The sequence below is a fragment of the Acinetobacter sp. YH12100 genome (genome assembly GCF_013419135.1).
GTDB lineage: Bacteria > Pseudomonadota > Gammaproteobacteria > Pseudomonadales > Moraxellaceae > Acinetobacter > Acinetobacter pseudolwoffii.
In genome coordinates this window covers 1-57,671 of sequence record NZ_VPAQ01000003.1, presented here as the reverse complement: position 1 = coordinate 57,671, position 57,671 = coordinate 1, and the positions used below count along the sequence as shown (strand labels likewise).

Annotated in this window: 56 protein-coding genes; 29 read left to right on the top strand and 27 right to left on the bottom strand. The window is 42.5% G+C overall.

What is annotated here, in order from left to right:
* Positions 1-367 precede the first annotated feature (367 nt).
* The 3 genes from FTU40_RS03390 to putA form a co-directional block, all read right to left on the bottom strand.
* Entirely contained in the window at positions 368-592 is a 225-nt protein-coding gene (locus FTU40_RS03390) for a hypothetical protein (RefSeq protein WP_005096749.1), read from the bottom strand.
* Positions 593-835: 243 nt separating this feature from the next.
* Positions 836-1,918, bottom strand: a complete 1,083-nt coding sequence (trmA, locus tag FTU40_RS03385; protein ID WP_180039783.1) for a tRNA (uridine(54)-C5)-methyltransferase TrmA — start codon at positions 1,916-1,918, stop codon at positions 836-838.
* Positions 1,919-2,102: 184 nt separating this feature from the next.
* Positions 2,103-5,816: a trifunctional transcriptional regulator/proline dehydrogenase/L-glutamate gamma-semialdehyde dehydrogenase gene (gene putA / locus FTU40_RS03380; RefSeq protein WP_373686045.1), complete on the bottom strand. Its 3,714-nt coding sequence runs from the start codon at positions 5,814-5,816 to the stop codon at positions 2,103-2,105.
* Between the two features lie 158 nt (positions 5,817-5,974).
* Here putA and FTU40_RS03375 point away from each other — a divergent pair, with 158 nt between their 5' ends.
* A complete protein-coding gene (locus tag FTU40_RS03375; protein ID WP_005096755.1) occupies positions 5,975-6,469 on the top strand; it encodes an Lrp/AsnC ligand binding domain-containing protein in 495 nt (164 codons plus the stop codon).
* Positions 6,470-6,546: 77 nt separating this feature from the next.
* Here the strand turns inward: FTU40_RS03375 and putP are convergent, their stop codons facing one another.
* The gene (gene putP, locus FTU40_RS03370; RefSeq protein WP_180039780.1) at positions 6,547-8,055 is read right to left on the bottom strand and encodes a sodium/proline symporter PutP; all 1,509 of its coding nucleotides are present in this window, start codon (positions 8,053-8,055) and stop codon (positions 6,547-6,549) included.
* Positions 8,056-8,474: 419 nt separating this feature from the next.
* Between putP and aspA the strand changes: the two genes are divergently transcribed.
* The 5 genes from aspA to FTU40_RS03345 all read left to right on the top strand — a co-directional run bounded on the left by aspA (position 8,475) and on the right by FTU40_RS03345 (position 16,205).
* Complete coding sequence (aspA, locus tag FTU40_RS03365) at positions 8,475-9,917, top strand: aspartate ammonia-lyase (protein WP_005096757.1); 1,443 nt, start codon at positions 8,475-8,477, stop codon at positions 9,915-9,917.
* A gap of 130 nt (positions 9,918-10,047) precedes the next feature.
* Entirely contained in the window at positions 10,048-10,413 is a 366-nt protein-coding gene (locus FTU40_RS03360) for a hypothetical protein (protein WP_005171129.1), read from the top strand.
* Between the two features lie 123 nt (positions 10,414-10,536).
* The gene (gene mfd / locus FTU40_RS03355) at positions 10,537-13,995 is read left to right on the top strand and encodes a transcription-repair coupling factor (RefSeq protein ID WP_180039778.1); all 3,459 of its coding nucleotides are present in this window, start codon (positions 10,537-10,539) and stop codon (positions 13,993-13,995) included.
* A gap of 228 nt (positions 13,996-14,223) precedes the next feature.
* A complete protein-coding gene (locus FTU40_RS03350; protein WP_004646760.1) occupies positions 14,224-14,658 on the top strand; it encodes an HIT domain-containing protein in 435 nt (144 codons plus the stop codon).
* A 56-nt stretch (positions 14,659-14,714) separates the two neighbouring features.
* Positions 14,715-16,205, top strand: a complete 1,491-nt coding sequence (locus FTU40_RS03345; RefSeq protein WP_005171127.1) for an adenylate/guanylate cyclase domain-containing protein — start codon at positions 14,715-14,717, stop codon at positions 16,203-16,205.
* 66 nt (positions 16,206-16,271) lie between these two features.
* Here FTU40_RS03345 and fdx read toward each other — a convergent pair whose 3' ends face one another.
* From fdx to FTU40_RS03305, 8 genes are all read right to left on the bottom strand, one after another.
* Positions 16,272-16,610 (bottom strand): ISC system 2Fe-2S type ferredoxin, encoded by a 339-nt coding sequence (gene fdx / locus FTU40_RS03340; RefSeq protein WP_005171126.1) that lies wholly within the window; start codon positions 16,608-16,610, stop codon positions 16,272-16,274.
* Positions 16,611-16,625: 15 nt separating this feature from the next.
* Positions 16,626-18,485, bottom strand: a complete 1,860-nt coding sequence (gene hscA, locus FTU40_RS03335) for a Fe-S protein assembly chaperone HscA (RefSeq protein WP_180039777.1) — start codon at positions 18,483-18,485, stop codon at positions 16,626-16,628.
* 34 nt (positions 18,486-18,519) lie between these two features.
* On the bottom strand, positions 18,520-19,035 hold the full coding sequence (gene hscB / locus FTU40_RS03330) for a Fe-S protein assembly co-chaperone HscB (RefSeq protein ID WP_005096765.1): 516 nt from the start codon (positions 19,033-19,035) through the stop codon (positions 18,520-18,522).
* A gap of 103 nt (positions 19,036-19,138) precedes the next feature.
* A complete protein-coding gene (gene iscA, locus FTU40_RS03325) occupies positions 19,139-19,459 on the bottom strand; it encodes an iron-sulfur cluster assembly protein IscA (protein ID WP_180039775.1) in 321 nt (106 codons plus the stop codon).
* Positions 19,460-19,493: 34 nt separating this feature from the next.
* Positions 19,494-19,880: a Fe-S cluster assembly scaffold IscU gene (gene iscU / locus FTU40_RS03320; protein ID WP_005171124.1), complete on the bottom strand. Its 387-nt coding sequence runs from the start codon at positions 19,878-19,880 to the stop codon at positions 19,494-19,496.
* Positions 19,881-19,987: 107 nt separating this feature from the next.
* Entirely contained in the window at positions 19,988-21,205 is a 1,218-nt protein-coding gene (locus tag FTU40_RS03315; protein ID WP_005171123.1) for an IscS subfamily cysteine desulfurase, read from the bottom strand.
* Between the two features lies 1 nt (position 21,206).
* Positions 21,207-21,680: an Rrf2 family transcriptional regulator gene (locus tag FTU40_RS03310; RefSeq protein WP_005096769.1), complete on the bottom strand. Its 474-nt coding sequence runs from the start codon at positions 21,678-21,680 to the stop codon at positions 21,207-21,209.
* Between the two features lie 112 nt (positions 21,681-21,792).
* Positions 21,793-22,443 carry a hypothetical protein gene (locus tag FTU40_RS03305; protein ID WP_005171121.1) on the bottom strand — a complete coding sequence of 217 codons (651 nt, stop codon included), beginning with the start codon at positions 22,441-22,443 and terminating at the stop codon, positions 21,793-21,795.
* 203 nt (positions 22,444-22,646) lie between these two features.
* On the opposite strand from FTU40_RS03305, the gene FTU40_RS03300 reads away from it, so the two are divergent.
* From FTU40_RS03300 to FTU40_RS03290, 3 genes are all read left to right on the top strand, one after another.
* A complete protein-coding gene (locus FTU40_RS03300) occupies positions 22,647-23,126 on the top strand; it encodes a phasin family protein (protein WP_180039773.1) in 480 nt (159 codons plus the stop codon).
* A 157-nt stretch (positions 23,127-23,283) separates the two neighbouring features.
* The gene (locus FTU40_RS03295) at positions 23,284-23,556 is read left to right on the top strand and encodes an HU family DNA-binding protein (protein WP_004786051.1); all 273 of its coding nucleotides are present in this window, start codon (positions 23,284-23,286) and stop codon (positions 23,554-23,556) included.
* A gap of 130 nt (positions 23,557-23,686) precedes the next feature.
* On the top strand, positions 23,687-25,552 hold the full coding sequence (locus FTU40_RS03290; protein ID WP_180000902.1) for a SurA N-terminal domain-containing protein: 1,866 nt from the start codon (positions 23,687-23,689) through the stop codon (positions 25,550-25,552).
* A gap of 63 nt (positions 25,553-25,615) precedes the next feature.
* Here FTU40_RS03290 and FTU40_RS03285 read toward each other — a convergent pair whose 3' ends face one another.
* Entirely contained in the window at positions 25,616-26,485 is an 870-nt protein-coding gene (locus tag FTU40_RS03285) for a DUF2797 domain-containing protein (protein WP_005096774.1), read from the bottom strand.
* 34 nt (positions 26,486-26,519) lie between these two features.
* Here FTU40_RS03285 and FTU40_RS03280 point away from each other — a divergent pair, with 34 nt between their 5' ends.
* Together FTU40_RS03280 and FTU40_RS03275 are read left to right on the top strand one after the other, a co-directional pair.
* Complete coding sequence (locus FTU40_RS03280; protein ID WP_005096775.1) at positions 26,520-26,990, top strand: DUF6231 family protein; 471 nt, start codon at positions 26,520-26,522, stop codon at positions 26,988-26,990.
* A 98-nt stretch (positions 26,991-27,088) separates the two neighbouring features.
* Positions 27,089-27,769 carry a YidB family protein gene (locus FTU40_RS03275; RefSeq protein WP_180039771.1) on the top strand — a complete coding sequence of 227 codons (681 nt, stop codon included), beginning with the start codon at positions 27,089-27,091 and terminating at the stop codon, positions 27,767-27,769.
* Positions 27,770-27,834: 65 nt separating this feature from the next.
* Here FTU40_RS03275 and FTU40_RS03270 read toward each other — a convergent pair whose 3' ends face one another.
* Genes FTU40_RS03270 through FTU40_RS03260 form a run of 3 tightly spaced genes read right to left on the bottom strand, consistent with a single transcriptional unit; the run spans position 27,835 to position 29,797 of the window.
* On the bottom strand, positions 27,835-28,449 hold the full coding sequence (locus FTU40_RS03270; RefSeq protein ID WP_180039769.1) for an OB-fold-containig protein: 615 nt from the start codon (positions 28,447-28,449) through the stop codon (positions 27,835-27,837).
* A gap of 20 nt (positions 28,450-28,469) precedes the next feature.
* The gene (locus FTU40_RS03265; RefSeq protein ID WP_171304337.1) at positions 28,470-28,778 is read right to left on the bottom strand and encodes a Rieske (2Fe-2S) protein; all 309 of its coding nucleotides are present in this window, start codon (positions 28,776-28,778) and stop codon (positions 28,470-28,472) included.
* 14 nt (positions 28,779-28,792) lie between these two features.
* Positions 28,793-29,797, bottom strand: coding sequence for an adenosine kinase (locus tag FTU40_RS03260; RefSeq protein WP_180039767.1), 1,005 nt, complete (start codon positions 29,795-29,797; stop codon positions 28,793-28,795).
* 277 nt (positions 29,798-30,074) lie between these two features.
* On the opposite strand from FTU40_RS03260, the gene FTU40_RS03255 reads away from it, so the two are divergent.
* From FTU40_RS03255 to FTU40_RS03245, 3 genes are all read left to right on the top strand, one after another.
* Positions 30,075-30,527: a GNAT family N-acetyltransferase gene (locus FTU40_RS03255; protein ID WP_005096782.1), complete on the top strand. Its 453-nt coding sequence runs from the start codon at positions 30,075-30,077 to the stop codon at positions 30,525-30,527.
* A gap of 165 nt (positions 30,528-30,692) precedes the next feature.
* Positions 30,693-33,632: an insulinase family protein gene (locus FTU40_RS03250; protein WP_180039765.1), complete on the top strand. Its 2,940-nt coding sequence runs from the start codon at positions 30,693-30,695 to the stop codon at positions 33,630-33,632.
* Between the two features lie 21 nt (positions 33,633-33,653).
* Positions 33,654-34,796 (top strand): phospholipase A, encoded by a 1,143-nt coding sequence (locus FTU40_RS03245; protein WP_100355013.1) that lies wholly within the window; start codon positions 33,654-33,656, stop codon positions 34,794-34,796.
* Positions 34,797-34,866: 70 nt separating this feature from the next.
* On the opposite strand, the gene FTU40_RS03240 is transcribed toward FTU40_RS03245, so the two are convergent.
* The 3 genes from FTU40_RS03240 to ilvA form a co-directional block, all read right to left on the bottom strand.
* Positions 34,867-36,207 carry a TrkH family potassium uptake protein gene (locus FTU40_RS03240; RefSeq protein WP_180039763.1) on the bottom strand — a complete coding sequence of 447 codons (1,341 nt, stop codon included), beginning with the start codon at positions 36,205-36,207 and terminating at the stop codon, positions 34,867-34,869.
* On the bottom strand, positions 36,204-36,860 hold the full coding sequence (locus FTU40_RS03235) for a TrkA family potassium uptake protein (RefSeq protein WP_159515796.1): 657 nt from the start codon (positions 36,858-36,860) through the stop codon (positions 36,204-36,206). The genes FTU40_RS03240 and FTU40_RS03235 overlap by 4 nt, the downstream gene beginning before the upstream one ends.
* Positions 36,861-37,022: 162 nt before the next feature.
* On the bottom strand, positions 37,023-38,561 hold the full coding sequence (gene ilvA / locus FTU40_RS03230; protein WP_180039761.1) for a threonine ammonia-lyase, biosynthetic: 1,539 nt from the start codon (positions 38,559-38,561) through the stop codon (positions 37,023-37,025).
* Positions 38,562-38,665: 104 nt separating this feature from the next.
* On the opposite strand from ilvA, the gene rpiA reads away from it, so the two are divergent.
* The 7 genes from rpiA to FTU40_RS03195 all read left to right on the top strand — a co-directional run bounded on the left by rpiA (position 38,666) and on the right by FTU40_RS03195 (position 45,418).
* Positions 38,666-39,337 carry a ribose-5-phosphate isomerase RpiA gene (rpiA, locus tag FTU40_RS03225; RefSeq protein WP_100355010.1) on the top strand — a complete coding sequence of 224 codons (672 nt, stop codon included), beginning with the start codon at positions 38,666-38,668 and terminating at the stop codon, positions 39,335-39,337.
* Between the two features lie 150 nt (positions 39,338-39,487).
* Positions 39,488-40,165 (top strand): M48 family metallopeptidase, encoded by a 678-nt coding sequence (locus FTU40_RS03220; RefSeq protein ID WP_180039759.1) that lies wholly within the window; start codon positions 39,488-39,490, stop codon positions 40,163-40,165.
* A gap of 202 nt (positions 40,166-40,367) precedes the next feature.
* Positions 40,368-41,423 carry an N-acetyl-gamma-glutamyl-phosphate reductase gene (argC, locus tag FTU40_RS03215; RefSeq protein ID WP_180039757.1) on the top strand — a complete coding sequence of 352 codons (1,056 nt, stop codon included), beginning with the start codon at positions 40,368-40,370 and terminating at the stop codon, positions 41,421-41,423.
* Positions 41,424-41,500: 77 nt separating this feature from the next.
* Positions 41,501-42,250 (top strand): DUF6776 family protein, encoded by a 750-nt coding sequence (locus FTU40_RS03210; RefSeq protein ID WP_180039755.1) that lies wholly within the window; start codon positions 41,501-41,503, stop codon positions 42,248-42,250.
* A gap of 18 nt (positions 42,251-42,268) precedes the next feature.
* On the top strand, positions 42,269-42,682 hold the full coding sequence (gene clpS, locus FTU40_RS03205; RefSeq protein ID WP_180039753.1) for an ATP-dependent Clp protease adapter ClpS: 414 nt from the start codon (positions 42,269-42,271) through the stop codon (positions 42,680-42,682).
* A gap of 9 nt (positions 42,683-42,691) precedes the next feature.
* Positions 42,692-44,968, top strand: a complete 2,277-nt coding sequence (gene clpA, locus FTU40_RS03200) for an ATP-dependent Clp protease ATP-binding subunit ClpA (RefSeq protein WP_005171089.1) — start codon at positions 42,692-42,694, stop codon at positions 44,966-44,968.
* Positions 44,969-45,064: 96 nt separating this feature from the next.
* Entirely contained in the window at positions 45,065-45,418 is a 354-nt protein-coding gene (locus FTU40_RS03195; protein WP_005096798.1) for a YnfA family protein, read from the top strand.
* 104 nt (positions 45,419-45,522) lie between these two features.
* On the opposite strand, the gene FTU40_RS03190 is transcribed toward FTU40_RS03195, so the two are convergent.
* From FTU40_RS03190 to FTU40_RS03180, 3 genes are all read right to left on the bottom strand, one after another.
* Positions 45,523-45,996 (bottom strand): hypothetical protein, encoded by a 474-nt coding sequence (locus FTU40_RS03190; RefSeq protein ID WP_180039751.1) that lies wholly within the window; start codon positions 45,994-45,996, stop codon positions 45,523-45,525.
* A 103-nt stretch (positions 45,997-46,099) separates the two neighbouring features.
* Positions 46,100-47,020, bottom strand: coding sequence for an ornithine carbamoyltransferase (gene argF / locus FTU40_RS03185; RefSeq protein WP_005171086.1), 921 nt, complete (start codon positions 47,018-47,020; stop codon positions 46,100-46,102).
* A gap of 113 nt (positions 47,021-47,133) precedes the next feature.
* Positions 47,134-47,781, bottom strand: a complete 648-nt coding sequence (locus FTU40_RS03180; protein ID WP_180039749.1) for a TetR/AcrR family transcriptional regulator — start codon at positions 47,779-47,781, stop codon at positions 47,134-47,136.
* A gap of 231 nt (positions 47,782-48,012) precedes the next feature.
* On the opposite strand from FTU40_RS03180, the gene prpB reads away from it, so the two are divergent.
* Together prpB and prpC are read left to right on the top strand one after the other, a co-directional pair.
* Positions 48,013-48,897, top strand: a complete 885-nt coding sequence (gene prpB / locus FTU40_RS03175; RefSeq protein ID WP_005096803.1) for a methylisocitrate lyase — start codon at positions 48,013-48,015, stop codon at positions 48,895-48,897.
* 4 nt (positions 48,898-48,901) lie between these two features.
* Positions 48,902-50,041 carry a 2-methylcitrate synthase gene (gene prpC / locus FTU40_RS03170; RefSeq protein ID WP_005096804.1) on the top strand — a complete coding sequence of 380 codons (1,140 nt, stop codon included), beginning with the start codon at positions 48,902-48,904 and terminating at the stop codon, positions 50,039-50,041.
* 52 nt (positions 50,042-50,093) lie between these two features.
* Here the strand turns inward: prpC and FTU40_RS03165 are convergent, their stop codons facing one another.
* Positions 50,094-50,714 carry an aminotransferase gene (locus FTU40_RS03165; protein ID WP_205668327.1) on the bottom strand — a complete coding sequence of 207 codons (621 nt, stop codon included), beginning with the start codon at positions 50,712-50,714 and terminating at the stop codon, positions 50,094-50,096.
* A gap of 98 nt (positions 50,715-50,812) precedes the next feature.
* Entirely contained in the window at positions 50,813-51,286 is a 474-nt protein-coding gene (locus tag FTU40_RS03160; protein WP_180039747.1) for a CinA family protein, read from the bottom strand.
* A gap of 253 nt (positions 51,287-51,539) precedes the next feature.
* Here FTU40_RS03160 and FTU40_RS03155 point away from each other — a divergent pair, with 253 nt between their 5' ends.
* Together FTU40_RS03155 and FTU40_RS03150 are read left to right on the top strand one after the other, a co-directional pair.
* A complete protein-coding gene (locus tag FTU40_RS03155; protein WP_004280185.1) occupies positions 51,540-51,770 on the top strand; it encodes a hypothetical protein in 231 nt (76 codons plus the stop codon).
* Between the two features lie 646 nt (positions 51,771-52,416).
* Entirely contained in the window at positions 52,417-52,641 is a 225-nt protein-coding gene (locus tag FTU40_RS03150; protein WP_180039745.1) for a hypothetical protein, read from the top strand.
* A gap of 172 nt (positions 52,642-52,813) precedes the next feature.
* On the opposite strand, the gene FTU40_RS03145 is transcribed toward FTU40_RS03150, so the two are convergent.
* Positions 52,814-53,155, bottom strand: a complete 342-nt coding sequence (locus FTU40_RS03145) for a hypothetical protein (protein ID WP_005096809.1) — start codon at positions 53,153-53,155, stop codon at positions 52,814-52,816.
* Positions 53,156-54,448: 1,293 nt separating this feature from the next.
* Here FTU40_RS03145 and FTU40_RS03140 point away from each other — a divergent pair.
* The 3 genes from FTU40_RS03140 (at position 54,449) to FTU40_RS03130 (ending at position 55,494) form a co-directional block, all read left to right on the top strand.
* Positions 54,449-54,739, top strand: coding sequence for a type II toxin-antitoxin system HigB family toxin (locus FTU40_RS03140; protein ID WP_180039743.1), 291 nt, complete (start codon positions 54,449-54,451; stop codon positions 54,737-54,739).
* A gap of 1 nt (position 54,740) precedes the next feature.
* Positions 54,741-55,142 (top strand): type II toxin-antitoxin system HigA family antitoxin, encoded by a 402-nt coding sequence (locus FTU40_RS03135; RefSeq protein ID WP_005096813.1) that lies wholly within the window; start codon positions 54,741-54,743, stop codon positions 55,140-55,142.
* 211 nt (positions 55,143-55,353) lie between these two features.
* A complete protein-coding gene (locus FTU40_RS03130) occupies positions 55,354-55,494 on the top strand; it encodes a hypothetical protein (protein WP_005096816.1) in 141 nt (46 codons plus the stop codon).
* 40 nt (positions 55,495-55,534) lie between these two features.
* Here FTU40_RS03130 and FTU40_RS03125 read toward each other — a convergent pair whose 3' ends face one another.
* Entirely contained in the window at positions 55,535-56,170 is a 636-nt protein-coding gene (locus FTU40_RS03125; protein WP_074382826.1) for an SOS response-associated peptidase, read from the bottom strand.
* Between the two features lie 458 nt (positions 56,171-56,628).
* On the opposite strand from FTU40_RS03125, the gene FTU40_RS03120 reads away from it, so the two are divergent.
* Complete coding sequence (locus FTU40_RS03120; protein WP_100328666.1) at positions 56,629-56,898, top strand: hypothetical protein; 270 nt, start codon at positions 56,629-56,631, stop codon at positions 56,896-56,898.
* A gap of 439 nt (positions 56,899-57,337) precedes the next feature.
* Here FTU40_RS03120 and FTU40_RS03115 read toward each other — a convergent pair whose 3' ends face one another.
* Positions 57,338-57,514: a hypothetical protein gene (locus tag FTU40_RS03115; protein ID WP_005096822.1), complete on the bottom strand. Its 177-nt coding sequence runs from the start codon at positions 57,512-57,514 to the stop codon at positions 57,338-57,340.
* Positions 57,515-57,671 lie beyond the last annotated feature (157 nt).

Sequence of the window (57,671 nt, the reverse complement as noted above, 5' to 3'; positions counted from 1 at the left end):
ATAACAAGTGTACTGCCTTTTGCTAAATTAATCGACGCTTTGCTTGAGTTTAGGCAGACAAGCAATAGGCGTATGCAGCAAGTGACTTGATCACCTGTATGGCAGAATTCAGATGAACATCTGTTCAGTAACACCTATAAATAGCCTAAGCTAACTTTTACATTTCAATAAAATCAGAAAAAGTGAGAGGAAGAAGTATTCAGATTTATTACCAATTACTCAACAGAAGGCAGAAGGTTGTGTAGTCGGATTTATACAATTGAACTCTCTAAGTTTGGTTCTTCTTCAATGTAATTAAAGCGACAGATATAAAAAAAGCACCTGGTTACACAAGTGCTTTTTTTGATCAGGCTAGAGCCTTTGCCGATTACTGCAAGGGCAAGTGTTGAAGTTCATTCAGTTCCTTACGGCTATAGCCGCGTGATACAAGAACCTTTTTGATTCCGATGATGATCTCTTCATCAGTTGCTTTAGACAAAGCTTCAAGAAGCTGTTCATTTGTCTTGAAAGAGCAATCATTTTCTACACAAGCAATCTGATTCTTGTGTTCATTGTGTTGTTCCACAGAAAACAACTTTTGCCAAAAACTCATAGAGCCTTCATACAACAACCTAACATAGAGTGAAATATAGCCAATTAAATAAATAAAGCAATAGGACCTATGTGATAAAAGCAGCAGTTAGTCTTTAAAATTTCCGATTGAAGCTCAAAGAGCTAACGATATTTTTAGCTGTACAAATGATAATTTGTTATTAAGTTATTGATTTAAGATATAAAAAAAGGAATTTCGAAAAACTCCTTTTTTGTAACAAGAAAATAAATTGAAACAAATTCTTTATCTTCTTTCTAACAATACGCCCGTTTCTACATGGTGCGTATATGGAAATTGATCAAACATAGCGAATTTGCTGATTTTATGGGTTTGAGACAACTGTTTCAGATTGTCATGCAATGTGTCTGGATTGCAAGAAATGTAAATAATACGCTGGAAACGTTGTAACAACTTCAGTGTTTCAGTATCAATCCCAGCACGCGGTGGATCGACAAATACCGTATCAAAATCATAAGTCGAAATATCGATTTGTGCTTCCTGCAAGCGGCGGAAAACACGTTCGCCATTATAAGCTTGAGTGAATTCTTCGGCAGACAGACGCGCAACCTGAATATTTTCAATCTGGTTCTGCTCAATATTCCACTCAGCTGCATAAACTGAAGATTTGGCTAATTCAGTGGCCAATACACGGCGGAACTTGGTTGAAAGCGGCAGAGTGAAGTTGCCATTACCACAGTAGAGTTCCAGCAAATCTTTATCTGATTGTTCCGCTGCATCACATGCCCATTCCAGCATTTTTTGACAAACTTGTGCATTGGGCTGGGTGAAGCTGCTTTCGATCTGCTTATATTTATAGCGACGATCAAAAACAGACAGTTCTTCCACCACATATTCATCAGTCAGGACAAATTTCTGGCCACGGCTGCGACCAATCAGTTTGATGTTGAGTTTTTCCGCCAGCGCTTTTGCTGCTGGTTCCCAGCTTTCATCCAGTTTACGGTGATAAATTAGGGATACCAGAACCTGACCACTTAAAGTCGCCAGAAAATGTACTTCAAACAGGCGATGACCCAGATTGGCATCTGCCTTGAATGCTGCCAGTAGTTGCGGCATCAAGTCATTAATACTGCGGTCTGCAATTGGAAACTCATCAATCCGAATCACTTTTTTATTGTTGTTCTCGTCACGTTCAAACATGGCATAAAACAGATCATCTTCAGTATGCCAGATCCGGAATTCAGCACGCATGCGGAAATATTTTTCAGGAGACTGGAATACTTCTAAAGCAGGTGGTTGATATTCGGCAAACTGAGCGCTGATGCGTTCAATTTTGGCTTCAAGTTGTTGCTGATAAGATGAGGTCATATGCAGTAAGAAATCGCAAATATTTTAAAGCGCAAATGGTAGCAAAAAATTGCCGATCTGCCTAAGCCTATTCTGGTAGAACGGCTTTAAAAACTGCATAAAAAAGACCAAACACTCTGAGGAGAAAAATTTGGTCATAAAGAGGAAATATTTGAACTAAAAATGCGGGATTTATTCGACTTATTTAGAGATTACCCATGGTCATTAAACTGGCATTGCCGCCTGCCGCCGCCGTATTGATGCTGATGGCGCGTTCAATCACCAATCGTTCGACCGGAATATCGTAGTTTCCCGAACTCCAATGAGTAACACTAATAATTGGACCTTTTCGGGCTGCAATGCGTTTCTGCAAATCAATCAGTTCAGCAGTGTCACCATGATGCAGGACGGCACCAAATGCACCTATTTCAATATTCCGGATCACTTTAAACTGCTTGCTGACCGCGGCCGGCATCGTTGGTAAATATTTCAGCATAAAAGTATTGTCCGCCAGTACCGCAGGACGACTGCCAACCGATAAAATCGCCAGAATTTGCTGAATCTGATCCTGCTCGGTATGTGCTAAGGATAAAACACTTTCTCGTGGCAAGATGATGTACTGATTATCCTCACCAGTTGGGCCTTGCAGGCTAAAGCTTTGACCAGTCGCAATTTGCATAGGCGCTTTTAAAGATAAAGTTGGGAAAGTTTTAGCTAACCAAGCTTTAAACTCCTGAACAAGGTGATTTTCAACAAGGGCTGGCTCCGCTTGAACTGCATAAGGCTGAGCCAGTTTTTTCTCGGATACGTGATGCATTAAACGGTAGATATACAACGGGCCACCCGCTTTCGGGCCGGTGCCGGACAAGCCTTCACCACCAAATGGCTGGACACCCACGACAGCACCAACGATATTGCGGTTGATATACAGGTTGCCGACTTCTGCTCGCGCAATCACGGTTTGCATGGTTTCATCAATGCGCGTGTGCAAACCCATAGTCAGGCCATAGCCCTTACTGTTGATCTGATCTAATAACTGTTCCAATTCGCCATATTTATAGCTGATCAGATGCAGTACCGGACCAAATACTTCACGTTCCAGATCATCCAGATTTGGCAGTTCAATCAGGGTTGGTGCAATGAATGTTCCTGGAGTTAATTCAGTCTGGTCTTGATTAAACATCAACTGATAAACTTTATGGCCTTTGCTGCGCATCTGCTCAATATGCTGTTGGATATTTTGTTGGGCTTCTGCATCAATCACCGGACCAATATCGGTTTTAAGCAAGACCGGATTGCCAACGCGCAACTGTTGCATCGCACCTTTGAGCATGTTGCGCACAGCCTCCAGATTATCTTCTTGCACACAGAGGACACGCAGGGCAGAACAGCGTTGACCGGCACTGTCATAGGCAGAGCTCACAACATCCAGCACCACCTGTTCGGTCAGGGCGGATGAATCCACAATCATGGCATTCTGACCACCGGTTTCAGCAATCAGGGTGACGCTTTCTCCAAACTGGTTTAGCCGTTCTGCAACGGTTTTTTGTAGAATTTGGGCGACCTCGGTTGAGCCGGTAAACATAATGCCCTGAATGCGTGAATCCGCACTGAGCTGCGCACCAATGCTTTCACCTTGACCCGGCAAGAGCTGTAAGACATCTTGCGGAATGCCCGCTTCCCATAAAATCTGCACCGCTTGTGCAGCAATCAGCGGGGTCTGTTCTGCCGGTTTGGCAATAACGGTATTGCCCGCGACCAGCGCTGCTGAAATCTGGCCGGTAAAAATTGCCAACGGGAAGTTCCATGGACTGATACACAGTACGGTACCCAAAGGTTGAATCTGTGTATTTTCAGCTAAATCCAACATCTGACCGGCATAGTAGCGCAAGAAATCTACCGCCTCCCGGACCTCGGCAATGGCATTGGCATAGGTTTTGCCAGCCTCACGGGACAGAATCACCATCAGTGTCAGCAAACGCTGTTCCATCAGATCCGCGGCTTTATTTAAGCAGGCTGCTCGCTCATTTTTTGGCAAATTGGCCCAGAAACCTTGTGCATTGACAGCTTGCGTTAAGGCAATTTCAGCCTGTTCCTGAGTCGCTTCATAGACTGTACCGACTACATCCTGATGTTGTGCCGGATTGATGATTTGCACTGCGTTACTTGTGTCGGTCACTGTAAACGCCGTTCCCATGGCTGCTGCCTGAAATTGTGTGTTTTTCAGGCTGGCAGCGACTTCATTTAAGGCGCTCAGCTCTGCATCATTGGCGAGATCCAGACCCGATGAGTTAATACGTGTGCCATACAGATCTTGCGGATAAGGAATATGCGGATGCTTGGCACCGATCATGACTTCCTGCTGTGCAGCTTTTAAAATCGTTTGTTGTGGATTCTCAATCAAATCTTCGATATTTAGGGTTTTGTCGGCAATCCGGTTGACAAAAGACGTATTTGCGCCATTTTCCAGCAAACGACGCACCAGATAAGCCAATAAGGTTTCATGATTGCCGACTGGCGCATAAATACGACAAGGTACACCGAGCTTATTCGCTGACTTGTCGCCCACCACATTTTCATACAAGGGTTCGCCCATGCCATGCAGACACTGGAATTCATATTGACCCGCATAATACTGCTCAGGTTGCGCCAGTTGGTAAATCGTGGCCACGGTTTGTGCATTATGCGTGGCAAATTGCGGATAGATATAATCCGGTTCAGCCAATAATTTACGCGCACAGGCGATATAAGACAGATCGGTATGCACCTTACGAGTGAATACCGGATAGTCCGACATGCCTTCAATCTGTGCTTTCTTGATCTCGCTGTCCCAATAGGCACCTTTGACCAGACGAATCATCAGGCGTTTCTGACTACGTTTGGCCAGATCAACAATATAATCTACCACATAGAAACAGCGTTTTTGATAGGCTTGAATCACAAAGCCAATGCCTTTCCAGTCTTGTAATTGCGGCTCAAAACACAGGCGTTCAAGCAGTTGCAAGGAAATTTCCAGACGATCAGTTTCTTCGGCATCAATGTTTAAACCGATATTGTACTGTTTCGCCAAGACCGCGAGTTTAAGCATTTTTCCATACAGTTCATCCTGTACCCGATCGACCTGCGCGCGCTGATAACGCGGATGCAGGGCAGAGAGTTTGATGGAAATGCCCGGGCCATCATAAACGTCTTTATCCTGCGAGGCTTGCCCGATGGCATGAATCGCTTGCTGATAATCCTGATAATAGCGTTCCGCATCCGGATCGGTCAGTGCTGCTTCACCAAGCATGTCATAGGAATAACGAAAGCCTTTTTCTTCCAGACGTTCTGCATTTTTCAGCGCCTCATCAATGGTTTCACCCGTCACAAACTGTTCGCCCATCATGCGCATGGCAACATCGACAGCCTTACGGATAATGCCGCGACCACTGCGCGCCAACATGCCGGTTAATAAACTGGACAGGCTTTTTTGCTGTGGGGTTTCCATTAATTTACCCGTCAGCATCAAGCCCCAGGCTGCGGCATTGACAAACATCAGCTGGCTTTGACCGAGATGTTCTTTCCAGTTGCCCTGATTGATCTTGTCGCGGATCAACAGGTCACGCGTGGCTTTGTCTGGAATCCGCAGCAAGGCTTCGGCCAGACACATCAGGGCAATGCCTTCCTGAGAAGATAGGGAAAATTCCTGTAACAATCCTTGTACGATGCCTGCTTTACCGCCTGAACTTTTACGTTCACGCAAGGAATGCGCCAGATCAAAGGCAAGCGCTTGAATCTTGTTGCTGAGTTCGGAGGAAATTTCACTATGCAGCAAGAGTTCTTCGACGCATTCAGTTTCCGCACGGCGCCATGCAGTGTTGATACGTTGTTCGTATTCATTTTTATCTTTGAATTCGGCGATATAATTTGGCTGCTTCATGGCATCTGAACCATAGGTGGGGCTTAGTGTGGTCGGCATAGTGACATCCTGTACTGCTGCAATCAGATCTAGCGGGGCTAACGAGTTTTAATCTATAATCACAGAATATTTGACGAATATCTCACTATAGTTTTTACATTTTTTAGAGAATAATTCTAATGCAGCCTCCTTATTTAAGCCTAGACCGTATAGATATTCGTATCCTGAGTTTATTACAATCCGATGCCAAATTATCCAATATTAAACTGGCTGAACTGGTAAATTTATCGCCGACCGCGGCACTGGCACGGGTGCAGAAACTGAGCAAAGAAGGCTATATTCTGGGCTACGAAGCCCGTCTGAATCCAAATCTGCTCAATAACGCTTTTGTGGTTTTTGTAGAGATTTTACTGGATAAAACCACACCGAATGTTTTAGATGAGTTTTCCCATGCAGTCCGGCAGATTCCAGAAATTATTGAATGTCATATGATCAGTGGCGGTTTTGATTTTGTGGTAAAAATCCGCTGCGCCAATATGGATGAATTCCGTAAAATTTCCGGGCAAATCTTGTGGCAACTGCCTGGGATCAAGGAAACACGCAGTTATCCGGTGATGGAGGTGATTAAAGAAAGTCAGCAGATCCATCTAAAAATACCGGGAAAATCTAAATAATTTGTAGCGTATTAACGACTAATCTAAAAAACACAAAAGGGACTTGAAAGTCCCTTTTATTGTATTGAATATCCAGACTATTTTTTCATTTCAGCCATTTCTTTTTGATATTCAGCTTTGGCCATTTCAAAACGATGTACCACATCATCATTCGGTGCCTTATCCACTAAGCTGACAATCACGATACTCAGGGTAGCCAGAATAAAACCGGGAATAATCTCGTACAGGCCGGTATCACCCATATAGTTTTTCCAGACGATTACCGTCACCGCACCGACCAGCATGCCGACAATCGCGCCGTTGAGGGTCATACGCTTCCAGAACAGAGACAAGATAATCAAGGGGCCAAATGCTGCACCAAAGCCTGCCCAGGCATAAGCCACCAGACCTAAAACCTTGCTGTTCGGATTAATCGCCAAGGCAATCGCAATTAACGCAATCACTAAAACCATAGCACGACCGACCCAGATCAGTTCTTTTTGTGAGGCATTTTTGCGCAGGAAGCTCTTGTATAAATCTTCAGTCAGGGTGGTTGAACAGACCAGAAGCTGACAGCTCAAGGTGCTCATAATCGCCGCCAAGATAGCTGCAAGTACGATGCCAGCGACCCATGGATTAAACAGGATTTTAGTCAATTCCATAAACACGGTTTCAGGGTTCTGGTTCACCACCGAGGCGAATGTTGGATTAACGGTGAAATAGGCAATCCCGATATAACCAGCTGCCACTGCGCCGCCTAGACACAGAATCATCCAGGTCATGCCAATACGGCGTGCAGCAGGAATGGTCTTCACTGAATCTGCTGCCATGAAGCGCACCAGAATATGCGGTTGACCAAAATAACCCAAACCCCAGGCCAGACTGGAAATAATCGCCACCACGCTTAAGCCTTCAAGCATACTGGACGCATGTGGACGGGCAGATTCAAGGATGACACTCACTTGCTGGCTATTGTCACCCAAGGCCAGGAAGGTAATGATCGGGGTCAGCAACAGTGCAAAGATCATCAAACCGGCCTGAAACGTATCCGTCCAGCTGATCGCCAGAAAACCACCAATACACACATATAAAATTGTCGCCATCGCACCGATGATAAGCGCCGTGGTGTAATTCCAGCCGAACAGGCTTTCAAACAGGCGTGCACCTGCGACCATGCCCGAGGCACAATAAATTGCAAAGAACACCAGAATCACCAAGGCAGACAAGACCCGTAAAATGCGTTTGCGGTCGGAAAAACGGCTGGTGAAATAATCTGGCAGGGTCAGGGCGTTATTCTGGTATTCGGTATGCGCCCGTAGACGACCTGCCACCAGTAACCAGTTTAGCCACGCTCCGATAATCAGGCCGATGGCAATCCAGGCTTCTGACAGGCCAGACAGGTAAATTGCGCCCGGAAGACCCATCAGCAGCCAGCCACTCATATCTGATGCACCTGCGGAAAGAGCTGTAACGACACTGCCCAGACTACGTCCACCTAAAATATATTCATCAAAATTGGAGGTTGCACGGTAAGCATATAAACCGATTGCAATCATGGCGATAATATAAAACATGAAGGTAATCAGGGTCGGATTTAAATAAGTCATAGGCAGGGCATCCTGTAAATATGGAAACCATCGTTCCAGATGATTTTTTGTACGGAGATCACAAGGCAGTGATTCAAGCACGGTTTAAAAATTACACTCTGTAACATTTACACAGCTTTTATGTATGTTTATTGTAAATACCAATTTAACTAGATGGAACTTAAGGAAAGTTAAGCCACTTAACAGCGAGAGATAAAGTATTGGATTGAGGCAAAACAAGCTAATTCAGGATAAGCGATTAAAAGATTTAAATTTTAGCTTTTTATTTACATGATCTTACAAAACTCACAGCTTTACTGTATTGGTAATAAATCGTAGCAAATTTAAGTTAAAGTCCTCCTATTCGCTCTGTATTTGTTTGCTCATATTGAGACCACACCAAATACGGTGCATCGCCAAGGTATTTTTTAGTGGACAATATGCTGCAAATCGAACCGACCCGCATTGAACGTGACTTATTGGGGGAAAAACAGATCCCATTACACAGCTATTATGGGATTCACACTTTACGTGCCATCGAAAATTTCCAGATTTCAGGATTGGCTATAGGGCAACAATCACATTTTATTCGTGCATTGGCTCAGGTCAAAAAAGCTTCGGCACAGACCAACCTGCATTTTCAAAAAATATCCGAGCAGACGAGTACTGCTATTCAAAAAGCCTGTAATGAATTGATTCAGCATCCTGAAAACTGGCAAGCGGCCTTTCCACTTGATCCTTATCAGGGCGGTGCTGGTACGTCAATTAATATGAATGCCAATGAAGTCATTGCCAATATCGCCTTAGAGATCTTGGGGCATCATAAAGGTGAGTATCACATCCTGCATCCGAATGATCATGTGAATACTTCGCAATCGACCAATGATGTCTATCCAACCGCTTTACGTTTGGCAACTTATAGCAGCCTGAATGAATTATTGGCAGTGCTGAAAGCACTGATTGACTGTTTATATACGAAGGCAGCCGAATTTCAGTATGTGATCAAGATGGGGCGTACCCAGTTGCAAGATGCCGTCCCGATGACCATGGAGCAGGAATTCCGGGCTTTTGCGACTTTATTAAAGGAAGATTTAAAACTGATTGAGCAGATGCGCCAGTTATTGCTGGAAGTCAATTTAGGTGCAACAGCGATCGGGACTGGGGTAAACACGCCGCCAGGTTATGCGACGCGAGTCGTCGAAACTTTGGCGCACCTGACGGGGCTGCCTTTAAAAGGTGCAGAAGATTATGTGGAGGCCACCAGTGATTGTGGTGTCTTTATTATCTTGTCGAGCAGTTTAAAACGCCTGGCAGTGAAACTGTCCAAAATCTGTAATGACTTGCGCTTGCTTAGCTCGGGACCACGTACAGGTCTGGCTGAAATTCGCTTACCGGAATTGCAGGCAGGCTCATCGATTATGCCAGCAAAAATCAATCCTGTGATTCCGGAAGTGGTCAATCAGATTGCCTTCCGGGTCATCGGTAATGATTTGACCATTACTATGGCAGCGGAAGCTGGGCAGTTACAACTGAATGTGATGGAACCTGTGATTGCCCTGACCATGAATGAGTCGATTCAATTGTTGACTCAAGGCATGCAAACCCTGAATCAGAAATGTATTGCTGGCATTCAGGCCAATGAAGAAATCTGTTTAAGTTCGGTCATGCGCAGTGTCGGGATTGTGACCTTACTTGAGCCGATTCTGGGGCATGCCAAATGTGATGAAATTGGTAAACAATGTATGCGTGAAAATAAAACCGTGCCGCAAGTGGTATTGGAACTCGGTTTATTAAGCGAAACACAATTAGAAGAAATCTTTGCATTTGAAAATCTGGTGTCTGAAATACCTGTAGCAGAGAGTCAGCTCGAACAGGTTTCTTGATAGCATAAATTGTCTTGAAACAGCTCAACTCAACTGATTGTTGTGATTTTGACAATTTGCCTCAAGTTCGATATGTGGATTTGAGGCATTTTCATCTAGACTAGGGTCTGAACTTTATTTGGCTGGGTAAATGGCGATGTTTGATAAAATCAGTGCATTATTTAAAACTAATAAACCGACTGCTGCACAGTTATATTTAGACGAGCAGAATATCCAGCATGTCGAAGGCACAGGTTATATCGTGGATGGCATTGACTTAAATCAGGAACTGGCCGCACGCTTAGAATATTTGTCCAATCGCCGTCTAAAACAGTTTGATGATTTAAAAGCTTTATACGACACCGCGATGCTGATCAATGAAAAGATTGATCTGGAAATTGCCCATCAGCGTTTTAATGTGACTTTGGGAAATACCGAAGAGAACCTGCTGCAATTTAAAATGATCCTCAAGAAGTTAAATGATTATTATCGTAACTTTCTGCGAGAGAAAAAATAAGTGTTAAAAGTGGCTTGAAATCGAAGCGTATGGATGTGGCAAGACTGCATAAAAATAACAAAATATCCTGAGATCATCGTGCTAGTATAAGCCTCAGGTTATTTAGACTTTAAAGCTATATCCATGTTCCAACAAGAAATTTCCCAACTCAATTTACCACAACTCAAAGCAGGCGAGAAACGCTGGTTAGGCAATCTGCAAGGTTCCTCGACGGCATTGTTGCTCAAAGAAATCGTGCAGCAGCAATCGCGTTTATTTATTGTGATTGCACGCAATAACCAGCATTTGGGTCAACTGGAAAGTGAACTGGAATTTTATGGGATTAAACCCACGATTTTTCCAGATTGGGAAATTTTGCCTTATGACCGCCTGTCTCCGCACCAGGATATTGTCTCGGAACGTCTGGCGATTTTATCCAATATGCCAAAAACTGGCGTGCTGTTACTTTCTGCCTCAACCTTGGCACAGCGTGTCGCACCGACTTCATGGATTTTGGGTGAACATTTTGATATTCACGTCGGACAGAAATTCGATCTGGAACAACAGAAGAAAAAGCTGATTCAGGCCGGTTATCATCTGGTCGATACGGTTTATGATCCGGGTGAGTTTGCGGTACGCGGCAGTATCATGGATATTTATGCCTCGGGGCAGGAAGCACCGATTCGGATTGACCTGTTTGATGATGAAATTGAAAGCCTGAAATTTTTTGATTCCGAAACTCAGCGCACCACACAAAGTTTGCAACAGTTTACCGTATTGCCGGCACAGGAATTTCCGCTCAAGGAAGGCCGTGCGACGTTCCGTGACCGCTATGCCGAATTTTTCCCGACTGCCAATCCGAAGAAAAACCCGATCTATCTAGATGTGATCGAGGGCATTGTTTCACCGGGAATCGAGTTTTATTTGCCCTTGTTTTTCAGTGCTGAGGCCATGCAAGACCAAAGCTCACTTATTTCGTACTTACCAAAGAATGGCATTGTCATTACAGATCGGGCTTTAGACGAGAGTTTGACCCAATTCTGGCAAGATGTGGTGCGCCGTTATGAAGATCGCCGTCACAATGTTGATCAGCCGATCCTACCCCCAGACAGCCTGTTCTTTCAAACCAATCAGGTTCTGGAGCAGCTGAATCAATTTGCACGTATTATTGCCGCCCAAACGCCTTTTGACCAAAAAGCCGGCGTGTTGAACCTCGATACCCAGTTGCCACCACGTCTGCCTGTCGATCCAAAACGTGAAAAACCATTTATTGAAGTCAAAAAATATATCGATCAGGTCAATCATCCGGTGCTGCTGGTGGCCGAGAGTGCCGGACGCCGTGAAAGCTTAAAAGATGCGTTACGACCAAGTCTGGGTGATATTCCGACGGTTGATAACTTTGAGAGTTTTATCACCTCCCTGTATGCGATTGCGATTACCAATGCGCCATTAGAGCGTGGTCTGGTGCTGACCGATCGTGTCAGCATTATTTCTGAAAACCAGCTCTATGAACATCGCGTGGTACAACGCCGCCGTAAACGTCAGCAGGAAGTTTCAGAAGAATTTCTGATCCGCAGTCTGACTGAACTGACCATGGGCGCGCCTGTGGTGCATATCGATTATGGAGTGGGGCGTTATGCCGGTCTGGTCACCTTAAGTATTGATGATCAGGATCATGAATTCTTGCAGCTGGATTATGCCGATGCGGCCAAAGTCTATGTGCCGGTGACCAATCTGCATTTAATCAGCCGATATAGCGGTGGTGATCCGGATCTGGCACCATTGCATAAGCTCGGGACAGATGCATGGAATAAAGCCAAACATAAAGCGCTGGAACAGATTCATGATGTTGCGGCCGAGTTGCTGCATATTCAGGCACGCCGTGTCTCTAAACCCGGCATCAGTTTTGAAATTGATCAAAGTCTGTACATGCAGTTTGCTAGTGGCTTTGCCTATGAAGAAACACTGGATCAGGCCAATGCGATTGAAGCCACGCTGCATGACATGCAACAAGCCAAACCGATGGATCGACTGGTCTGTGGTGATGTCGGCTTTGGTAAAACGGAAGTGGCGATGCGTGCTGCATTTGTTGCGGTACAGAATAACCGGCAGGTGGCGATTCTGGTGCCGACCACCTTGCTGGCACAGCAGCACTATGATTCATTCAAAGACCGCTTTGCCGATTGGCCGGTCCGGATTGAAGTGCTGTCACGTTTCGGTTCTTCCAAAGCACATACCAAGACCATTGACGACCTGATTGAAGGCAAAGTGGATATCGTGATTGGTACGCATAAAATTTTGCAGGAAAATGTCCAGTTTAAAAATCTTGGCCTGATGATTGTCGATGAAGAACATCGCTTCGGAGTACGTGACAAGGAGCGGATCAAGGCGATGCGTGCCGATGTGGATATGTTGACCCTGACAGCCACTCCAATTCCGCGTACACTAAATATGGCCTTTAGTGGCATGCGTGATCTATCGATTATTGCCACACCGCCGGCACGCCGTCTTGCGGTGAAAACCTTTGTGCAAGAACATACCGATGACACCATTAAAGAAGCGATTCTGCGTGAACTGTTGCGTGGTGGTCAGGTCTATTTCCTGCACAATGAAGTCGATACGATTGACCGTGCCGCCGAGCATATCCGTACATTGGTGCCGGAAGCGCGGGTGATTGTGGCCCACGGGCAGATGCGTGAACGTGAACTGGAGCAGGTCATGCAACAGTTCTATCATAAAGAATACAATGTTCTGGTGTGTTCGACCATTATTGAAACCGGGATTGATGTCCCGAATGCCAATACCATTTTGATTGAACGTGCAGACAAACTGGGCCTGGCACAATTACATCAGCTCCGTGGCCGAGTCGGGCGCTCGCATCATCAGGCCTATGCCTATTTAATGGTGCCGTCTTTAAAAGCCTTAAAAGGCGATGCCGAAAAACGTCTGGATGCGATCCAGCGTGCTTCGACCTTGGGGGCCGGATTTATGCTGGCCACCGAAGATCTGGAAATTCGCGGGGCAGGTGAATTACTCGGTGAACAGCAGAGCGGTTCAATGCAGGCGATTGGTTATAGCCTATATATGGAAATGCTGGAAAAAGCCACCAAAGCCATTCAAAAAGGTAAAACCCCAAACTTCGATGCACCCTTGTCATTGACTGCAGAAATTACCCTGCATATGCCAGCGCTCATTCCGGATGATTATCTCGGAGATGTGCATCAGCGTCTGTTGTTCTATAAGCGTATCAGTAATACTGATACTCAGGAAAAACTGGACAATATCCGGATGGAATTGATCGACCGTTTTGGCATACCGCCACAACCGGTCAAACAGCTCTTTGCCGTACATCAGATTCGTCTCAAAGCCGAGCAGCTTGGCATCACCAAAATTGATATTAGTGCTCAAGGTGGGCATGTGGAATTCGCGCCAGATACCCCGGTTCAGGCCATGACCATTATCCAGATGATGCAGAAACATCCAACCTATTTCCGGATGAATGGCGGGCAACGTCTTAAGGTCATGGTCATGCTGGAAGATTACCAAAAGCGGATTCAGTTTATTCAGGATTTGCTGGACAGTCTATTGAAAGAAGTGGGCTAATTTGATTTAGACTAAATCAGTTTAAAACTTCATGATACATTTCATTTTCATTGAAATTTTCAGGAATGATAAACCAGATTTTTTAATGAAATGTTCGAACAAATTCTCGTGATGCGCCTTGCAACAAATCATGAGAATTTGTCTTTAAACCCATTGCTTTCAATATTCAGCTTCGGTTGGATATGTTAGTATTAGCCATCATTCTAATTTTGCATCATTTATAAAGATATGTTTAGTTTGCATCCACAACTTGCTCAAGATACTTTTTTTGTAGGCGACTTTCCTTTGTCAACATGTCGTTTGATGAATGATATGCAATTTCCCTGGCTGATCCTGATTCCACGTGTGCCGGGTGTCTCTGAATTATATGAATTGAGCCAAGCTGACCAAGAGCAGTTTTTACGTGAATCAAGCTGGTTATCAAGCCAGCTGGCACGTGTTTTCCGTGCGGATAAAATGAATGTCGCGGCATTGGGCAATATGGTTCCGCAATTGCATTTTCATCATGTGGTTCGTTATCAGAACGATGTAGCATGGCCGAAGCCTGTTTGGGGTACACCAGCTGTTCCTTATAGCAGTGAAGTATTGGCACATATGCGTCAAACACTCATGCTGGCGCTACGTGGTCAAGGCGATATGCCATTTGACTGGCGTATGGACTGATTAGCCCCAAGTATTCCGAGATCTATGAACGATTGCGGATTTCAGGGAGTGACTGAATGCAATTAGACGACTGGATTCAAAAAGAACCACAACAGTTTGAATATTTTCATCGCTTGATGGGCTATATCATGCTGTCTCTGGTTTTGGTCGTCTTTCATTACACTGAACCGGATACTCAGTATCAGCTCTTTGTTCCTGTGTTTTTATTCCTGATTTTATTGATTAGCTCGAAACTGTCGCGCTGGTTGATCTATCGCCATGATTATCGTATTCGGCGCAATGTTCTTTTTCTGATTGATGTTATTGTCATTGTAGTGGTTTTAGCCGCAGTACAGCTGGATTTGGTATTGTCCTTGCTGGGTTTGGTGGCAATACTCTATACCGCGATCAGTAATAAAATTTCATTGATGATGGCTTCTCTGGCCAGTCTGGTCGGGATCACCGTTTTTTATCTGGCCAATATTCTGGTCTTTGGTTTTGGGACTTATTTTGAACCGACAAGCAGTGAACTAACGGTTTTAGGCTTCATCTGCCTGATTACCTATTTTGGTGTCGGAAGTTTTTATCAGAGTGGTCGTGTGCAGTATATGACCCAGAAGAAAAATCATTATTTTGAACAGATGAACCGTTATATGGAATTTGCCAATCAGCTGAGTCGTTATGCGCCTGTGCAGTTGTGGCAATCCATCATGAAAGGTGAATCTGAAGCGAAAATTGAATATAAACGTAAAAAGTTAACAATTTTCTTCTCGGATATTCAAGGCTTTACAGAACTGTCTGAAACGCTTATTCCAGATGATTTAGCATTCTTGCTCAATGATTATTTGCGGCATATGACCGAAATCGCCAAAAATTATGAAGCGACTGTCGATAAATTTATGGGTGATGCCATCCTGATTTTCTTTGGTGATCCAAACTCTGAAGGCGTAGAGCAGGATGCCAAGAACTGTATGGAAATGGCGATTGCCATGCGTCAGCAAATGAAACTGCTGCGTGAGCGCTGGATTAAAATGGGTTATCCGCCACTGCATATCCGTATGGGTATTTCGACCGGTTATTGCCACGTCGGGAATTATGGTGCGACGCATCGGATGGCCTATACCATTGTAGGACGGGATGCCAATCTGGCAGCGCGCTTACAGAGCGCAGCTGAAGTGGATGAAATCCTGATTTCAGAAGATACTCATAATCTGATCAAAAATGATTATTTATGTGCGCCGAAGAAACCAATTTTCTTGAAAGGCATTAAAGCACCGGTAAGAACTTGGCAGCTAATGGAAAAATATGCATCGCAGAAAGTTGAGTATCAACGTTGGTTCGACTATGAATATAAAGGCTTTCATTTACTGCTCAATCTGGACGAAGTACAAAACTTTGAATATCCAGAATTGATTCATGTACTGGAAAAAATGATTAAACGCATTGAAACTCAGCAGAAATTGACCAACTCTCAAGGCATCGTCAAGCTTAAACTTGAAGATGAAGTGATTGAGCATCTCCAGCCACAAGACGAATTTGAATCACTCAAAGACTCCAAAGTAATTTAATCATTCTCATAAATATAAAAAACCACGTCTAAGCGTGGTTTTTTATATGATCTTTCAAGAAAAATCTTAATGATTTTCCGAAGCGTGATTGATGGTGTATTTTGGAATTTCAATTTCCAGATCTTCATCGACCAGTGTGACCTGACAAGAAAGACGCGAATCAGGTTCCAGACCCCAAGCGCGATCCAGTAAATCTGCTTCTACATCATCCATTTCTTCGAGGCTGTCGAAGCCTTGACGTACCACAACGTGGCACGTCGTACATGCAGCTGACATATCGCAGGCATGTTCGATTTTAATGCCATTTTTGAGCAGGCTTTCACACAGGTTGGCATTGTGTTCGACTTCAAACTCAGCACCTTCGGGGCAAATCTGCGCATGTGGAAGAACTTTAATACGTGGCATAGTCGTTACCTTAAATTAGTTTGAGTTTGACCAGTCGTCGAGTTTAGTGCCCTTAAGAGCGGCATCAATATGTTGATTCATACGTGCTGCTGCAAAAGCATCACTATGTATTTTAAGCTGTTCAACTGCAGATTCAATCGCTTTGATGTCTGAACCTTGAAGCTCGGTTTCAAGTTGTGCCTGTGCAGTTTGCAGTGCTGCCAGTTGCTCTTCAGTCAACAGAGCGGCATCTACTTTTAGTGCCTGAACCAGTGCTTCTAGCTCACGCTGGGCTTCAACTTTGGTTTCATTCAAATGACGCAGATTTTTATCTTCCTCGGCAAATTTATAACCGTCAAGTAATAGGCGCTCAGTATCTTCCCCGGATAAGCCATAAGATGGCTTAATATCAATTTGCGCATGCACGCCAGATGTTGTTTCTTTGGCAGATACCGTCAACAAACCATCAGCATCGACCTGGAAAGTTACTTCGATACGTGCCTGACCGGCTGTCATTGGTGGAATGCCATGCAAGACAAAACGACCCAGACTACGACAATGTTCAACCAGATCACGTTCACCTTGAACCACATGGATCAACATGGCAGTCTGGCCATCTTGATAGGTAGTAAATTCCTGACGACGTGCTACAGGAATGGCAGTATTACGTGAAATCAGACGTTCCACCAGTCCGCCCATGGTTTCTAAACCTAAAGACAGTGGGGTAACATCCAGTAATAAGGAACCATCAGTCGAGTTGCCTATCAGTTGGTTTGCTGTAATCGATGCGCCAATGGCAACCACTTCATCCGGGTTAATCGTGCACAGCGGTTCTTGGCTAAATACGTCACCAACTGCTTTTTGTACGGCATAAGAACGGGTTGAGCCACCCACCAGAACCACATTTTGAATGTCATCCAGTTCAAGCTTGGCATCACGCATCACACGTTTACATACGCTGATGGTTTTGTCCAAAGCAACTTTAATGATTTCTTCAAAGGTTGGACGGTCAAGGTTTAAAACTTGATCGAGTAATTTGAGTTGAACTGAATCTGCATCAGACAAAGCTTCTTTGGCCTTACGTGCTGCCACAATAAAATGTGCATATTCAGCATCATCTAAAGTTTCGATGTTTAGCTGTTTCTTGGCCCATTTCAAAATTAAACGGTCCAGGTCATCACCACCGAGGGCAGTGTGGCCACCAGTCGCAAGCACTTCAAACACGCCTTGCGAAAAACGCAAAATCGAAACGTCGAAAGTACCGCCACCCAAGTCATAAATCACATAGTTGCGATCTGTACTCAAGTTGCTTTCCTGATCGAGGCCATAAGCCACAGCAGCAGCGGTTGGCTCATTCAATAAACGTAAAACATTCAAACCGGCAAGCTGGGCAGCATCTCGGGTTGCCTGACGCTGTGCTTCATCAAAATACGCTGGAACGGTAATCACTGCACCATTCACCGGATTTTTCAGACTTGCTTCAGCACGATCTTTGAGCTGCTTTAAAATTTCTGCAGAAATTTCAACCGGAGTTTTACGACCTTGTGCGGTTTCAAAAGCCGGCATTTCATTCGCTTCGCCGACCAAGGCATAAGGATGCTGGAATTTGATATCCGCTTGAGAGCGCCCCATGAAACGCTTGACTGAAACGATGGTATTTTTAGGATCGCTGGTAATAAAAGGCGCGGCTTCATTACCATATTGAGTCTGCTGTTCTGCATAATGCACGATAGAAGGAAGTAGCACACGACCTTGTTCGTCATTCAGCGCTTTGGCTTTACCTGAAAGAACCGTGGCAACCAAAGAGTGGGTGGTGCCTAAATCGATACCAATCGCAATGCGGTGTTCATGTGGTGCACTTGATTGACCTGGTTCTGCAATTTGCAAGAGAGCCATAGTGTTACATCCTTTGCACGTTAAATATTAAAAATTAGAAATCATCATCAAGGTCAAAGCTGTCATCGTCCAGGAAGCGGTCTTCCGCCTTGTCGATATCTGCCATGACTTTAACAAAGAAGCGTAGTTTACGCACTGTATCGCGTGCTTCAGCCCAGTCTTCATCGGTATAGTCAATTTTAAACTCACGAACCAGACCGTCAATCCATTGCTGTACTTCAACTTTCAGTGAAGTTAAATCTTCAGCAGAGGTGGCATCGTCGAGTTGTTCACGAATTTCCAGAGCGTCCTGCAAGAATTCAAAATCACTGATCGATTGATCTAAGTGATAATCCTGTTTCTTGAGGGACAATAAATACGCTGCACGGCTATCGACCGCTGACAAAACTTTAAAAGCCTGATTGATATCGCTTGATTTAATCAGGGCCTGATCTTTGTCTTCAGCTTTATCGGGATGATATTGTTGCTGTAACTTTAAAAATTCAGTTTTTAAAGTTGCCAAATCAATATCGAGTGCTACTGGAAGATTGAACAGCTCAAAATGATTCATGGGAGATGAGGTCCGCGATTAATGTGCAAAAATAACTGTATAAATGCAATTAAAACAGTGTGAAACACACTGTTTTAATGTCAAAAGAGAATAACTGCCGGGTTTATACAGTGAAGGATTCACCACAACCGCATTCGCCTTTTTTGTTGGGGTTGTTAAATTCAAAGCCTTCGTTCAAGCCGTTTTTAACATAGTCCATCTCCATACCTTCAAGATAAACCAGACTTTTCGGATCAATGAATACTTTAACCCCAAACTGCTCAAATGCTTGGTCATGTGTATCGACTTCGTCAACGAACTCGAGTACATAAGCCAGACCAGAACAGCCTGAAGTTTTCACACCAACGCGAATGCCTTCACCCTTACCGCGATTTTTTAAATAATTGCTGATATGAGTTGCAGCATTTTTAGTTAAATGGATCATGAAAACTCCGTTAAAATTTAAAAACGTGGAACAATTAAGCTTTAACTTTCTTGTTACGGTAGTCTTCTACAGCTGCTTTGATTGCATCTTCTGCAAGAACAGAGCAGTGTACTTTTACTGGTGGAAGTGCCAGTTCAGTTGCAATATCGATATTCTTGATTGCTTGAGCTTGATCCAAAGTTTTACCTTTAAGCCATTCAGTCACCAAAGAACTTGATGCGATTGCTGAACCACAACCATAAGTTTTAAAACGTGCTTCTTCAATCACGCCTGCATCGTTGACTTGAATCTGTAAACGCATCACGTCACCACATGCGGGTGCACCAACCATACCCGTACCAACGTTTTCAGCATTTTTATCTAAAACGCCAACATTACGAGGGTTTTCGTAATGATCAATTACTTTTTCGCTATAAGCCATGTTGCTTCTCCAAACCTCGGGGTCAGCCTTAGTATTATTAAATATGGGGGTTAAAAAACTTTTCTCAATGAGATAGCAACCGATTGGTCACTATCTCAGGATGAAGATTAATGTTCAGCCCATTCAACTTTAGAAAGGTCGATACCTTCTTTAAACATATCCCAAAGCGGAGAAAGTTCACGTAACTTCTCAACAGCAGCTTTAGTGATACTCAATACATGGTCGATATCTTCTTCAGTGGTGTATTTACCAAAGCTGAAGCGGATCGAACTGTGTGCAAGCTCGTCTGAAAGACCCAATGCACGAAGTACATAAGAGGGTTCCAGTGTTGCAGAGGTACATGCTGAACCTGAAGATACCGCAGCATCTTTCAAGGCCATCATCAGTGATTCACCTTCAACAAAGTTGAAGCTGATATTCAAGTAGTTCGCTACGTTTTGTGTAGGATGACCATTCAAGAACACCTGTTCAAGGTCTTGTACGCCATTCCAAAGCTTGTCGCGAAGTACACGTAAGCGGGTTTGTTCAGCTTCCAGATTCTTGCCTGCAAGTTCGAATGCTTCACCCATCCCCACGATTTGATGCGTTGCCAGCGTACCTGAACGCATACCACGTTCATGACCGCCACCATGCATTTCAGCTTTTAGGCGTACACGTGGGCTACGACGTACAAACAGGGCACCAATACCTTTAGGGCCGTAGATCTTGTGCGCAGAGAAGCTCATCAGGTCTACTTTTAAAGTTGAAAGATCAATTTCAACTTTACCTGCCGCTTGTGCTGCATCGACATGGAAGAAAATTTTGTTGGCACGAGTGATTTCACCAATCGCTGCAACATCAGTAACCGTACCGATTTCGTTGTTCACCATCATCAGTGAAACCAGAATCGTATCTGGACGAATTTCTGCTTGAACCATTTCCGGAGTAATTAAACCGGTTTGAGGTTGTGGTTCAATATAGGTAATCTCAAAACCTTCAGACTCTAACTCACGGCACGTATCTAAAATTGCCTTGTGTTCGATTTTAGAGGTAATGATATGTTTACCTTTCGATGCATAGAAATGAGCCACACCTTTAAGCGCAAGGTTGTCTGATTCGGTTGCACCTGAAGTCCATACGATTTCACGTGGATCAGCTTTAATTAAATTAGCGACCTGTTCACGTGCATATTCAACTTTTTCTTCTGCTTGCCAGCCATAAGCATGTGAACGAGATGCAGCATTACCGAAGGTACCTTCGAATGTTAAACATTCCATCATACGTTCAGCAACCTGAGGATCTACCGGAGTCGTAGCTGCATAATCAAGATAAATCGGACGTTTCATGTCAAATACCTGTAACCGATAAAAGGGCTGAATCAAAGGGTGCTGAATTTTGGCGTAATGACACTGTTTGTACATTGTCACGTGCAACCAGATCAGCAAGCGAGATTTTTGCTAAATAATCGGCAATGTGGTGGGAGAGTTCCTGCCATAAATCATGAGTCAAGCACATCGCACCATTCTGGCAGTTGCCTTTATGGTCACAGCGAGTCGCATCAACTGTTTCGTTTACAGCTTCGATAATTGCTAACACAGTAATTTCATCTGCATTACGTGCTAAATGGTATCCACCATTTGCTCCACGAACACTTGAAACTAAGCCATGGCGCTTGAGTTTCGCAAATAACTGCTCAAGATAGGCAACAGAAATAGTTTGACGTGCCGCAATTTCGGCGAGCGTAATCGTTTTTTCAGAAGGCTGCAAAGCTAGATCAAGTAGAGCAGTCACAGCGTAGCGACCGCGAGTGGTTAGGCGCATGATTCGATACACATGGTTAGACTAGATGTGTCGATTTTAAGAATCCCGACTAAATTAGTCAAGTTATTTTTAGTAGACCTTAGTGGGATTTAATTTTTTCATAATGAAAGATTTAGATACTGAGCCAATTATACACTAATAACGTAATCAAAAGTATGCTACTCAGGCCAAAAACAATATTAATGCGCTTTTGACGGCGTTCGATCCGTTTCAGGCGGTTTTTATACTGTTTGACTTCTACCTGCAAGGTATTGATCTTGGAACGCTGCTCTTCAATTTTCTTTAAGAGTGGTGCTATACGCTTTTTGGACGCAATAATTTCCGTTTCATCAGTGGGTGTTTCAGACAGCCAGTGTTTCCAGTCGGCTAATACTTTTGGCAAGCTGAATACTGTTAATAAATCACGAAATTCGTCTTTCAAAACCTGATGACCATCAATGCGCATACTACGAATGCTACGACGATTGCCAAAAATAAAAATTTTGATCAGATCGGGAAGTGTGGTACGCACATCCAGATCTACAATGCGACCCGGTGCTTTATGGTCAAATAAAAGACCATTTGTGGTGAATTGCACATAAAAGTCGAAATATGGAATATAGCTATTGATTTTAATCGAGATATTTTCATCTACAAACTTCTTGGCTTGTAATGCAACGACACGATCATGCTTGAGAATGAAGGTAAATATTGTTTCTAAAACAATTAACGTCATCGTAAGCAACAAATGCGGTTGATTTTGACTTTGTTGCGATTCGCTCATATACAACCAATCCTTACCTGAAATATAAAGTGAAAAAGCTTCCTGCCTGTGAAGAGATTTCAGGGTTAAATCAAATTAGACTTGAAATAAATTGCTTTGTAGAACAGTTTAGCAAATCTATCAAGTACTAAATTTGCTATTATGCAGTGATTTTGTAGAATAATTTATAATAATTGAGCAGAAAACAAACAGGAGCCGTGCACATGGACAAGTCAAAAACAGCACAAGACTCAGCTGAAGCTTTAAACCAGAAAACAATGAAAGCCAAGTCCAAATCTGCCTCGGAGCGCAAATCGGCTCTTGATTTTCGTAAATATACCAAACAGATCTGGCTGGCTGGACTGGGAGCATTTTCACGTGCCGAAGAAGAAGGCAATAAACTGTTTGACTCACTGGTCAAGGTTGGAGAAGAACTGGAGTCTAAAACTGCAGATATTGCAGATCAAACTGTAGAAAAGGTCTCAGGAAAGGCCAAAGAGTCGGTCACAGAGACCAAAGATAAAGTAGAAAAGCTGATCGACAACTCTGTTCATCACTCATTGAATCGTATAGGATTAGTCACACTCAAGGATGTACAACATTTGGAACGTTTAATCCTTCAGTTACATGCCAAAGTTGATCAGTTGACTGCGGAACAAGAAAAAATGCAGGAAGAATTGTCGAAAAAAACACAAATAAAATGACTTTATTTATTATTCAATGTTTTTTTCGCATATTTTTTGAAAAAAAAGAGGTTCTTAAGTATTGCGTTTATACCTAAAGCATTGCTATAAAGGCGTTATGGCATGTTAAACAAATTCTTGAACCTTAAATAAACGATATTAAGAGGACGTAATCTTCATGAATAAATCAGAATTAATTGATGCAATTGCAGAGAAAGGGGGATTATCTAAGGCTGACGCAGGTAAAGCTTTAGATGCTACAATTGCTTCTGTTACTGAAGCTTTAAAAGCGGGTGATACAGTTACTTTGGTCGGTTTTGGTACTTTCGGTGTAAAAGAACGTGCTGCACGTACTGGCCGTAACCCACAGACTGGCGCTACTCTTGAGATCAAAGCAAGCAAAGTGCCTAGCTTCAAAGCGGGTAAAGGCTTAAAAGACGCTGTAGCTTAAGCTTACCCAGCGATGAAACGCGCCTTCTTTGGCGCGTTTTTTATTGATAAAATAAATTGTGATGATTAACACATTCATTCAATGGGTATTTTCGGTTAAAATCCTTTGCAAATAAAATATTGGAATACTTATGGAAGCTTTTCGTAAAGTTATTAAGGGTTGGTTGGGTAAAGTTTTACTCGTTCTGTTTTTGACCCCGTTAGCGCTTGTAGGTATTGAAGGATATTTTAGCGGCGGGAGCTCTGATGCGGCAAAATCCGTGAACGGAACTGAAATATCTCAAAAAGAATTAGAGTCACTGACGAAATCATTTAAAGAACAATATCTCAGTTATGCCAATGGCGATGAAACCTTGCTGAATCAAAGCTTCATTGACCAGAAAGCCATGGATACTTTGGTTTCACGTACCTTATTGCTACAACAGGCAGAAGAATTAGGCATCAGCCTGAGTGACCAGCAAATTGTACAGATGATTGCCCAGCAGCCGACTTTCCAGCAAGATGGTAAGTTCTCTGATGCTTTATATGAGAACTATCTTAAATCAATTGGCATGACCAATCGTGCTTTAGTCGAAAGTTTGCGTAAAGATCATGCGCTGAAAATGCTGTCTTCGACATTCCTGGACTATCCACTGGTGAGTCCGGTCGAAATGCAGCAAATTGCCGATTTACAGACTGAACAACGTCATATTCATATTTCCAGTATTAATCTGGACAGTTATAAACAAGATGTCAAAGTCAGCGATGCTGAAGTCGCTGCCTATTATGAACAGCACAAGGCATCGTTTACACAGCCGACCAGTGTCGATGTAGACTATGTGGTGTTGAAGCCAAGTGATATTCAAGCACAGGGTTTGGCAGTGACAGATGCTGAACTTCAGGAAGCGTATACAGCCTTTGTTGCGACACAAAAACAGGCAGTTAAACCAGAGGTGAAGCATATTTTGATTACGGCGGACAGTCGTAGTGATGCTGAAGCACAAAAACTGGCTGCAGAAGTGGCAGCGAAAATTAAAGCCGGTAACACTTTTGCACAGGCTGCAGCACAATATTCTGAAGATCCTGAATCCAAGTCTAAAGGCGGAGCAATTGCAGTCTATGAAACTGGCGTATTTGGTAGCACATTTGACCAGGCTGTTAGCTCTTTAAAATCAGGTCAGGTCTCTGCTCCTGTGAAAACAGATTATGGCTATCATATTATTTCTGTGCAATCACCTGATGTGGCTGTGCCATCTTTTGAGTCACAAAAAGCACGTTTATCTGAAGAGGTTTTGGCTGCTAAAAAATCCAATGCATTCTCCGATACGGTGAATAGCTTGAATGATATGGTGGTGGGAAGTGATTCTCTGGAGGTCGTTACACAAGAAGTGAAAGGCGTGCAGGTTCAGAAAGCCCAAGGAGTAAAACTTTCAACCCGTGACCCAGTGTTGAGCGATGCCAACCTTAAAGTCAAACTGTTTAATGATGATGTCAAAAATGGTGATCGTAATGCTTCATCAAGCATTCAGTTGGCCAATGGTGATGTGGCCTGGATCAAGGTGCGTGACTATCATGCAGCTGGTGAACAAACACTGGCAGAAGCGAAACCGCGTGTTCAGGCTCAATTGATTGAAGACAAAGCCGCTGCTTTGGCAAAAGCAAAAATTCAGAAAGCTCTGGATGAGTTCAAAACCAAACCTGCTGCATCAGTCGCCAAAGGTGCTTTGATTTTTGAAGATGCTGGCGTGTATACCCGTGCTGAAGGTTTGCTAAAACGTGATGTACAACGTGCCGCTTTTAGTCTTCCGACACCAAAAGCAGGCCATTGGTCAGTGACCACAGCGAAAATGCCAAATGAGCTGGTCGTGGTTGCGGTATCAGAAGTAAAGAAAAACCCGGTGGATGTATTGAGTGCAGAGCAACGTAGTGAGTTGGTGAAGTTGTATCAGCAACTTCGTGGTCAGCAAGAATTTGATGACTATACGCGCTACCTGAAATCTCAGGCAAAAATCAAATAAGACGATCTTGAATAAAAAAACCAGCCTGCGGGCTGGTTTTTTATGCTCTAGCCAAATGAGGGTTTAAGCACGAATAATCAGTTCATAACCGGTATATTTACGCATATTGATTACACCGGTATCCAGAATTAAATACTGACCTTTAATACCCTGTAATTTGCCACGAATCACCGGAGTTTTATCCAGATTATGTGATTTAATCTTTTCTGGATATTGCTCGACCGGATAAATAAACTCGCGTGCCAATTCCTGCTCAAGCACTTCAATATTTTCATTAAACTCAAGATTCTGATTAAATTCTTCACGAATGCTTTGAATTTTAGGTGCAAATTCTTCTAACAGCTGTTCACGGACTTCAATCAGATTCAGTGGTTCTGCTTCACCTTTGAGCAGCTTGCGCCAGTCTGTTTTGTCTGCGACCTGCGTACCAAACATGACTTCCAATTTGCCAGAGAGGCGACGTGAGCCAACTTTCATAATCGGCAGGGCTTGGGTTGCGCCCTGATCCAGCCAGCGGGTCGGCATTTGGCTGGTACGGGTAATCCCGACCTTTAATGCACTGGAATTGGCTAGATAGACAATATGCGGTTGAAAGCAGACATTCTGGGCAAATTCATCTTCGCGGCAAGTGCCTAAATGATAATGACAGGTTTCTGGCTTCATGATGCACATATCACATGAAGCATTGGTCTTAAAACATTTAAAACAGTGACCTTGCGAGAAAGATTTTGAGGTTTTATTGCCACAAGATACGCAATAAATTTTCCCTGTCCATTCAATCTCGATGTCTTGGCCCAAATTAAATGGAAGATCGATTTCTGCACGATCCAGAATTAATTTATACTCAACATTTGCCCGCTGTATCTGTTGATCAGTTACACTAAGGTCTTTGAGGCCGACATGCATTTTATGGCAAATGCCCTGAAGTTCCATAAAGATTACTCACTTAAATCATAAGGATGCAGTTATGGCTGAGCAGAATGTCATTACTTCAATGCTAGACGATTTCGCACAGGAACAGCCAATTCATACTGCTATTTGTATTGGGCAGGACTTAAGGCAAGTCCAGTTTCAGCCATCTATTCAATGGCACTATTTTAGCGTATCTGGCTTTTTAAATCTGCCTTTTCAGCAACGTTATGACCTGGCTGTGGTAATGCTGGATACGATAGAAACCGAACATTTGTCTGAACAGATCATGAGTCGAATCTTGGTGAAATTGCGTGATTTATTTGCTAAACGTCTGGTGGTGATCAGTCGGCTGCAAGATGAAAAACTATTGAGAGCTTTGGGGTTTACCCAGCTGATTGACAAGACCACGCACGGAGCGGATTTTGCGCTGTGGCAGTTTAATATTTTAACCTATAAGCATGTGCCCGACTGGTTTAACTCCAAGTTCTGGGCCAATCCGGAAAACTGGGATAAATTTCGCTGGTAAGCCTGTGCCTGCTTAATTGCAAATATTAACACAATCCTGCCTAGACAATATGAGGACAGACCGTATTCTGTAACTATGATGCATACAGGATATAGAGCATGACGAATCTGAGTAATATCGTGGAAATATTGGCCAAGCAGGCATTGGGTGGCGGGCAGTCTCAAAAGCGATCTTCACAGCAGGGTGGTCTGGCAGATATCCTGGGATCGGTATTGGGTCATTTGAATAAATCTCAGACTCAACAAGATCAGAGTCAACACAATCAGAATCAGCAGAATCAAGCCGGCCAGCAGACCCGACAAAATGGTTTGGGTGCAATTTTAGGTTCAGTTCTCAGTCAGTTAGGTGGGGCAAATCGTCAAAGTACTGCTCAACCCCGTTCAGGATTGCGAGGAGGTTCGACTGGCAAAACCTTATTGATTGCGGTGCTACCTCTGGTACTGGCCTGGATTCAAAAACAGGGTGGTTTACAGGGTGCATTGGATAAGCTTAAAGGACAGGGGTTGAATAGTCAGGTTGATGACTGGGTGTCGACTGGCCCGGGTGAAAATGCCAATGTCGATCCGCAGCAGGTACAAAATCTGTTTGATGATCAGGAAATTGAAGAAGTTGCACAGCAAACTCATGCGCCTAAACAGGATGTGTATAGTGCAATTTCACAAGTTTTGCCGCAGATTATTGACTCACTTACGCCACAGGGTGAACAGACCAGTAAGCAGGAAGCCAATACTGATATTCAAAATGTCTTGAATATGGTCTCAGGGCTTCTCAAAAAATAAATTCCATCATGTAAAAATCCCGATTTGAGTCGGGATTTTTTAATGCTATGCAGACTTTAAAATCGCTAATCTAGGTTCAGGCTAAACAGCTGGTTAGAGTCGCAGATTTTTTTGGCAATATAATGAGATTTTCGGGTGCGAATTAAAATAATTTGCGATTGAAAACCCAGTTCACCAAATTCCGGTTCTACCTGTACATAATGCAGTTGTCCATATTCATCTCGAACCCGCGCTTGAGCAGAAAATCCAGGGCGGGCATTGCCACTTGAAATCGTTGCCAGACGGCCGAGCAAATTGACATTATTCTTTTTATATTTGGGTGGAATGACCTGATCCAGGCAATGAATCATGAAAATCGTAAAAAAAGTGGCAATAATTAAAGCTGGAATAATCAGATAATAAGCCGGCAGAAACTCAAACTCCTGAGAATAGATCAGGAATTGTAAAACATAGCCAGCAAAGCTGAAATTCATCAGAAAGAAAAATACAATTAGGGTTTTGGAGAATTTGACATTCAACAGGTCTAATTGTTGAAAATTATAAGGTGAAATTTTTTGCAAAAATCTGCTGGATCTGAGTCCAAAATAGAAACCAATGGTTTTCACCACGCCAAACAAAATAATCGCCAATAAACTGAGATGAAAAGGCATCAGATTATAGTCTAGAAAAAATGCAGGCATGGTGAAGTCCGTTTTAAGTCTTATTCTGTGAGGTAAATTCCACCATCAGAATGCACGGTAATTTCTACTTTTTCAAGTGATTGACCTTGGCAAGGCCCGGAAATACATTCACCACTTTCTACCAAAAACAGTGCACCATGCGTTGAACATTCAATAAATTCCTGATCACGATCCAAAAACTGGTTTTCCAGAAATTCCAGCTCGACTTGCAAATGCGGACACAGGTTTTGATAGGCATAAAAGGCTCCATCGCGCTGAGTAATAAAAATAATATCCCCATTCTCCAGTTCAAAAGCTCGGGCTTCACGCTCTGGAATATCTTCGGTCATACAAATTTTAAACATTAAGCACATTCCTTCTGAAAGTCTTGTAATAATGCCGCATAGTCTTCAATCGCTAAACGTGGGCCAAATTGCGAAACCACCTGACTGGAAATTAAAATCGCCAGTTCAGCCGCAGTTTTAAGGCCTAGGTTGGCATTCAAGGCATACAAGAAAGCCCCGGCAAATGCATCACCGGCACCATTCGCATCTACTGCAGTCACTTTACGGCCAGGAACTTTAAATGTATTGTCGTGATCCGAAATAAGTGCACCCTCGGCTGACAATGTAATGACAACGTGTTGGCTGAGTGTTTTTAACTTAACTAGAGCCGCGTCAATATTATCGGTCTCTGTATACATCAGGGCTTCTTGCTGGTTACACAGCAACAGGTCGACACCTTCTGCAATCATTTCATCCAGACCGGCACGCGCATATTGCACCATGGCAGGATCCGATAAAGTTAAAGCAATTTTAACTCCGTTAGCGCGGGCAATTTCACGTGCCTGTTTGACGGCATGGCGTGCTGTTTCAGAAGTCGATAAATAACCTTCGATATATAGCCATTTCGCAGTATTTAGCGCACTAAAATCAATTTGTTGATCCGTGAGTTCAGCAGTAATACCTAGATAAGTATGCATGGTACGTTCAGAATCAGGACTCACCAGAACCATACAAGTTCCCGTTACACCTTCGCTGATCGACTGGATTGTGGTCTGAATGCCTGCATCATTTAAACCTTTCAGATAGATTTGCCCCAGTTCATCATTACCAACACGGCAACCATAAAATGCAGAACCGCCAAGTGCAGAAAATGCCACGGTAGTGTTGGCTGCTGAACCGCCTGAAGCCTGACCCTTATAAACTTGAGTCGCTTGAAGATTTTGATAAAGCGTGGCCTGAGTATCACCATCTGTAAGTTGCATGGTGCCTTTTTGCAAGTGATGTGCAGTTAAAAAGTCTTCAGACACTTTAAATTCTTGGTCAATCAGCGCATTACCAATTGCAAAAAGATCAACATTTGCCATGTTCAAATATCACATTAAAAATGAAAGTGCCAAGTTTACACGATTGCTTGGGATTGCTGTAGTTTGCTGAATCATTTTCAAATATTTTCCAAAAATACTGTATTTTGTTCAGTGACTATCTTTGGTCTAAGATTTGACTTATTTTTATGCACTACGTTGCTGTAGCATTGATTTAAGCATCAAATTTTATTTATAAGGATATATCGCGTTCGACATGATACTTTAAAGTCGCTCTGCGAAGATCATTCTTCACAATCATTTCAAATAGTGTGCGTATATGGATATTAAAATTGTAAAAGTTGAACAACTTCCTGACCAAGTCGAAACGCTAGCGACCCTTGCGCGTAAAGAAGGCTTAGATGTGTTGGATAAGTTAATTGAAGAATATCGCACCGGTAAAAACTGCTTTGCTCAAGCCAATGAACATTTACTGGTCGCGCATGATGGCAAAAAACTGATTGCCTGTGGTGGCCTAAACCAGCAATGGGGCGATAATGGCATTGAAGAGCGGATTGGTCGTGTGCGCCGTTTTTATGTCCATCCAAAATATCGGCTGCATGGGGTCGGTAAACAGCTTCTGGCTTATCTGGAACAGTTGGCAGCTCCGCATTATTCGGCCTTATGTCTGCAAACAGATACCCGACTGGCTGCCAGCTTCTATCAAAAACAGAATTATGTATTTGTGGAAAATAATCCAAGTTATAACTACTTCAAATATTTGATTTCGTGATCTTGCGGCTGTTGAGCCAGACTTAGCCAGTAAATTTGATGATTTAATTTTCAAATGATCAAGTTTACTTAATTCGATCAAAATCCTCGGTTTTCAACGTGAATAATTCAGATAACTAAAGCTATAATGTCCTTAGTTATTTTAATTAAAGCATTAGGAGATCGCATGACTGTAGATGTCACTGAAACCATTTCTCAAACTGTACATCCTGCGTTTCAGTTGTTACGTCAACAACATGTTGAAGCTTTAGACATTTTTGTGTCTGAATATAAACATAAAGTGACTGGTGCCACACATTATCACCTGGCGACCAATCACGATGAAAATGTCTTTCTGGTGGCGTTTCGTACCCAGCCGATGGATTCTAAAGGCGAAGCACATATTCTGGAACATACGGCACTTTGTGGTTCAGAAAAGTTCCCGGTGCGCGATCCATTCTTCCTGATGATCCGCCGTTCATTGAACACCTTCATGAATGCTTTTACTGCGGCAGACTGGACGGCTTATCCATTTGCAACGCAAAACAGCAAAGATTTTCAAAACCTGCTTGAAGTGTATATGGACGCGGCATTTGCAGCGAACCTGAATCCACTGGATTTTGCTCAGGAAGGCATTCGCATTGAATTGGAAAATGGCGAGCCAGTCTATAAAGGCGTGGTCTTTAATGAAATGAAAGGGGCGATGAGTTCGCCTTCAGACCAGCTTTATCATACGCTGGCGCATCATTTATATCCGCATACCACGTATCATTATAATTCTGGTGGTGATCCTAAAGACATTCCTGACCTGACTTACCAAGAGTTAGTTGATTTCTATAAGTCACATTACCATCCAAGTAATGCAGTCTTCATGACCTTTGGCAATAAAACCGCTTTTGAATTACAAGAGCAGTTTGAAAATCTGGCATTGTCCAAATTTGAAAAAGGTCAGACTTTATATCCAACGCCTGAAACCCGTTTGACTGCACCATTGACCGTTACAGACAGCTATGCAGTCGATGCTGAAGATCTTCAGGACAAGACCTATCATGTGTTGTCATGGTTATTGCCTGAAGCCAGTGATATTAAACTGCGTTTGGGTATGCGTTTAGTCGAAGGGATTCTGCTTGAAGATTCTGCATCACCATTGCGTCATTATCTGGAAACCTGTGGTTATGCCCAGTCGACCGGTCCATTTATGGGCGTGGATGACTCTAATTTCGAGATGACTTTCTACTGTGCGGTGCAGGGTTCAAATCCTGAACATGCAGAAGAATTTAAAAATGGTGTGTTCAAGGTGCTGGAAGATGTTGCCTCGAAACCGGTCGATCAGAACATGGTCGATGCAATCCTGCATCAGATTGAATTGCATCAGCGTGAAATCAATGGCGATGGCACGCCTTATGGTCTGAGCCTGATTCTGAGCGGTCTGGGTAGTGCGATTCATCACCGCGATCCGGTCGAAGTCTGGGATGTGGATTCTGCCATTGCTGCGGTTAAAGAAGAACTGCAAGATCCAATGTGGCTCTCCAATCTGATTAAAGAATATTTGCTGGATAATCCGCATCGTGTCCAACTGACGCTGATTCCGGATGCAACGAAATCAGCCAAAGAAGCGGCGGATGAAAAAGCACGTCTGGCTGAAATTGGTAAGAATTTAAGCGAAGAGCAGAAAGCTGAAATTATTGCCCAGACTGAAGCATTGAATGTGCGTCAGGATACTCCGGATGATTTGAACTTGTTGCCAAAAGTTGGCCTGGAAGATGTACCTGCGGAATTACAGGTGGTTCAGGGCCAGTTACGTGAGATTATCTGTAATCAGGTCGATACACCGTTGAATCTGTATCATGCCGGTACCAATGGTATTTATTACCAACAGGTTCTGGTCAATATTCCGGATGAAGTGGTGCAGTCGCCGTATTTCAACCTGCTGTCGATCCTGATGGGCGAAGTCGGTGCGGGCGAATATGATTATCTAGAATTCCAGCAGCTGCAAACTGCGGTGAGTGGCGGTCTGGGTATGGGCGCATCGTTGCGCTCTAAAGTCGATGACAAAAACAAGATCACGGCTTGGCTGACACTGACCACCAAATCGCTGGTGAATCATTTAGATGCCATTCGTCTGTTAAAGATCGGTTTTGAACAGCTGCGTTTTGATGAAAAAGACCGTATTATTGAACTGTTACAACAGCGTAAAACACGTTGGCAGTCACGTGTTTCCGGTTCGGGGCATAGCTATGCGATGCAATCTGCATCTCGTCAGCACAGTGCCTTGGCATTGCGTGATTATCACAATACTGGTTTGGGTGCATTAAACTGGCTGATCGAGCTGGTCTCTAAAATTGAAAAAGATCCGGCTGAATATGATCTGCTGATTGACGAGTTAAAACGAATTCATCGTGTCTTGTTGCAAGCCCCGAAGCAGTTCCTGCTGGTGTGTGAAGAGCCGCAATCTGATAGCTTGATTGAAGAAATCCAGAATGTCTGGGACAAACTGGCGGTTGATCCTGCACCGGTTGCACTGACTCAAATCGAAAAAGTGACGCATGATCAGCATGAAGCCTGGTTAATTCAGGCCAATGTCCAGTTCTGCGCGGCTGCTTATCCGGCGGTCGAAGTGGCGCATCCTGATGCTGCTGCCTTGATGGTGCTGGCGGGTTATTTACGTAATGGCTTCCTGCACAGTGCAATCCGTGAAAAAGGTGGTGCTTATGGCGGTGGTGCCAGCTATGACGGCAATGCCTGTTCATTCCGTTTCTACAGCTACCGTGACCCGCGTCTGGCAGAAACCTTTCAGGACTTTGATGCCAGTATTCAGTGGTTACTCAATGCGCCGCAACAGCCGCATCAACTGGAAGAAGCGATTCTGGGTCTGATTGCCAGTATGGATAAACCGGGTTCACCAGCGGGCGAGGCAATCACTGCATGTTATGCCTATCTGCATCAGCGTACACCAGCATTCCGTAAGAAATTACGTGAACGTCTGTTAAATGTCACACTGGATGATTTAAAGCGTGTTGCACAAACTTATCTGCTTGAGCAGCAGGCTACTAAGGCAGTCGTAGCGCCAGTGGCAAAACGTGAAACGCTGGAGCAGCTTGGTTTTGTAATTCAACAAGTTCTATAAATAAAAAAATGAGGATAAGGGATGGCGCTTAATTCGTTTAGGCGCTCAACTCTGCAGCTGAGCGTTGTGCTGGGCTGTACAGTTGGGACGCAAGTGAATGCGGAAGAAAAAATAGTGGTGAATAGTCCCATGCCGGCAACGGCTGAAGCCTGTGCAGCACTGGAAATCAGTGCAGAACGTCTGGCCTGTTATGATAGCTTGTTTAAAATAGCGATTATCGATAAGCCGGTGATCGTTTCTGAACGTCGTGCAGCAGTAGAAATTGCGCCTGAACCTGATAATTTAAAAGCCAGAATGGGACAAACCGTTTCTAATATTTATGCTTCTGAAGGATCAAAGCTGACACCAAATCTGTCTTTGCTGGATAGTCGCTGGGAATTGTCTCCGGAAAGTAAACTGGGTACCTGGAACATCCGTTCTTATCAGCCAATTTATCTGATGCCCGGTTTTTGGACTTCAAAGAAAAATGAATTACCCGAGAGTGAAAATCCCAACAATATAGAGACAGAGAAACAGAATCTCACCTCGACTGAAGCTAAGTTTCAACTGTCTTTAAAGACCAAGGCGGTTGAAAATATTCTGGGGAATAATGGGGATCTCTGGCTCGGTTATACTCAGTCTTCACGTTGGCAGGTCTATAACTCGGAAGAGTCACGTCCGTTTCGTGAAACCAATTATGAACCCGAAGCAAGTTTTGTTTTGCGTACCAATTATGACCTTTTTGGTCTTAACTGGCGTATGTTGGGACTAACCATTAATCATCAGTCCAATGGCCGTTCTGACCCGTTGTCGCGTAGCTGGAACCGCGTCATGCTGAATCTGGGCTTTGAAAAAGACAATTTTGCCCTGATGGTTCGCCCTTGGTATCGCTTTGAAGAGAATCGTGACGACGATAACAATCCCGAGATCAAGAACTATATTGGACGCGGCGACATGACGGCTTTTTATCGTCATAACGAGCATGATTTTTCTTTAATGCTGCGTCATACCTTAAAAGGCGGAGATGACAATCGTGGTGCAGTCCAGTTCGACTGGTCATTCCCGATCAGTGGCCGTTTACGTGGTCAATTCCAGCTTTTTGATGGCTATGGCGAAAGTCTGATTGATTATAACCATCGTGCCACTTATGTGGGCTTGGGTGTTTCCTTAATGAACTGGTTCTAAGTTTCCAGACTTCATCATTTTAGAATTAACATAAAAAACCATGCTGTGGCATGGTTTTTTATTGGGTGGTTTAACCAATCTGGATTTCTGAAGGCGGATGTTTGATTCGGCTCTTTTTCGGGGTAGCAATGAAATAAGCTAAAGTCAGTGGCCCTAAACGTCCTGCAAACATTAACAGCATCAAAATAATCAAACTGGCAGGTTGCAGCTCTTCGGTTATTCCTCGGGTCAAGCCGACCGTGCAGGCTGCTGACACGGCTTCAAACAACAGATCGAGAAAGTCATGTTCAGGTTCCAGAATTAATAAACTCATAAAGCCCATCACAATTAAGGCAGCTGTAATACAGACCACGGCCAGTGCCTTAAATGTGGTTTTTTCGGGAATAGAATGATTAAACAGACGGATTTCATCTTCACGTCTTAAAAAACTGATTACGCTAATTAATACAATAATAAACGTGCCGACTTTAATTCCGCCCGCCGTACTTAAGGAGCCGCCGCCAATAAACATTAGAAACATGGTGACGAGGGTCGATGCATCACTCATTTGCTCCATCGGTAAGCTATTAAAGCCTGAAGAGCGGGGAACAGTGGCATGGAACCAGGCATTCACGGCTTGATCGCCTAGACTCATCAGGCCCAAAGTTTGCGGATTAGAGGCTTCGAGCAGCCATAGCACAATAAACGCACTCAGATTGAGCCCCAGAATCGTCGAAAGAATGAGCTTGCTATTGGTACTTAACTTGCGCCAGCGTCTATGTTGCTTGACATCCATCAGCACCAGAAAGCCGATACCACCAATGATATACAGCATACTGATGGTAAAGGTGATCAGATACTGCCCTGAAAAGCTCATCAAGCTATTGGGAAAAAGTGAAAATCCACCATTATTGAACGCTGACACACTATAAAAGGCAGCATAAAAGAGCGCTTCACTGAACGGATATTCTCTGAGCCAGGACAAGGTCAGAATCAGCGTACCGATAGCTTCAAAAAACAGGGAATATAAAAATACCGCTTTAATGGTAAAACTGACTTTTTTCAGGCTGGTCTGGCCAATCGATTCCTGTGCCATGACTTGCTGTTTGAGCCCCATCTTGGGTGCCAGACTCATCACTGCCAGAATGGCAAAGGTCATAAAACCCAATCCACCGCATTGCAGCAGAAACATAATGACAATCTGGCCAAATACCGTATAGGCTTCACCGACATTCACTACGGACAGTCCGGTAATGGTCACCGCAGAAGTAGCCGTGAAAATGGCTTGCAACCAGCTGATATCACCCTGATGGGCAATAGGTAACATCAGTAGCAGTGAACCGATCAGGATTAATCCGAGAAAACCCAAGGCCAATAAACTCGGCGGGCTGAGATTAATGGTTCTATGTTGCTTTAAGTCAGAACTTTTCATAGCGCTTTAAAATATCTGGCGAGATGGCGTAAAGGCTCCAGTAATCCTTCAACCACAAGAATATCGCCTTCCTGCAGAATCAGGTCGGATGCGACCTGGTATTGCACCACTGATCCGCGCTTATGTAATAAGGTGGTGATTTCAGGCGCGTGCTTCATCAGTTGGTTGAGCGGCGTAGCATGATGATCGGCATGAATCTGAATTTTGACAATATAATGATCATCTTCCAGTGCCATATAACGACTGACCATCGGGTAGCTTAAAGACTGAGCCACACGCACGCCCATATCTTCTTCAGGATGAATGATTTTCTCGACATTGAGATGGGTCAGAATCATGTGATGGGATTTGGATTTGGCTTTTACCCAGATTTTTTTGACGCCCATATTTTTCAGGTGCAATACACACAAAATACTGGCTTCAATATCTTCTCCGATCGCCACGACTACGGCATCACAACGCTGCACATTCAGTTCATCCAGCACATGCTCATCGGTTGCATCGGCAATTACAGCATGGGTCAGTTGATCAGAAATATTTTCTACATATTTTTTATTCAGATCGATTCCGATCACTTCATGATTCAGACTGATCAGTTGCGTGGCCACAGTCGCACCAAAACTACCCAGCCCAATCACTGCAAATAATGCCATGAATATTGTCCTAACTATTTTTATTACATCTCAATTTTAGTGTAAGAGAATTTCGTAAAAATTGCGCTGCTATTCAGCAAGCTCTGCCGAGATAAATAGTATGATCATGATTTTGAGTTGCACATAAAAAACCGCCTCGAAAGGCGGTCTATATTTTAACAATTACTTCAGGAAGCGCTGATAGCCCAGATTATTGGTAATTTCCTGATATGGATATGTAATGGTTTCAAGGGTTTCAATCAAGCCATCCGGATTCTGCTGCGCATCGGTCGCCTCCAGACCCACCAGAACACGCCCTTCCGCAGCGCCGTGGTTACGGTAATGGAACAGGGTAATGTTATGCGTTGGGCCAAGACGTTCCAGGAACATTAATAAAGCACCAGGACGTTCTGGAAATTCCACCCGGAACAGGCGTTCATTTTCAATATCGGCATGACCACCAATCAGGTAACGAATATGCAGTTTTGCCACTTCATCATCAGACAGGTCATCGACGTCATACTGGAATTTTAGCGTTTCATAAATTTCCTGACGTTCTTTTTCACCATTTTTTAAGCTGATCCCAACAAATACTTGAGCAGCAGAGACATCACTGGCACGGTAATTAAATTCGGTAATATTGCGACCTTGCAAAGCGCGACAGAAGTTGAGGAATGAACCTTTCTGTTCTGGAATCGTCACGGCAAAAATCGCTTCTTTACGTTCACCGAGTTCGGTACGTTCGGCGATATAACGTAAACGGTCGAAATTCATGTTGGCGCCGCACACAATCGACACCATATTTTTAGCTTCGATTTTATGTTCTTCGACATATTTTTTAATGCCGGCCAATGCCATAGCACCTGAGGGTTCGACAATGCTGCGGCATTCGTCATAAGTATCTTTAATGGCTGCACAAATTTCGTCGGTATTGACCAGTACCACATGTGGTTCTACGATCGGGCCAGAATTATCTGACTTTTGCAGGCGAATCACTTCAAATGGTTTTTCACCAATTTGTGCGACGGCTGTACCGTCAGCGAATAAACCCACAGAAGGTAAAATGACACGTTCGTTGGCCTCTAAAGCTGCCTTTAAGCATGCGGATTCGTCATATTCCACCGGAATGACTTTGACATGCGGGGCAACATCACCCAGATAGGCGGCCACACCTGCGATCAGGCCACCGCCACCCACCGCTACAAATACATAATCAACATCGCGCCATTGACGCAAGATTTCATTGGCAATGGTACCTTGACCCGCCATCACCAGCTCATCATCATAAGGCGGAATAAAAGTCATGCCATCTTCTTGAGCGCGTTGAATTGCATATTTGTTGGCAACGTCGAATGAGTCACCATGTAAAACAACTTCACCCCCAAGGCGTTTTACCGCTTGGACTTTAATATCTGGTGTTGTTTTTGGCATTACAATAATGGCGCGAATACCCAATTTTTTACCCGATAATGCCACGCCTTGCGCATGGTTGCCTGCTGAGGCTGTGATGACACCACGTTCCAGTTGAGATTTAGGCAATTGACTAATGCGGTTATAAGCACCACGTAATTTGAATGAAAAAACCGGTTGTAAATCTTCACGTTTAAAGCGGATGTTATTATTGAGTCGTTCGCTAATTCGTGGCGCTGCTTCGAGTGGAGTTTCGATTGCAACATCGTAGACCGTTGCTTGTAATATTTGTCGAACCAAACGAGACAGCATGTTAATTTTCCATCTAACAGTTTAAAATAGGCGCTTATTGTAACAAACCATACCGCTTTGCGGTTCGAAAATACTGCAAAAGTCCAAAATAGTTGAGTGAAGCCATGAGTCTATATGCAACCCAAGATGAGAAAAAACAAGCAGCGGCCCGTGCTGCTCTGAAACACTTACCAAAAGGCGGCATTTTAGGCGTAGGTACCGGAAGTACGGTTAACTTTTTAATCGATTTATTGCCAGAACTTCAGTTAGAAGCGGCTGTGGCAAGTTCTGAAGCAACGGCGCAACGTCTTAAGAAGTTAGGCATTGAAGTGGTCGATATGAACTCTGTCGGCGGACTAGATGCTTATGTCGACGGCGCAGATGAAATTGATCGTCATTTGCATATGATCAAAGGTGGTGGTGCAGCACTGACACGTGAAAAAATTGTGGCATCGATTGCGAAAAAATTTGTGTGTATCGTGGATGATTCAAAATGGGTCGGACAATTAGGACGCGATTTCCCACTGCCAGTTGAAGTAATTCCTATGGCACGTTCTGCGGTTGCACGTAAAATTGTCTCTCTGGGCGGTGATCCTGCATATCGTGAAGGTGTCGTGACTGACAATGGTAATGTGATTTTAGATGTGCATAATCTGAATATCTTAAATGCACTCGAGCTTGAAAAAACGCTTAACAATATTCCTGGCGTGGTCTGTAACGGAATTTTTGCGATTAATAAAGCGGACATCGCAATTGTGGCAACCAATGATGGTATTGAAGAACGTACTGCGGTTTAATCCTTTAATTTTATAAATTAAATCCCCCTAAATCTCCCTGAGCGAAGTTTTAAAGCACTGCTTTAAAACAAGTGCAAGAAGGGAGACTTTTAAAAGCCCCTCTTTGAAAAAAGGAGGGTTAGGGAGGATTAAAAATAAAATCAATAAAATATGATTCCAAACCTCCCTGAAATCCAAATCACTCGAAAATTACGCGCAACACGCTTGAGACTGCGTGTAGAGCCGACGCAAATTAAATTAACTGTGCCGCAGTTTTGTACACAGCGCCAAGTTCAAGAATTTTTAAAACAATCAGAACAATGGCTGATTAAAACCTGGCAATCGCAGCAGGAAAAAGTCCAAAAAATAGACCGAACGCTACCAACTGAGCTACAGTTGTTTAATTTAAACGTGCCAGTTCAGATTTATTATCAAAGCCAGAAACATAACTTTGTTTTTGATTCTGAGAAGTTACAGCTCTGTGTCAGTGATCGACATCCTGAGGAATATTTAAAAGCCTTTGTCATCAGCTATGCCAAAGACCAGCTTCCCCTATATTTAAATCTTGTCTCACAGCAATGCAATCTGCCTTTTAAGAAGTGCAATATTCGACAGCCCAAAACCCGCTGGGGCAGTTGTTCTGCTCAGCATGACATTATGCTGAATAGTGCTTTGGTGCTATTTCCCGAAGAAATTACCCGTTATGTCGCGGTACATGAACTGGCACATACCCAATATTTTGATCATAGTTCACTTTTTTGGGCGGAAGTGGCCAAATATGATCCGCATTTTCAGCAGCATCGGAAAATGCTAAAAAATACGCCGTTGCCATATTGGTGGGAAGCTTAAAATTGAACTGAATAGAGAATGAGAGGGAAATAAAGGCTTAAAATAGCCTAAGCAATATAGATATTACTTTTCCATCTCTCTTTAATTTTAAAATTGTCTTCAGTACTTATAAAAAACCAGTAATCCCCGCTGAAACAGTTTAGAAAACCTCAACTTCCTGTCATACTACGCAGTTACGAAATGGAAACTTTGATTTGAGGTAGTGATCGTGATTACTGTTGGTATTGTCGGTGGTACAGGTTATACAGGCGTTGAATTGTTGCGTCTTTTGCTACGACACCCAAATGTACAGGTGAATGTACTAACATCACGTACCGAAAATGGTCGCCGTGTAGATGACATGTTCCCAAGTTTACGCGGACATACCGATCTTCAATATTCAGATTTAAATATCGATGAACTTAAAAAATGTGATGTCGTGTTTTTTGCAACGCCGCATGGTGTTGCAATGAAACATGCCGAAGCGCTTGTGGCTGCAAAGACCAAAGTCATTGACCTGGCGGCAGATTTCCGTTTACAAGATCTGCAACAGTTTGAAAAATGGTATGGCATGCAACATACTTGTCCAGAACTGTTAAAAGACTCTGTTTACGGTTTATCTGAATTGAATCGTGAACAAATTAAACAGGCCAATGTAGTTGGAAACCCGGGTTGTTATCCAACCACGGTTCAGTTAGGTCTGGCGCCAGTATTAACATCAAGTGACGCATTAGTGAAACCTGAAAGCATTATTATTGATGCGAAATCAGGTGTGTCGGGTGCAGGTCGTAAAGCAAGCTTGGGCGGCATCTATACTGAAAATGCCGATAACTTTAAAGCCTATGGCGTAGCAGGTCACCGCCATCACCCTGAAATTGTCGAAGCCCTGGAAAATATCTCAGGTCAAAAAGATGTGTTTGATCACATTTTATTTGTTCCGCATTTGGTGCCAATGATCCGTGGTATGTTGTCGACCATCTACATCGATCTCACTGAAGCAGGACAAGCAGCAGATTTACAGGCATTGTATGAACAGTTCTATGCCAATGAAACTTTTGTCGATGTCATGCCAGCAGGCAGCTCACCAGAAACCCGTTCAGTGCGTGGTGCCAATCAGTTGCGTATAGCCTTGTACAAGCCGCAACCGACCAAGCTGGTAGTCCTGGTTGTACAGGATAACTTGGTGAAAGGTGCAGCAGGTCAGGCCGTACAAAACATGAACCTGATGTTCGGATTTGCCGAAGATGCTGGCTTAAATAATATTGGTTTATTACCATAAGAAACGTATTAGAACTTCACACACATTTAGATTTGGATTTAAATGTGTGTCTTGAATAAAGCAAACAAGAGATCAAAATGCCGAATAACGAGTCAAATACGACCATTCCTCAGGAACCAGCTGCAAAAAAATCTTTGATGAAAGGTAATACGCCCTTGGTCATTGGTGCGGCTGTATTGATCTTGAGCAGTGGTGTGCTCGGATATACCGTAGGACACCGTCAGGGTTTGACTGCGGCGGGTTATGATGCAGATGCAGAGCAACTGGTCGATGTGGTACAGACACAAAAAGCCAGTCTGGAAACATTAAATAAGAATCTGAATACTGCGGTTCAGGAGCGTGATCTGGCGGTGAGTAATGCCAATGATCTCTATCTGGCCATGACCAAGGCGCGTGATGAACAGGTGCAGGCTGAAAGTGTCGGAACCATTTATCGCGAGGTCTTACGTCAGCGTGGCGGTTTGGCTTTGGCCGTGCAAAACCTGTCGATTAAGCCTTTGCCTGATAATGCCTTTGAATATCAGATTGATCTGGTTCAAGTTAGTCCGGGCAAAAGTCGTGCCTCCGGGAGTATTGAATTACGCTTGATTAAAGGGACTGAAATTCTGGTGGTGCCACTGGAAGACAAAAACTTTAATTTTGAAAATTATGAGCGTTTAACAGGTCGCTGGAGCATGCCAAAAGGCTTTAAGCCAGAATTTATTGAGATACGTCTCAGCGGTGCCAAACCGGTGATCCGTCGTTTTAGCTGGGAACAGGGCAAAGCAGTTGAAAATCAGTCTGCCGCCTTGTCAGAAATTCCGAAAACCGAAGCAAATGCAAATTAAGTGTGAAATATAAATCTTATGCCAAGCAATAAACGTCAAATGTGTTTAAGTGATATCAAAAATTCTTTTTATGAATCTGGAATTGTTGATTGGCATATCAGCCCGCGTTTAGGAAATGAACCTTTGGAAGGTGATGATTCTGACCTTGCTGTGCAGACTGCACCGCCAGAACTGAAACGTCCGCCCTTATATGCTGTCGTTTTAATGAACGACGACTATACCCCGATGGAATTTGTAATTGAAATTTTACAACAATACTTTGCAATGAATCTTGACCAAGCTACACAAGTAATGCTAACTGTACATTATGAAGGAAAGGGTGTAGCTGGGGTTTATCCTCGAGACATTGCGGAAACCAAAGCGAACCAAGTCAATAATTATGCTCGATCACAAGGTCATCCATTACTTTGCCAAATAGAGCCTAAAGATTAAGGGGGTTACATGCTCAGTCGTCAATTAGAAGTATCACTACGTTTGGCTGTCAGCATGGCTCGTCAAAAGAGACATGAGTTCCTGACCGTAGAACATTTATTATTAGCCTTGCTTGACAATGACTCTGCCGTAAATGCGCTTAAAGCATGTGGCGCAGACATTATCGTGTTGCGCAAGGAATTAGAAGAATACGTAGAACAGCATACCCCTAAGCTTGGTGAAAATAGTGATCAGGCACCACACCCAACAGAAAGTTTTGACCGGATCTTGCAGCGCGCGATTTTTCACGTGCAATCTAGCGGTGGTGATCGGACTGTAGAAGGTGCTGATATTCTGGTTGCGATGTATTCTGAGCGTGACTCATTTGCCGTCTATCTATTGAAACGTCATCAAATTAATCGCCTTACGCTAACTCAGTACCTGTCTCATGGTACGCGTAAAGAAGAAGTACAGGGTGAAGAAGAAATTGAAGACCTCGATGGTGAGTCTGCATCTTCAGCCAGTTCAGGTCCGCTTGAACTGTATACGACGAATCTCAATATCGAAGCGCAAAAAGGCAAGACCGATCCACTGATTGGTCGTGAAAAAGAAATTGAACGTGCCGCTCAAATTCTGTGCCGCCGCCGTAAAAACAACCCACTTCTTGTCGGTGATCCGGGGGTCGGTAAAACCTCGATTGCAGAAGGTTTGGCATGGTTGATCGTTAATGGTAAAGCGCCAAAACCACTCGAAAATGCTGAAATTTTCAGTCTGGATATTGGAGCATTGGTTGCCGGAACAAAATACCGTGGTGACTTTGAAAAACGCCTGAAACAGCTTTTAAATGCGCTGAAAAAGAAACCTGAAGCTGTGCTGTTTATTGATGAAATTCACATGATTATTGGTGCAGGCTCCAGTATGGGCAGCACCATGGATGCATCGAATCTGATCAAGCCTGCATTGGCCAATGGCACTTTACGTTGCATTGGTTCAACCACTTTTCAGGAATACCGTCAGGTTTTTGAGAAAGATCATGCTTTGTCACGCCGTTTCCAGAAAATCGATGTGAATGAGCCATCTATTTCTGAAACCATTGATATCCTACGTGGCCTGAAATCCAAGTTTGAAGATTTCCATCATGTGCAATATGACGATCAGGCATTGGTATCTGCGGTTGAACTTTCTGCGAAGTTCATCAATGACCGTTTCTTGCCAGATAAAGCCATTGACGTGATTGATGAAGCAGGTGCGCAGCGCCGTTTAAAAGCTGAACAAGATGACAGTTTGATCACGGTAGAAAACATCGAAGATATCGTGTCGAAAATTGCGCGTATACCACCAAAAACGGTCTCTAAAGATGACAAGAGCGTACTGGAAAATCTTGAGCGCGATCTGAAACGGGTGGTCTTTGGTCAGGATGAAGCGATCGAAGCTTTAGCGTCTGCCATTAAACTGTCTCGTGCCGGTTTGAAATCTCCAGATAAACCTGTGGGCAGCTTTGTTTTTGCTGGCCCAACCGGTGTCGGTAAAACCGAAGTGACCAAGCAGCTGGCTAAGCAGATGGGCGTAGAGCTGGTTCGCTTTGATATGTCCGAGTACATGGAACGCCACGCAGTGTCGCGTTTAATCGGTGCACCTCCGGGCTATGTCGGTTTTGATCAGGGTGGTTTGTTGACTGATGCGATTCATAAAAATCCACATTGTGTGCTATTGCTTGATGAGATCGAAAAAGCGCATCCAGATGTCTTTAACCTGTTATTGCAGATTATGGATCATGGTTCCTTGACCGACAATAACGGACGTAAATCGGATTTCCGTAACGTGGTCTTGGTACTCACCACCAATATTGGTGCTGAAAGTATTTCACGTATTAGCATTGGCTTTATGGAACAGGACAATAGCAACGATAACCAGGAAGCGATGAAGAAAGCCTTCTCTCCGGAATTCCGTAACCGTCTTGACGGCGTGATTCAGTTCAAGGCATTGCCAAGCAGCATCATTGAAAATGTCGTGGATAAATTCCTGACCGAACTTCAAGCGCAACTGGATGATAAGAAAGTCATGCTGGAAGTGGATCAGAGTGCGCGTGAATGGATGTCAGAGCAAGGCTATGACCGTTTAATGGGCGCGCGCCCAATGCAGCGTCTGATTCAGGAACACCTGAAAAAACCATTGGCAGAAATGATCCTGTTTGGTGAACTGGCTGAAAATGGCGGTAATGTTGCAGTGTCGGTGAAGAAAGAAAATGGTAAAGCTGTTGGCTTAAAACTTGAAGTCTTTGAAGACCAGACTGCTGAACCTGCTTAATCAATATGAAAAAATAAAACCCGTGCAAGCACGGGTTTTTTCATGCACTCATATTTTAAATCATCAAATTCATTCATACAGTTCAAAAGACAAATCATGGATATTCAAATTACCAAGCTGCTCACCACTTTTTGCCTGTTTCTGGTCACGGCATTGATGGAAATTTTAGGCTGTTATTTTCCCTACCTGATTTTAAATCAGGGAAGAAGTCACTGGTTGTGGATTCCAACAGCTCTGGCTTTGGCGGCTTTCGTCTGGCTACTCACCTTGCATCCGGCTGCTTCTGGACGGATTTATGCCGCTTATGGTGGCATCTATATTTTTTCGGCGCTAATGTGGTTGCGCTTCGTTGATCAAGTCACACTGTCACGTTGGGATTTGCTTGGCGGGATGGTAGTAATACTGGGGGCACTGATTATAATTCTACAGCCGCAAGGTTTGGTGCGTTAGCAGGATATAACAGCAAACCTCATCAAAAAGAGGCAGCTATAGCGACCTCTTTGTTTTCTTGATGTTTTAATCCTGAATAAAAGCCAATATCTTATTTCTTTAGACTATTTCAATTTGCAATCTTTCTGGGAAATATCAGTTTTATAGGTTTGTGTTTGCGAGCTCAGGCTGAGCTCGACCTTGTATGGGTTTTCAATCTGATAGCGATGCTCAAAGAAAATCTCGCAATTATTGAGCAGATTATTACGGATCATTTTCATCACTTCTTTGCGGCCCAGATCTTTTTCAAATTGGCTAAAATCCGGTGTGGTGATTAAACCTTTCAATGTGGTTTTATTGGCACTTAACTGTAATTGTTCAATAATTGTATTCTGATCGATCTGTAAAGGTAAGGTTCTGGAATCTTCTGCACTCAGTACTGCGAGTAATTCATTCAGTTCAGCTTTTTTCTGAATTTTAAATTTGCTGTCAATAATATTTTTTTCCTGAAGATATTGATCAAATTCAGAAGCATGAACGGAGAAGGTGGTACTGCTAAAACCTACCAATAGTGCCAAAGCCCAATATTTTTTTTGCATTGTATAACATCACTTTTTATTCCATTTCAATCATGATTATAAGAGCTGAGACAAAAAAAGCACCAGAGATTGGTGCTTAATTTGTGAAGATTCAGCTTTTAATTTAGTCTTTTTTCAGATTTTCATTAATCAGGAATTCAACCAGGGCTTTCTGTGCGTGCAAGCGATTTTCAGCTTCATCCCAAACCACGGCATTTTTATGGTCAAGCAAGTTTTCTGAAATTTCTTCGCCGCGGTGCGCAGGTAAGCAGTGCATAAACAAACAATCCGGATGCGCAAGATCCATCAGGCGTTCATTCACTTGATAGTCTGCAAATGCTTTCTCACGGATTTTTTGTTCTTCTTCTTGGCCCATGCTTGCCCAAACGTCAGTCACAATCAGGTCAGCATTCACGGCTGCATCTTCAGCGGTATCGACCAGTTCAACACAATGCGCAAATTCAGACAGGAATTTTTCTTGTGGTTCATAACCTTTTGGCGCTGCAATTTTCAGATTAAAGCCCCACATGTGTGCTGCTTCAATATATGAATTACACATGTTGTTGCCATCACCGATCCAGGCAACAGTTTTACCTTCGATTGAGCCGCGTTGCTCTACATAGGTCTGCATGTCAGCAAGTAACTGGCAAGGATGGTGATCATCTGTTAAAGCATTAATCACAGGAACTTTTGAATAAGATGCAAAACGTTCCACGATATCATGACCGAAAGTACGGATCATCACGATATCTAGCATGCTTGAAATCACGCGTGCAGAATCTTCAATCGGTTCACCGCGGCCTAACTGGGTATCGCGAGAAGACAGGAAAATTGCGCTACCACCAAATTGGCTCATGCCAGCTTCAAACGAAACACGCGTACGGGTACTCGATTTCTCAAAAATCATGCCCATCACTTTACCAACAAATGGTTGGAACACTTCATTGTTATGCTGTTTGCGCTTAAGCTCAATTGCGCGTTGCAAAATCTGGTTAAGTTCTAAAGTTGATAAATCGCGTAAGGTGAGAAAGTGACGGAGAGCCATTCGTTACTCCACAATAATTGCCGAAAAACTCGATCAACAATCAGTTGTTGGTTAGTTTAAGAAAAAATACGGAATCGGCTAATATACTATAAGCAATGAAAAATGCAAAAAAACTAGACTTTTTGATGACCGTCTAAAAAGCGATCCACACAATAACTGATGTATTTGTCGATTTCCTGATCATCTTCTTGTATGGAAATTCCCATCAGGATGCGCCATTCCAGATTACGCAAAATACCAAAATATAGCTGAGCCGAATATTGCGGATTTTCACAATGCAATAAACCTTGCGCATCTGCCTGTTCTAAAGCCGTAGCAATGGCACTTTGCACATGCACCGGGCCTCGCTCATGGATATGCTGAGCAAGTTCTGGATTACGCTGACTCTGTTCCAGAACCAGACGCATGAAGGCTGAGTTTTCAGGTTGCATGATCTGATGATAAAAATTCAGCAAGGTGTGAACCAGATAACTACGAAAATCCAGTGCCATCAGTTCGATCGGAATGCTGATATCTTCAAAAAACTTGATACGACGATAATCACAGATGGCCTTAAACAAGCCTTCTTTATTGCCAAAGTATTTATAAATGGAGGCCTTGGAGCCACCTGCGTGCTGAACAATATCATCGAGAGACACAGCATCATAACCCCGTTCCAGAAACAGCTCGGTTGCACTGTTCAGCAGCGCAATACAGCGCTCATGACCACGTTTGGTCTGCGGCAGGTCTTTGGCGAGCGGTTCTAGGACGAGGTCTTGCATAGGAGATAATACATCAACATGTCAATAAAGATTGAAACGCCATCATAGCAAATATATGTACATATTTCATAATTGCACCGCATAAGCGCAGTATTTGCCGGATTAGGTAAAGTAAAACTTAAAAATTTGACTAAAGTTTTAGAGTATTTGTTCTATCAGATTGTGGAATGAGCAAGCCAAATGAGTATACTCGAGTTTCAATAATTATAGCCAAGACTGTGGAAAAGGAAGATGACAGAACAAATGTCTGCAGGTCTAAGATTTAGACAAGCACTTGAAGTCGAGAAACCATTGCAAATTATGGGTACGGTAAATGCCTATGCTGCCATGATGGCCAAACAAGTCGGTTATAAAGCCATTTATTTATCAGGTGCGGGTGTCGCGAATTATTCTTATGGTTTGCCTGACCTGGGCATGACCAGTCTGGATAATGTTCTGGAAGATGTACGCAGGATTACAGAACGTGTTGATACACCTTTATTGGTCGATATCGATACCGGTTGGGGCGGTGCATTAAATATTGCTCGCACGATCAAACAGATGATTGCAGCTGGTGCAGCCGCGGTGCATATTGAAGATCAGGTGGCACAAAAGCGTTGTGGTCATCGTCCAAATAAAGAAATCGTGTCACAGCAGGAAATGGTCGATCGTATTAAAGCGGCGGTCGATGCGAAAACCGATGCAAACTTTGTGGTCATGGCGCGTACCGATGCGCTACAAAAAGAAGGCCTGCAAGCGGTGATTGATCGTGCTTGTGCCTGTGTTGAAGCGGGTGCAGATGCAATTTTTGCCGAAGCGATGACCGATATCACCATGTATCGCACCGTATGCGATGCAGTTGGTGTGCCAGTCTTGGCAAATATTACCGAATTTGGTGATACACCGTATTATACGGTAAATGAGTTGGCAGAGCAGGGTATTGGCATGGTGCTGTATCCATTATCAGCGACACGTGCCATGCAAAAGGCAGCCCTTGAAGTGATGCGTTCGGTGCGTGAACACGGCACTCAGGTGAATGTGCTGGATATTATGCAGCAACGCAAAGAACTCTACGAATTTTTAGATTATCACAGCTTCGAAGACACATTAGATAAACTGTTTAAACAGGAGAATTAAAAAAATGGCTGAAGGAAAAGTACTCACCGGCGCAGGATTGCGTGGACAAGTGGCAGGGAAAACTTCACTCTCAACTGTAGGCAAAAGTGGCGCAGGTCTGACCTATCGCGGTTATGACGTACAGGATCTGGCTGAACATTGCCAGTTTGAAGAAGTGGCTTATCTGATTTTCTTTGGCGAACTGCCAACTTCAGAGCAGTTAGTTGCCTATAAAGCCAAATTAAAATCTTTGCGCACGCTACCTCAAGCCTTAAAAGAAGTGCTAGAGCGTATTCCTGCCGATTCTCATCCGATGGATGTGATGCGTACTGGCGTATCGATGCTGGGCAATCTTGAAACTGAACTGTCTTTTGAACAGCAACAGGATATTGCAGACCGTATTCTTGCCACTTTACCGGCAATTATCTGTTACTGGTATCGTTATAGTCATGACGGTGTACGTATTGAAGAAAATACCGATGATGATTCAATCGGTGCACAGTTCCTGCATTTATTACGTGGCGAAAAGCCAAATGAACTGCATGAACAGGTGATGAATGTTTCTCTGATTCTATATGCAGAGCATGAATTTAATGCTTCGACCTTTACGGCGCGTGTATGTGCATCGACTTTATCTGACATGCATTCTTGTATTACCGGTGCAATCGGTTCCTTGCGTGGCCCTCTACATGGCGGTGCTAACGAAGCTGCAATGGATATGATCGAAAACTGGACTTCGCCTGAAGAAGCTGAACGTGAAATGCTGGGCATGCTGGAACGTAAAGAAAAAATTATGGGCTTCGGTCATGCGATTTATAAAGACAATGATCCGCGTAATGGCATCATCAAAATCTGGTCTGAGCGTTTAGCCAAAGATGTCGGTGATACGGTACTGTATCCGGTCTCAGTGCGCTGCGAAGAAGTGATGTGGCGTGAGAAGAAATTATTCTGTAATGCCGATTTCTTCCATGCTTCGGCTTATCACTTTATGGGCATTCCAACCAAGCTGTTTACCCCGATTTTTGTCATGTCACGTGTCACAGGTTGGGCAGCACATGTGATGGAACAGCGTGCAGACAACCGTATTATCCGTCCAAGCGCGGATTATACTGGGCCTGAACTGCGTAAAGTAGTACCGATCGCCGAGCGTTCTACAGCGGCTTAATATTTATTAATATCTTGAATAAAAAATAAGGTCTCAATCGAGACCTTATTTTTTATCGACTTAACAGGACTGGATCTTCAATGCTATAGCCTGTTTCAAAAGGAATCCCCAAATACTTGACTGTCACCAGCGTTTTATTCTGTTTAGGAACTTTATAGGCCTGGCTAATTTTTAGACCTTGCTGATAACTGATCGCTTGATGAGTCGGACTTTTTTGTGAGCCAGACTTTACTTGATATTGATAAGTCCATTTTGGCACTTTTTCTTGTGGATCGTACCAGGCAGCTGCCGTCCCTGTTGTGGTTTTTAACATTTTAAGTTGTGGCTTTGAACTTTGAATCGGACTCAGCGGAACTAAACGCTTTTTGATTTTGGCAATGTCCTGATCAAACTTGCGACTGTCTTGGTCATAATCAATACGTTTGGTTTTTGGATTGATATATAAGGAGTTGACCTGAATCAACTGATTCGGTTTTGCGGATTTAAAATTATAATAATACAGCTGTGGCAAGCGCCCACGACCATCAAGGTAATGACGCATGACATAGAGCTTTTGCTCTTTGACTTCATAGCCTAGAATTTCAATATTTTGTGGGCCACCGACCGTAGCAAAAGCCAGACTGGGCAAGCCAAGAGGGAGCAGAAACAGCGCAGTTTTAATATTCATGGTTATTCTACCCGCAAAAAATAGATTAGCATTTGATCATGCTAATCTATCTTAAAATACAGTAGAAATAATGAAGCTTGTTGCGGCGTAATTATAAAACTAGATTAATGATTGAGTAGATTAATCATATCGTGTGCAACCACGGCAGACAGTTTATTCAGACGTTCGAGTGGAGTACCTTTCAAATAATACTGGAATTGATGCACTTGAGTACCATCATTAATTGCTACAAAAAAAGTCCCTTCCGGTTTCTCTGGTGTCGCACTACCACCGGGTTTAAGCAAACCTGTACAGGCAATAATCCAGTCTGCATCCCGGAATATCTTTTTACCCGCTTCTGCCAAGGCAACAGTAACTGGCATGGATTCGGCAGTGTAACTATTGATCAAAGTCTGGGGAATGTTTAATACCGAAGTTTTTACACCAACATCGTAGCAGACCAATCCGCCAGCCAGAATTTCGGCGCCGTCACTTTTACAGATGGAAAACTGGCTACATAGATATCCAGAGCTCGCACTTTCAATAAAGGCAATTTTTATATTTTTCTCTTCGAGTAAGTTGCAACAGGTCTTTATCATAGTCTCTATATTTTCTTTATGATCCGAGTGGTTTTAGCTTAATTTAGACAGATTTTTTCTGTCGTTCAACTCCGAGTATATTTATATTTTTATGAAAGTTAAAATTTTTCATGGATTAGTACAATTTGATACTGATTTGATCACAAAACCTGAGTGGTTAAAGCTTAGACTATTTTTTCAAATAGAGGTTTCTTCTCAAGCTGAACAGTGGTAAAAATAAAAATAAAGTGCTTAGTGAAAGTAGGGCGTTAGAATGAAAACCACAGTAAAATATGTAGTCTTAAAAAGTCTTGACTACCAATTGGGTACACCATTATTTCAGGAAGAAATTGATGCTGATGGTCAATATTTTGATCAGATTCCAAGCACGATTTCTTATCAGAATTTACAGTTCAAAGTAAAAAGCAAAGAGCTTAAACGTTTACATCTGGCTGAAGAGCAGGAAGATACCCAAACGATTATTGTTAAAGTTGTGAATATCTAAGATAAACCTTAAAGTGAATAAGCCTCTTTTTTTAAGAGGCTTATTATTTGGCTAACATTAAGTTAATAAAAGCTTTTTAAAAATAAAAAATTACCAAAATTAATGTCAGTCTGATTGATAAATATCTTTTATTAAAGTCAAGATAAATTGGAAACAACTTAGTCGTTATACGTGATTCAATGTTACGTATCGTATATTCGTTTATTAAAAAACTGTTTAGAAAAATTACCTTTTGCATGTTTTATTCCATTTTTAAAAATATTAATACTTAGGCTGAGTTATTGAATTTAATCATAAATATCATGAGCATAGATTTTTAATATATTTTACTTGATAATATATTGTTATTTTTTAAAATATTTTAAATGTCTTTTTTATATATTTTACTCAGGTTAAGTTATTCCTTTTATTGAATAATAAAAATTTCGAAACATATTATCTTTCATCATGTGTCTATTTTATTGGATAAAGTAATTTATGTTGCTTATTAATCTTGATTTCAACTACTTGGCTTACCATTTTTTACATTGAATTAATCTGTAACAGGTTATAGGTTAGAGAATTCTGAAAAATGCGTAGAGTAGATATTAAGTCGAAACTCTATCGGCTTTTAATTAATTTAAAGCAAATAGTAAGGAGTTACACCATGGCTAATAATCAACAGCAAGACCAACAGAAACAGCAACAACAGCAAAACCAACAAGGCACGCAAGATCAACAGCGTCAGCAAAACCCAAACCAGCAACAAAATAACCAGCAGCAACAACAGCCGCAGGGACAAAATAACCAACAACAGCGCGATCAGCAGCAACAACAGCAGCCACAGCGTAATCAGCAAAAAAACCAGCAATCTCAACAAGATCTGGAATAATCAACAGAACTAGCAGCCATAATAGAATTAACTAGCAGCGTGGGTATGATTCATAAGATCTGCCAAAACTGTAGCGTTAATTCTGTTTAAGCTGTACGTTCATAAAAAAACCGCCTGAATTAGGCGGTTTTTTTAGGGTAAAAATTTGGTTATAGACGTTAATCAGTATGAATTAACACTGGATATTGGCTTTCTGCTTATAAAAGCTTAAGGCATTGTCTAAATCTGTAAGCAGTCCTTTTTCTGTATATTCCTGAGGCATAAGTTTTAATAAAGCCGGCATATAACGAGTTTTATATTCTTTAGGATATTGTTCACAGAGTATGCGTGTTCTTTCTTCTGGACTAATACTGGAAGAATCTAGTTTGTCCAGATAAGCACTGAGTTGATTATCTGATTGTTCAAATTGGGCTTTGAGGGCTTGATCAGGTTCCGCTGAACTGTCGGCTTGCTGCTTTTGGCAGCCACTTATTGTCAGACTTATCAATAAAGTAATCAGTATACGATTTATCATGATGTCAAAATCTTGTTATTTGTCATATCAAAAATTATAGAGAGAAATAGCCAAAAAGAAAGCAGTCATCTACCAACTTTAGAAGAAGTCAAAAATTCCTGATATTCACATACAGTACAGCAACAGGGAATTTTATCCTAAAAAATGAACAAATTTATTGTTATGCATATTGATCTAAAGTGTCCATCTGTTTTCTCTTAAGCATAAAATTTAACGAATAAAATATATTTTGCCTAAATTAAAGCCATTCAATTAAGAAAAGTAACGCTTATTGCACATTTAGAAACATAGCCTCTATATATCACACACAGATTGACTGCTGGGCCAGTGATATCTTGGCTTCATTCCAAGAACTTAATGAAAATAATTAGAAAATCAGCACATTATAAAGCCTGCTTAATTTAGGAGAGTTAAGCAGGCTTTTTCTTGTTTATAAACACGGATTGCTCAATGAGAGCTTTTTACTTTAATTATTCTCTTTCACATAAGTTTTCATATACAACATAAAGCCTGAAAATTCTCTCAAGAGTGAAACATGAATAGATGGTATTTATATATATCTTTTTATAAAAAGACAGGGCAAAGCTATGATGAGATGTATATGTGCATTTGGCATGGGCGTGATGGTAGGTTGTTGTTTTAAATCTTGCAAAGAAAAAATGTGTCATATGATGGGCAATGATCATTGTAAGAAGGATCAAAAGACTAAAAGTGAAGAGCCTGCACGAACTTAAATGCCAAAAACTTAACTTTGCTTGAATTGTGAAATGTATTCAGGCGGTTAAGTTATTACTCAGGTCGTGATCCGATTATTCCGTATCGAGTTATTGAGTCTTAAAATCAATACAAGCTTAATCACTGATTAAGCTTGTTACATTCAGGAGAAAAGCATGATCCAGTTTATATTTTGTTTATTTGGCCTTCATGGTGCGACTGAAATCAATTACACCTGTGATCATGAAGAGGTGAAAGAGTGTCGTGATTGCTTGAAAGATATTGAATAATGTTCCAATTCACCGGATGTATTAATGAAGCTCAATCCCCGTTCAATCATCACTTGGCGGGGGTTTTGTTTGTGGGTGAAATTTTTATAATAAAAATCCAAGATAACGATTGAACTCAACTGGATTTAAATGATACGGGTCACAATCTATACTTTATAAGAGCATGATTTAAATAGGATTACATGCCGATAAATGATTAAAATTGAGAACTAAAATAGTCGGATAAGAATATATTGCAAAATGCGATAATTTATATATACTAGAAATATAGCAAAATGCGATAAAATATATGCATGTGATCACCCACGCTCGAATTCTTGAAGCAACGCAAAAGTGGCCACAGGCTGGAACGGCATTAGATGGTTGGTATCGACTGATGAAGGCCAATTATCCTAAGGATTTTGCTGAAATGAAGAGACTCTTTCCCGCAGTAGATAAGGTTGGAAAGTTTCATGTATTCGATATCGGTGGAAACAAGCTTCGGCTGATTGCTGTGGTGATGTATCAGGCAAAACGCGTTTATATTCGCCATGTCTTGTCTCACCATGAATATGATAAAGGTCATTGGAAGGAAGGTTAGAATGAATGCAATGATTAAACAGGCCGTTGATCACTGGCGTTATGTTGCACCATTGCTCAGCAAGCCGGAAAATGAGGATGACTTTCATACACTAACTGAAGCCCTAGATGAGCTTTTGGACATTGTCGGTGATGATGAATCACATCCTTTAATGGGGCTTATTCATCAACTGGGTGATCTGGTTTCGGCGTATGAGCATGAACATCTACCCATGCCAGAAGGTGATGGACGAACGGCCTTGGCCTTGTTGATGGAGCAACACGGGCTTAGTCAAGCAGACTTGTCTGATGTCGCGACACAATCAGTAATTTCAGAAATATTGAATGGCAAACGTCAGCTGAATATCCGTCATATCAAGGCCTTGTCTGAGCGCTTTGATGTATCGGCAGATACTTTCTTTTAATCGATGCCCGCCTAAGCTGATATTTCCATGCTGTGCTGTCTAATCAGGTAGCGCTGCTCATTTGATTATTTAAATTTCAAGTGTCGTGAAAGGTGAGAGCGCCTCCAGAAAAGTTTGCTTTTCTAAAAAGTGAATGTGAAACATAAATAATATTGATGTTTAGGATCAGATGTCATATTTATTTCTTAATGGATCGATAAAGGAGATACACATGACCAATAAATCAGAGCAAGAATCAAATCCGCAAAAAGAATCTAATGATGATAAAGGCAATCAGGATTCGTATAAGGGCGTGAAGCCAGAGAAAAAACCCAATGCAGAACCGGAAAATCCATTGAGAGAACAAAAATAGCTCTTTCACATTTTAAAAGCCCTAACTTGCTTTAGGGCTTTTAGTTTTTCGACAACCGGTGATCTCTGGGTTTCGCTCTAAACTCATCTCTCATTTCAAAGAAAAACTCATGAGCTTGTTCATGATCGCAGCATAACCAATCATGGCGTGATTCTTCAGGAATTACAATAATCGAGCGCTTCTCGTCATCTGGATGGTGGAACTGTTTCATCAATAGGTGTTGATCGGAATTTATAGTCAGCATCGAAAAGGACCTGATTTTTTCACCCTCAATGAGCACATCATCATAAATGGCTGCAACGGTAAAAGGGTTGCCATCTTCACGTGAAATACCAAACCAGTGCGGTTTTCCATCGATATATTTAGGTTCATAGAAAGTATCCACGGGCACTAAAGCAAACTGGTTATTTTTCCAGGCATGTCGAAAACTTGGCTTGGACGCTATTGTTTCAGTTCGGGCATTGTAAGTATGTCGACCATATTTTAATTCTTTCGCCCAAAAGGGAATCAGTCCGAAACGTGCAATATCTAACTCAAACCCCTCAGCACCTCGCATCATGATAGGAGCAGGTGCTAAGGGGTAAACATGTGATTTCATGTTCAATTCAAGTTGTTCTGCATGAAGATCTAATAAAGAGAGCTGACTTTTTGAGGGGAATTCATAGTTTGAACACATGACCGACCTCTTTGCTTAGCATTCTGATCTGCGATAACAATTAAACTATAAGAATGATGACCTCAAAACAATTCGAAATCGTAAATGTAGTTGGGTCTGGAAACGGAATTTTTATGGTGAATATGAATGTAATTTTTCGCCAATGGATGAAAAATAATCTTCGATAAAATGAGCGCCCAGATTCCATTGCTATAGTTTTATTTCCAGTTTTGCCTCCTTTGCCTGAAGGAGCTATCTTTTGCGGAGAAAGGTCATGCTGCATTTTATCTTTTGTTTATTCGGTCTTCATGGTGTCACAGAAATCGAATGCCAAGCGGATGGTAAAGAAGTGAAAGTATGTCGTGACTGCTTGAAAGAAGAAAGGGTTACATAAACGGTAAGAAAAGCTTAAACATTCTTATCACTATTAATTCAGAATAGGCATTCACAATAAAACTCATAATTTTAGAGAATACAGAATGCCTAGAAATAATTATTTACCCGCTCTAGAACAAGTTTATGAGTTTTTAAAAGAACGTCCTAGCTTTAAAGAGAAAAGTGAGTTTGATAAGTCAGTAGAGTATTTTAGAACGCTGCACGAAGGAGAGCCTCAGGAATTTAGAGTCCAAGCATTCCATAACATTAGTGGTAAATTTGGAAATAAAGAAATACTGAGCATAAGTTCTGCACCTAAATTTACGGATAAAAACAGCTTCCTTAATTGGGTTGATATGCACATCAACAATTAGACTTTGACGTTCAAACAGCTTATCTAATGGTCAGCTTTGTTATTTTCTACCCATACATTAATTAACATGGAGTACAAAAAACACTCTAAATTGGGTTGGAAAACTACACATTTGAATGCTAATTTTTGTATTCAAATCTGACAGTTAATGAGGTGAGCAATGAAGTTGTTGACTTTGTTTGGTGTAGGCGTAGCCGCAAGCTATTGTTATAAATCTATGAAAAATGGCAAGCTCGCTCTTTCCAGACCAAATTTTGATGAAAGTGTAAAACAATTTGTACTGCAAGAATTCGCAGCTTGTAAGAATTAGATCTATTGGATTAAAGAGCTCATCATAGGATGGGCTTTTTTATTTCTCAGGCTTTTATGGAAAATGTTTATCTTTTGAATGCAAAAAGCCTATCAGGGAGATAGGCTTCTTTTATTAATTCAACATAATATTATGAGTTTTTCTTATCCGCCTGATTTTTTTGATCATTTTGCTCTTTGGTTATAGGAGCTGGCTCTCCTTGATTCGGTTTTTGCTCTTGCTCATTTGGCTTGGGTTTGTTCTCAGTCGCATTATTAGAAAATTGATTGAAAGACGCTTTTTGAGCAGTATTTGTATTAACTAACATAAGTTTCTCAATTTTAATTGTCGAAGATTCGGTAATCCCCCCTAAAAATAATTGAGTTTAAAAGTAGAAAATCGAATAACCTTGATTTAAGGAGATTTTCTATGAAAACATCTAAGTATTCAGACAGCTTGATCATGAGTATCTTGAAGCAAGCTGA

Excerpts from the sequence above, each read along its gene's own strand:
- FTU40_RS03300 (WP_180039773.1), top strand. The coding sequence starts at position 22,647 with ATGGACAAGTCAAAAACAGCACAAGACTCAGCTGAAGCTTTAAACCAG.
- FTU40_RS03190 (WP_180039751.1), bottom strand. The coding sequence starts at position 45,996 with ATGCAAAAAAAATATTGGGCTTTGGCACTATTGGTAGGTTTTAGCAGT.
- prpC (WP_005096804.1), top strand. The coding sequence starts at position 48,902 with ATGGCTGAAGGAAAAGTACTCACCGGCGCAGGATTGCGTGGACAAGTG.
- FTU40_RS03285 (WP_005096774.1), bottom strand. The coding sequence starts at position 26,485 with ATGGAACTTCAGGGCATTTGCCATAAAATGCATGTCGGCCTCAAAGAC.
- FTU40_RS03315 (WP_005171123.1), bottom strand. The coding sequence starts at position 21,205 with ATGAAACGTCCGATTTATCTTGATTATGCAGCTACGACTCCGGTAGAT.
- FTU40_RS03250 (WP_180039765.1), top strand. The coding sequence starts at position 30,693 with ATGACTGTAGATGTCACTGAAACCATTTCTCAAACTGTACATCCTGCG.
- trmA (WP_180039783.1), bottom strand. The coding sequence starts at position 1,918 with ATGACCTCATCTTATCAGCAACAACTTGAAGCCAAAATTGAACGCATC.
- FTU40_RS03245 (WP_100355013.1), top strand. The coding sequence starts at position 33,654 with ATGGCGCTTAATTCGTTTAGGCGCTCAACTCTGCAGCTGAGCGTTGTG.
- FTU40_RS03265 (WP_171304337.1), bottom strand. The coding sequence starts at position 28,778 with ATGACCGAAGATATTCCAGAGCGTGAAGCCCGAGCTTTTGAACTGGAG.
- FTU40_RS03210 (WP_180039755.1), top strand. The coding sequence starts at position 41,501 with ATGCCGAATAACGAGTCAAATACGACCATTCCTCAGGAACCAGCTGCA.
- prpB (WP_005096803.1), top strand. The coding sequence starts at position 48,013 with ATGACAGAACAAATGTCTGCAGGTCTAAGATTTAGACAAGCACTTGAA.
- FTU40_RS03305 (WP_005171121.1), bottom strand. The coding sequence starts at position 22,443 with ATGAGCGAATCGCAACAAAGTCAAAATCAACCGCATTTGTTGCTTACG.
- FTU40_RS03180 (WP_180039749.1), bottom strand. The coding sequence starts at position 47,781 with ATGCAAGACCTCGTCCTAGAACCGCTCGCCAAAGACCTGCCGCAGACC.
- FTU40_RS03145 (WP_005096809.1), bottom strand. The coding sequence starts at position 53,155 with ATGATAAATCGTATACTGATTACTTTATTGATAAGTCTGACAATAAGT.
- iscA (WP_180039775.1), bottom strand. The coding sequence starts at position 19,459 with ATGATCCATTTAACTAAAAATGCTGCAACTCATATCAGCAATTATTTA.
- FTU40_RS03390 (WP_005096749.1), bottom strand. The coding sequence starts at position 592 with ATGAGTTTTTGGCAAAAGTTGTTTTCTGTGGAACAACACAATGAACAC.
- FTU40_RS03375 (WP_005096755.1), top strand. The coding sequence starts at position 5,975 with ATGCAGCCTCCTTATTTAAGCCTAGACCGTATAGATATTCGTATCCTG.
- FTU40_RS03270 (WP_180039769.1), bottom strand. The coding sequence starts at position 28,449 with ATGCCTGCATTTTTTCTAGACTATAATCTGATGCCTTTTCATCTCAGT.
- FTU40_RS03155 (WP_004280185.1), top strand. The coding sequence starts at position 51,540 with ATGAAAACCACAGTAAAATATGTAGTCTTAAAAAGTCTTGACTACCAA.
- FTU40_RS03220 (WP_180039759.1), top strand. The coding sequence starts at position 39,488 with ATGATTCCAAACCTCCCTGAAATCCAAATCACTCGAAAATTACGCGCA.
- FTU40_RS03160 (WP_180039747.1), bottom strand. The coding sequence starts at position 51,286 with ATGATAAAGACCTGTTGCAACTTACTCGAAGAGAAAAATATAAAAATT.
- FTU40_RS03150 (WP_180039745.1), top strand. The coding sequence starts at position 52,417 with ATGGCTAATAATCAACAGCAAGACCAACAGAAACAGCAACAACAGCAA.
- FTU40_RS03345 (WP_005171127.1), top strand. The coding sequence starts at position 14,715 with ATGCAATTAGACGACTGGATTCAAAAAGAACCACAACAGTTTGAATAT.
- FTU40_RS03135 (WP_005096813.1), top strand. The coding sequence starts at position 54,741 with ATGAATGCAATGATTAAACAGGCCGTTGATCACTGGCGTTATGTTGCA.
- FTU40_RS03280 (WP_005096775.1), top strand. The coding sequence starts at position 26,520 with ATGGCTGAGCAGAATGTCATTACTTCAATGCTAGACGATTTCGCACAG.
- FTU40_RS03275 (WP_180039771.1), top strand. The coding sequence starts at position 27,089 with ATGACGAATCTGAGTAATATCGTGGAAATATTGGCCAAGCAGGCATTG.
- FTU40_RS03295 (WP_004786051.1), top strand. The coding sequence starts at position 23,284 with ATGAATAAATCAGAATTAATTGATGCAATTGCAGAGAAAGGGGGATTA.
- FTU40_RS03195 (WP_005096798.1), top strand. The coding sequence starts at position 45,065 with ATGGATATTCAAATTACCAAGCTGCTCACCACTTTTTGCCTGTTTCTG.
- hscA (WP_180039777.1), bottom strand. The coding sequence starts at position 18,485 with ATGGCTCTCTTGCAAATTGCAGAACCAGGTCAATCAAGTGCACCACAT.
- FTU40_RS03290 (WP_180000902.1), top strand. The coding sequence starts at position 23,687 with ATGGAAGCTTTTCGTAAAGTTATTAAGGGTTGGTTGGGTAAAGTTTTA.
- FTU40_RS03240 (WP_180039763.1), bottom strand. The coding sequence starts at position 36,207 with ATGAAAAGTTCTGACTTAAAGCAACATAGAACCATTAATCTCAGCCCG.
- FTU40_RS03130 (WP_005096816.1), top strand. The coding sequence starts at position 55,354 with ATGACCAATAAATCAGAGCAAGAATCAAATCCGCAAAAAGAATCTAAT.
- FTU40_RS03310 (WP_005096769.1), bottom strand. The coding sequence starts at position 21,680 with ATGCGCCTAACCACTCGCGGTCGCTACGCTGTGACTGCTCTACTTGAT.
- mfd (WP_180039778.1), top strand. The coding sequence starts at position 10,537 with ATGTTCCAACAAGAAATTTCCCAACTCAATTTACCACAACTCAAAGCA.
- iscU (WP_005171124.1), bottom strand. The coding sequence starts at position 19,880 with ATGGCTTATAGCGAAAAAGTAATTGATCATTACGAAAACCCTCGTAAT.
- FTU40_RS03360 (WP_005171129.1), top strand. The coding sequence starts at position 10,048 with ATGGCGATGTTTGATAAAATCAGTGCATTATTTAAAACTAATAAACCG.
- argF (WP_005171086.1), bottom strand. The coding sequence starts at position 47,020 with ATGGCTCTCCGTCACTTTCTCACCTTACGCGATTTATCAACTTTAGAA.
- aspA (WP_005096757.1), top strand. The coding sequence starts at position 8,475 with ATGCTGCAAATCGAACCGACCCGCATTGAACGTGACTTATTGGGGGAA.
- putP (WP_180039780.1), bottom strand. The coding sequence starts at position 8,055 with ATGACTTATTTAAATCCGACCCTGATTACCTTCATGTTTTATATTATC.
- FTU40_RS03120 (WP_100328666.1), top strand. The coding sequence starts at position 56,629 with ATGCCTAGAAATAATTATTTACCCGCTCTAGAACAAGTTTATGAGTTT.
- fdx (WP_005171126.1), bottom strand. The coding sequence starts at position 16,610 with ATGCCACGTATTAAAGTTCTTCCACATGCGCAGATTTGCCCCGAAGGT.
- hscB (WP_005096765.1), bottom strand. The coding sequence starts at position 19,035 with ATGAATCATTTTGAGCTGTTCAATCTTCCAGTAGCACTCGATATTGAT.
- FTU40_RS03140 (WP_180039743.1), top strand. The coding sequence starts at position 54,449 with ATGCATGTGATCACCCACGCTCGAATTCTTGAAGCAACGCAAAAGTGG.
- putA (WP_373686045.1), bottom strand. The coding sequence starts at position 5,816 with ATGAAGCAGCCAAATTATATCGCCGAATTCAAAGATAAAAATGAATAC.
- ilvA (WP_180039761.1), bottom strand. The coding sequence starts at position 38,561 with ATGCTGTCTCGTTTGGTTCGACAAATATTACAAGCAACGGTCTACGAT.
- rpiA (WP_100355010.1), top strand. The coding sequence starts at position 38,666 with ATGAGTCTATATGCAACCCAAGATGAGAAAAAACAAGCAGCGGCCCGT.
- clpA (WP_005171089.1), top strand. The coding sequence starts at position 42,692 with ATGCTCAGTCGTCAATTAGAAGTATCACTACGTTTGGCTGTCAGCATG.
- FTU40_RS03115 (WP_005096822.1), bottom strand. The coding sequence starts at position 57,514 with ATGTTAGTTAATACAAATACTGCTCAAAAAGCGTCTTTCAATCAATTT.
- clpS (WP_180039753.1), top strand. The coding sequence starts at position 42,269 with ATGCCAAGCAATAAACGTCAAATGTGTTTAAGTGATATCAAAAATTCT.
- FTU40_RS03350 (WP_004646760.1), top strand. The coding sequence starts at position 14,224 with ATGTTTAGTTTGCATCCACAACTTGCTCAAGATACTTTTTTTGTAGGC.
- FTU40_RS03235 (WP_159515796.1), bottom strand. The coding sequence starts at position 36,860 with ATGGCATTATTTGCAGTGATTGGGCTGGGTAGTTTTGGTGCGACTGTG.
- FTU40_RS03260 (WP_180039767.1), bottom strand. The coding sequence starts at position 29,797 with ATGGCAAATGTTGATCTTTTTGCAATTGGTAATGCGCTGATTGACCAA.
- FTU40_RS03255 (WP_005096782.1), top strand. The coding sequence starts at position 30,075 with ATGGATATTAAAATTGTAAAAGTTGAACAACTTCCTGACCAAGTCGAA.
- FTU40_RS03125 (WP_074382826.1), bottom strand. The coding sequence starts at position 56,170 with ATGTGTTCAAACTATGAATTCCCCTCAAAAAGTCAGCTCTCTTTATTA.